The following is a 57,671-nucleotide window of genomic DNA, read 5'->3' on the forward strand; positions in this document are numbered from 1 at the left end:
AAATTTTTCCTGCTTCTACGATCAGAATGTAAATCAACTCTTTCATCCTTTCTTCAAGCAAATCTGCAGCTTTTTCAAGGCATTTAGCGCGCTCTACTGCTGAAACATTCTGCCATTCAGTAAAAGCATTATGTGCTATTTCAAGAGCGTTTAAAGCTTGAACACTTGTTGTATTTGACACTTCTCCAATTACATTTTCTAAATGTGCAGGATTCACTACTTCGATAAATTCAGCACTATCAAATAGTGCTTTTCCATCAATTATTGGTCCAACTTGCCACTTTTTTTCACTAAAACCCTTTATATCATCTGCAAATTGTGAGACTATCACAGAATCACTAATATCCATTCCCAAAGAATTTTTTCTTTCTGGTCCCAAAATATCTTGTGGTAATGGAATGCCTGGATGAGGCTCATAATTAAAATTTATAGCTTTTTCCAGTGGATCTGAAATTAACTCATCGATTTTAACGTTAGGATCACTTATTTGATTAACAAACGAACTATTAGCTCCATTTTCAAGAAGACGTCTTATAAGATAAGGCAACAAGTCACTATGTTCCCCAACGGGTGCGTAGACACGACAGCTAACATTTGTTGCAAGCTCTGACATTGCATAATCATATAAGTCTTTTGCCATTCCATGTAAGCGTTGAAATTCAAATCCAGGGTGGTTTTTATCAGCAAGTTCCATGATAGAAGCAAAAGTATAGACGTTATGAGTTCCAAAGCATGGGTAAAAGCTGTTTGGTTTACTCAAAAGTTTCTGTGCGCACACGAGGTAAGATACGTCAGTATAGCTTTTTCTTGTAAATACTGAGTAATCATTTAATCCCAATTCTTGCGTACGCTTGATTTCTGAATCCCAATATGCACCTTTTACAAGCCTCAACATAATTTTGTGCTTTGATCGGATAGCAACATCTTCAACAAAGTCAAGAACAGATAAAGCGCTCTTTTGATATGCTTGCACAGCCAAGCCAAGCCCTTCCCACTCAGAAAGTGATTCATCAAGCCGTAATTGTTCAAACAAGATTAAGGAAATTTCAAGCCTTTCTGATTCTTCTGCATCTATGCATAATGAAATGTTGTATTTTTTTGCCTCGCGGCAGAGCTCTAAAACCTTAGTGAATATCTCACCAGCAATTCGGTCAAATTGGCTGAATTCATAACATGGGTGTAAAGCAGAAAGTTTGATTGAAATTCCATGGGATTTAAAACAATCATTTATTTCAGTGGATTCACCTATAGCTTTTATTGAATGCATATATGAATTAAAATACTCTTCTGCATCCTCAGCTGTGTGAGCAGCTTCACCAAGCATATCAAAAGAGTATAAAAACTTACTATTGTCATCTAGTTTTGCGTACCTTAAAGCTTCTTCTATGGTTTCTCCAACAACAAAATGATTACCAAGCATAGACATTGCTTGTTTTACTGCTTTGCGAATGATCGGTTCTCCTAAATTCTTAAGTAACTTAGAAATTGCGTAATAGAACTTCGAATCGCCTTCATTGTCTCTCAATATACTGCTACCTATCATTAAACTCCACGTGGAAGCATTGACGAACAATGAAGAAGAATATCCTAAATATTTACTCCATTCTTGATTGGCAATTTTATCTTTGATTAGCTCGTCTATTGTATAATCATCTGGTATTCTAAGTAGCGATTCAGCAAGGCACATCAATGCTATTCCTTCATCATTGGAAAGCGAGTATTGCTGCATAAAGGAATCTACAATACTTAATTTATTGTGTTTGATTTTTTCAATAACTTGTTTTGCAATATTATAAATTCTATTTTTTGAATCAGCCGAAAGCTCTGCTTTTTCTACAAGATAACGTATATAACTCTTTTCATCAGTACGATAAAATCCTTGTAAACGTTTTCTCAATTCGTTAGGTTCTTGTATAGAGCTTATCATATATAATTATCTCCAAAAAATACTCCGACACCATATGTATGGTGAAATTATATCATAACTTTGCGCAGAGCAAATTGCTATTTACAAAGGGATCAGGGCTGGCTAAAAGAAGTCCATGCAATAACTTCACTAAATCAAAAAGATTGTGCAAGTATGTAGCTCAACACTCCACCACACATCAAGTATTTAGTCTCAGTTGCGGTTTGTACACAGCATTTGAGTTGAATTGATTGCTTTGAATTATCCTTTCTTTTGATGATGCATTCTAGATTTCCACCTGGCACTATTTCACCTTTTATGCTTATTACCTCGCTACCATCAAATATCTTTCTGGTTATTCCATTTTGGAATATAAGTGGAAGAACACCCATGCCGACCAAGTTGGACCTATGTATACGCTCAAAGCTTTCTGCAATGACAACTTTAACCCCCAACAATAAAGTACCCTTTGCTGCCCAATCCCTACTTGAACCTGTGCCATACTCCTTTCCTGCCACAATGATGAGAGCTTCCTTGTAGCGCATTGCTGCATCAAAAATCGACATAGTTTCTTGAGAAGGAATATATTTTGTATAGCCGCCTTCGATGCTTACCATTTCATTTTTTATTCTAATGTTAGCAAAAGTCCCACGCATCATTACATTGTGGTTACCACGACGAGACCCATACGAATTAAAGTCCTGTGGCTCAATTCCAAGATTTTTTAAATATATACCTGCAGGACTACTTGAGGCAATATTTCCAGCAGGGGAAATGTGGTCAGTGGTTACGCTATCGCCAAACATTGCCAATATTTGTGCACCTTTTATATCGATTTTATTATTTTTAGGTGATAAATTATCAAAATAGGGCGGATTTTGTATGTAAGTGCTATTTGCATCCCAATTATAGATTTCACTTTTTTCACACTTTATCTTTCGCCAATGTTCATCACCAGAAAAAACATCCTTATACTTTTGTATGAACATCTCACGTGTTACCACACTTTTAACACAATCTTCGATTTCATTGTTTGTTGGCCATATATCTTTGAGATAGACATCATTTCCATTCTTATCTTTGCATATTGAATCTTTTGTCAGATCAATTTGCACAGTACCAGCAAGTGCATATGCAACAACAAGTGGCGGAGATGCCAAGTAATTAGCTTTGACTAACGGATGAATTCTTCCTTCAAAGTTACGATTACCAGATAAAACTGCAGCAACGGTTAAGTTTTTGTTTTTAATGCCATCTTCTATATCTTTATTAAGTGGACCAGAATTCCCAATGCAAGTTGTGCAACCATATCCAACTAAATTAAAGCCCAGAGCATTTAGATCTACCTGCAATCCAGACTTTTCTAAATATTCTGTTACAACTTGTGACCCTGGAGCAAGAGAAGTTTTAACCCAAGGCTTTGATTTTAATCCAAGTTTAATTGCATTACGAGCTACAAGACCTGCAGCAATCATCACACTTGGATTTGAGGTATTAGTGCAGCTTGTTATTGCTGCAATAACTACACTTCCATCTTGGAGTTTATCGTTTTCCTTTGACTCATTAACTGAAAATGATTTAGAAAAAGACTCTGCCACTTGTGAAAGAAAAACTTTATCTTGTGGTCTTTTGGGACCAGCCATTACTGGCTTCACGCTTGATAAATCAAGTTCTAGTGTGTCAAAAAATGCTAACTCATTATTGCTACGCCACAGTCCTTGCTCTTTCGCATAAGCCTCAACTAGCTTAATCAGCTTTTCTGGCCTTCCGGTTAAGCTTAAATAATCTAGCGTTTTTTGATCAATTGGAAAAAATCCACAAGTTGCGCCATACTCCGGGGCCATGTTTGCTATAGTGGCTCTATCTGCCAAAGATAAATAATCTAAACCATCACCATAAAATTCTACAAACTTACCAACAACGCCTTTTGTTCTTAGGATATTGGTAACCGTCAGCACTAAATCGGTCGCAGTTACTCCTTCCGACAATCTGCCAATTAATTTAAATCCAACTACTTCTGGAATCACCATACTAATTGGTTGACCAAGCATCACAGACTCAGCTTCTATGCCTCCAACACCCCAACCAAGGACTGATAACCCGTTAATCATTGTAGTATGGCTGTCAGTACCAACTAAAGTATCAGGATATATGACTCCATCATTATTACACACAACTTGCGCTAAATATTCAAGATTCACTTGGTGGCAAATCCCTGTGCCAGGCGGCACTACTCTAAAATTTGTGAAGGACGATTCTCCCCACTTTAAAAATTGATATCTCTCCAAATTTCTTTTTACTTCTAACTCAACATTCTTACTGAATGCGGAAACACTTCCATAACTATCTACTTGAACAGAATGGTCAATCACAAGATCAACCGGTACAGAAGGATTTATGTTGCTCGGGCTTCCTCCATTTTTCTTGACATAACTCCGCATTGAAGCTAAATCAACAACAGCAGGAACCCCTGTAAAATCTTGCATCAACACCCTTGCTGGTTTATAGCTAATTTCGTGATTAGTGTGTTTATTAACGCAGTCTGCTAGTACTCTTATGTCATCCAGCTTTACGTTTACTCCATCTTCATTACGCAATAAATTTTCAAGCAGCACCTTAAGTGAGCAGGGCAATTTAGTTACATCTGTCCCTAAAAATTCACTAGCACTACTTAGGCTAAAATAGTTGTATGACTTCCCGTCAATGTTTAAAGTCGTTTTTGCGTTTAAAGAATTGTTCATCCTATCACACTATATTAGTTAAAATTGGAATTACTACCGTTACTTTTTTGTTGTTGACCTTGCTGCTCATACATAGTTTCAAAATCTATAGGATCTAGCATCAGTGGGGGAAATCCACCACTACTTGTAACTCTTGCAATTATTTCTCTTGCAAAAGGGAAAAGAAAAGTAGGTCCGCCAATAAACAAAGCTTGTCTTACCTCTTCCTCACTCAACTCTTTTAAATTTTCTATTGAAAAAATGCCACAATATTTCGTCTCACAAATGAAAGCTACACCATCTTTTATGCCTTCATCTTTTACCGTTGCTTTGACTTCTATATGCAAAGTAATTTCATGAAAAGATTTTTCTTCATTCACTTCTTCTTTGTTTTTCGTCCCTTCTAATTTTGCTGAATTGATATTAACCATTACATTAATATCTGGAGCTTTACTAGAAGAAAGGAATGGCGAATTCGGATTCTCAAATGATAGATCTTTAACATATTGACCGTGAATTCTCATTTTTTGTTGTGGCATTTCTTACGTCTCCTTTAATTAAGTTGAGATATTTAATACTTTCTTATATAATATATTCATTTACAAACGAATAGCAAACCTGATTATAAGTTGATATGAAAAACATATTTTCATTAATAATTAATAATGTTCGGATACTTTATATGCCAAGGAGTTGAGTTACTATGATAGAGCTTGTAATATATGCTTTATTAGCGGCGTTCATTTTTTCACGTTTGTATAATTCTTTAGGAAGGTCAGCCAACCTCAACCTAAAAAAGCTAACTAATGTATTGGATGTAAGCCGAAGTAGAGAAGATGTAGTAGAAAACATTGAGGGTTACATTGATAGCAATGATGAAAATTCAATAAAATTTACTTATAAACAAATATTAAAAAAAAACAAAGATTTTTCTATTTCCCACTTTATAGAAGGTTCAAGCATAGCTTTTGAATTAATAATAAAATGTTTCAATCAAGGAAATTTGTCTCAGTTAAAACCACTTCTCGATAAAGACTTATATGATAATTTTGCAGAGAAGATTAAACATCGTAAAGAGGTGCACGAGTCTATAATTGTTTCTATTGTTTCACAAAAGATTTTAGAAATAAAGCTAGTAAAAAACGCAGTGTTTATTGCAGTATATTTCCTTTCAGAGCAAATTAACTTCGTTAAGAATAATAAAGGGGATATCATATCAGGTAGTACATCCACCATTAATAAAGTTGAGGATGTATGGCAATTCAAAAAAAATGTTAATTCATCAGACCCAAGCTGGTTGCTTGTTTCTATTCACTATAAAAAGACAAGTAACGATAAGACAAATGACAAGTAAGATGAGTTTTTTTTGAAATGGAAAGCAAGCTACGCGAAATAGTACTTGACACTGAAACGACAGGTCTTGACACTGAATCTGGTCATCGAATTATTGAAATAGGGTGTGTGGAATTAATTAACCGCATTCCAACAGGTAAAGTATTCCATCGGTACCTTAACCCAGAAAGAGATATACCTTATCACTCGTTTAAGATTCACGGTATTAGTGAAGAATTTTTAGAAGATAAACCATTATTTTCAAATGTTGCACTTGAATTTCTTGACTTTATATCTAATGATATTTTGGTAATTCACAACGCTGAATTCGATGTTAAGTTCCTTAACATGGAGCTAAGCAAGCTGAATGCTGGGTTAATTTCCTCAGATAGAGTGCTAGATACATTACCTCTTGCGAGGAAAAAATTCGCAGGATCACCTGCTTCTTTGAATGCATTATGTAAGCGTTTTGATATATCGCTAGAGAATAGAGAATTGCACGGAGCACTAGTTGATGCTCAATTGCTTGCAAAGGTATATGTTGAACTTACAGGAGGGTTACAAACCTTTCTGTTTGATAATCAATGCAATCAGGACAGTAACTCTACATTCGTTCAGCATAAAGTGCGTAATCTAACTCCCAGAGAACATTCACCAAATAGTGAAGAAATTGATGAACATAAGAAACTGTTAGACAAAATTAACAATACACTTTGGAATAAATATATTGAATAGGTCAACTAATAAAGATACAATTTAATTTTACTGAGAGCACCCTAATGGTAAGGTTTATAAGATTGTTATCTAATGTGCTAGCAGCATTAGCAGTTGTTTTTTTAGGTTATTGTTATTTCACTAAAAAAGGCATATTTGCCCCAGCAGCGATTCACAACGCAGAAGTTAAGATAGGCGGAGATTTTTCTTTAATTAATCAGGACGGACAGATCCTGCGCAGTAGTGATTTTAAAGATAAATACATGATGATTTTCTTTGGGTTTTCCTCATGCAAAAGAATTTGCCCTATGAACCTTGGGATAATTTCAGAAACACTTGCAAGGTTAGATGAGAAAACTAACAACAAGCTACAAACATTTTTTATCACAGTTGATCCTGAGCGCGATAGCACGGAAAGACTTAAAGAATTTCAGCAGCAATTTGACCACAGAATACAAATGTTAACTGGTGAAAGAGAAAAAATAGACGAAGTAATTGCAAAGTATAAAGTATATGCTAGCAAAGTTGGTGGAGAAGAAGAAATCAACCATTCTTCAATAATGTACCTTATTGGCCCTGGAGGAAAATATGTTACACACTTTGCAGCTGATTTAAATTCAGACGAAAGTCAATCTGATAAGATTTTGGCTGAGATCAGAAAATACGTAAACTGAATTATAGATTTTTCTGTTAATTAGTCGAACACGCAACTGCATGAGCGTTATAATTTAATCTCCATCGGGAAGACACATTGGAATGACACTATTTGCTGTTTTCAAAAATAAACATTCGTAAAATTGTGCTTTTAATATGGGTTATCAGTTTAAAAATGTTGCTAATCAGCATATATGAATGTAATATTAATTAACATTCATAAATGAAGCAATACCATGGAAAATAGTTATAATGCCGATGCAATAAAAATCTTAAGGGGTCTTGATGCTGTAAGGAAACGTCCAGGTATGTACATTGGTGACACTGACGATGGATCTGGCTTGCATCACATGGTATATGAGGTTGTTGACAACGCAATAGATGAATCTTTAGCTGGATATTGTGATAAAATTGAAGTTAGCATAAATAAAGATGGTTCAGTATCAGTAACCGACAATGGTCGTGGCATTCCAACTGACATTCATGAAGAAGAAGGAATATCAGCAGCAGAGGTAATAATGACTCAACTCCATGCTGGTGGTAAATTTGACAGTAATACCTATAAAGTTTCTGGGGGATTACATGGTGTTGGAATCTCAGTTGTGAATGCATTATCAAGCTGGTTGGAATTAACTATTTGGCGCAATAAGAAAGAACACTTTATGCGTTTTGAAGATGGTGAGTCTATTGAACCTTTAAAGGTAGTCAACGAAAATACAAACAAAAGAGGAACTAAAGTCACGTTCATGCCATCAACAGAGACTTTTAATGGCATTAATTTCAGTTACTCAACGCTTGAAAGTCGTATAAGAGAATTAGCATTTTTAAATTCAAATATCGACATTACTTTACGTGATCTGCGCAATGAACCATATACAGAATCTCATTTCAATCAGAGCAATCAATCTAAAGACAATTTTGGTACAGCAAATTTTGTGCAGTATTTAGATAAGAATAAGACACATGTAACTAAAATTGCCAGTATGAAAGGAGATGCAGACGATCTTGGCATCAGCTTGGAAATATCGATGGAATGGAATGATTCCTACTATGAGAATATGTTGTGTTTCACTAATAATATACGGCAACGAGATGGTGGTACGCATTTGGCAGGATTTAGATCTGCACTAACTAGATGTATCAATACCTATGCAACTAATGAAGGGTTTTTAAAGAAAGCAAAAGTAAATTTAACTGGAGAGGACGTTAGAGAAGGTTTAACTTGTGTTTTATCTCTTAAGATGCCTGATCCTAAGTTTTCTTCACAAACAAAAGATAAACTAGTTAGTTCTGAAGCACGTGCAGTTGTAGAAAGTATAGTTTCTGATAAATTGAGCACAATCCTTGAAACTGATCCCAAATTGGCAGCAAGCATAGTAGAAAGAGCAATCAGGTCAGCAAAAGGAAGAGAAGCTGCAAGAAAAGCGCGCGAGCTAGTTAAAAGCAAAAACAATATTGATATTGCAACTCTGCCAGGAAAGCTTGCTGATTGTCAGGAAAAAGCTCCTGAGTTATCGGAATTATTTATAGTAGAGGGTAATTCAGCAGGTGGTACTGCAAAGCAGGGGCGTAATCGTAAAACACAAGCAGTGCTTGCCTTAAGAGGAAAAATTCTAAACGTAGAACGTGTAAGTTTAGATCGTATTTTTTCATCTGCAGAAATAGGCTCTTTAATCACTGCAATTGGTGCTGGAATAGGGAGTGAACACTTCGATATTGAAAAAGCTAGATATCATAAAATTATCATCATGACAGATGCAGATGTTGATGGTTCACATATAAGAACTTTGATTCTAACTTTCTTTTTTAGACATATGCGTGAAGTTATTGAAAAAGGTTACTTATACATAGCACAGCCACCCCTCTATAAAGTTACAAAGAATGCCAAAGACACTTATATTAAAGATGACGAAACTTTTGAAGAGTATATAATAAACTCAGCAGTTAAAAGATTAACACTAAGTGGTACAGCTACAGAATTTAACGACTTGCGCCTTATTTTGAATAAATGCGTTAGCATTTCTAATATTAGCAAAAATTATGATAGAGAAATACCACAAAATCTCCTAGAGTCATTGCTAATTTTAAGCAAAAAGAATGCTCTATCATCGGCTGATGAGATATTAAAGTATTTAAAATTAATGTACAGCGAATACACTTGGGAAGTAGAAATAAAAGATGAAGAAAAAGAAATTCACATCTCTAAATTGTTTCAAGGATTGGCAGACAAATATATATTTGCACTTAGTATGCTTGAAGGCAAAGATATGCAAAGCATATTAAGTTTGCTTGATGGTATAAGTAATTTATTTAATGGTGATTCATTTTTAAAGTCACAAGAAACTGAAATAAGAATCACTTCTCCAAGTACGCTTGCAAAAATAATAATGGACTATGGTAAAAAGGGTTTAACTCTGCAGAGATTTAAAGGTCTTGGTGAAATGAATGCTGATCAGCTATGGGATACTACGTTAAATCCTGAGGCTAGAACTTTACTGAAGGTTGAAATAAAAGATTGTGAAGAAGCTGATTCCATATTTTCAATACTAATGGGTGATATAGTTGAACCACGCCGTGATTTTATTAATAGCAATGCACTCAACGTGCATGATGTTGATATTTGAACTTTTAGCAAAATGTACGAACGTTACGGGTTTAAGCAAAGACTGTGTCATTCAAGTAGCTGACACTGGTTCCTTTATAACGGTGTCATTCCAGTGCTTGACACTGGAATCCAGGTTGCTCACAAGCAAACTAGCATAGAAAGTGGTTACAACGTTTTCGATGAGATTGCAGAAAGGCTGGATTCCAGTGTCAAGCACTGGAATGAAAGCAGTCCTACGTCATGCCGCGATTCATTCGCGGTATCTCTAGATCCCGCTAACAAGCAGCGGGATGACGGTTGTCAGGGTGTCTCCCACTACCTTCTCCTGTCATCCCAGTGCCTCCCTCCCCTGTCATCCAAGTAGCTTGACACTTGTATCTTTATGATGTGAGGCATTAGAGCTAAAATACCTCACAGGGAGGGTGAAGCTGATGCGACGCTAATGCCATTAAGGCCGAATCCCAGATTTTGCTTCCCTCCCATAGAGTTATAGCTCTTCTCATAATAATCCAAATAAGGTAAGAATGGATTTATGGTAGAGGGGTTTGTATGCCAGCAGCGTATAGTTACGACTTAAGGAAAAAAGCAATGGAAGCATTGGATGAAGGAGAAAGTAGAGCAACTGTTGCCAAGAGATTTAAAATTGGAAAAACGACTTTATATGAGTGGCAGAAAAGGCGTGAGGAAACGGGAGATTTTCAGTCAAAAAAGCCTGGAAGCGTAGCATAAAATTACCGACTGGAATGTCTTCACCGAATTTGCAAAAAACCATGGTGGCAAGACTCAGTCAGAGATGGCCAAACTCTGGAGTCGACAAATGATTCACCGCGCACTTAAAAATATTGGATTTACAAGAAAAAAAGACCTACGGATATAAAGAAAGAAATGAAGAAAAGCGAGCTCAATTTGCAAGGGTTATAGCGACAAAACATCGTGATAATCTTGTATATATTGACCTTACCCAGAAAAAGTGGAGAGAAAGTTTGGAATGTTTTTCACAAAGAGAATGATGAATCAAAATGCTCAAGAATGCAATAGTTAATAGTGACGTTGTTTGTTATAAAAAATTTCTATGTATTCAAATATTGCAGTTCTAGTTTGTTGAGCAGAGTGTTGTGAAGTATCAATAAGTATTTCTCTTTTCAATGAGCTAAAGAAGCTTTCTGCAACAGAATTGTCGTAACAACAACCTTTATGACTCATCTATGTTTTTTATGGATAAGAGATATTGATAACCTTGCAAAGTATATTGTGAACCTTGATCACTATGTAATAGTAGATTTTTGGCAGGTTTACGCTTGTTAACGTCCATTAATAAAGAGTCCATAACCAATTGTTTATTTATTGAACTGCTCATTAACTACCATGCGTGAATATAGATCGATTATTGTTGCCAAATATAGCCATCCTTCTTTGGTTTTTATATAAGTAATCCCATACTTTATTTGGTTGATCGACAATAAAGTTTTGGTCTAATATATTGGGAGCTACTGTCCGTTTGTTGTTTCTTAATTTTAAATTTTCTTCTCAATATAGCCTGAATACCATTTTTCTGCATAATACTTTGCACTGTTTTTAAGTTGCAACTTTTACCCAAAGCCTTTAATTCAGCATGAATTTTAGGAGCTCCATATCTACATTTAGAAGCTTGATATATTTTTTGAATATCTGCTAATAACTCTTTATTTGCTGATTCTCTACTGCTTATTTTCCTTGTAGTCCACTTATAGTAGCCACTAGCAGAAAACCCTACATAATTCCTGCACTTTATAGTGTTTACTATGCTCTTTTATGAAAAAATATTTTACTCTTTTTGACTGGCCAGGGCTTTTTTTAAAATGTCTCTTTCTCTTGTTACTTTTGCTAACTCTTTCTGTAAATCAAATCTCTCTTTGTCATAAGGTGCTACATCTGGAAATGCATTTGCCGCTGACTTTTTTTCGTTATATTTCTTCATCCATTTTCCTAATACACTATCCCTTATTCCTAGATCTCTTGCTACTTTTGCAACTGGTTGACCTACCTTTCTTTGTTCATTTGCCAGCTTAACAGCTTCCAATTTGAATTCTGCCGTATATTCTCTTGCCATTTCTAATCCTCCAAAATTTTATTTTACCCGAAAAAACTCCTTTCTTTCTCTCCACTTTTTCTGGGTAAGGTCAAATGCTCCATCCCTTCCTGTTAATGGTCTGCCTTCCCTTATTGATGACAGTATATTTGCTTCCAGTTCTTTGTAATCTACCAAATCGGTAGTTCTGTTTACTACTTTCTGACTCATTGTCAAACCTCCATTTTTTTATATCAATTTATTACTTTTTTTTCGGTTTGACACACTTTTTTGAACCATACGCGTCAAGTTAAGAGATTGTGAGCAAATTTAGAGAGGTTAAAGTGGATACTCTAGCCCTTCTACGTTTGTCTTTTAATGAAAATCGCGACCAAGTTATAGTGAGTTTTTTAAGAAATGCTTTTAAACTATTAATTTTGGTTAATACTAAAAATAACTCTCTAACCCGCCTTTTTAGCTCAATAAATGCCTTTGTTAAGCTAAGTTCTGTATTCTTTTTCACTTCTGTGCAACCAACTATGCCGTGAAATATAAGAATTGCGCACAATTTAGCATATAGTTCACATAATACTCTGCATGGCTTTCCTTTTAGCTTATCAAGCCTGATATGGCTTTTATACAATTTAAATAATTTGCCACCTTACTCTGTAAATCGTTAATACTTGCTCAGCACTAATTTTATTTTCTGGAACATTAGTTATACCAGTTCAACAATTTTTGATTTCTTTTAGAGGATCCTGCGATCTTGCTAATCTATTAGCTTTCCTTCTTCTGGCCATATTCAGTTAGTTTCTGACATATAATTCTTACTCTAATTTTTGCTTCTTTTCCTAACAATACCTCGTTTTCTAAAAATCTCTAAACATTCTAATAACTCCATTTTTTGATTTGTTTCTACATCATATACGTTGGTATCGACGACTTATGAAATAAGCTCCTATTTCATTGATTTGTTTAAAAGAACTTGGCACAAAATAACCGAGATCAGATATTAGCAAATCATTGCTTGATATATTACTTAAATGTTTCCTATATCCCTGGTCTGATCTTATTCCCTCCGTTAAATTAAGTTGGTCTATTATCTGATTCATGTAATCGAAAACTAATTGTAACTTTATTCCAGACTTAGTATTGCTTTCATAGCCACTGTAGCTAGTACCATAACCTTTATACATCTCTTCCATACTGTTAGGTAGAGTAATATAGCTACTGTCCAATAATTTAACACTATTAAATTGCTGTAAGATTTTGCAATCAACTTGCAAGATATTTTTAAAGAGAATCACAGATTCATTATACATCCTTTTCATAAATTCCACTGCTTCTTCAGTAAATCTAAAATCCAAACCTTGTTTTGTTATATCTATCGAGTCCTCGTTTAGTAATTGACACATTGTTTCTACGCTACAATTATCAACTCCTATATTACCCAAGACCATGGCTTTTACGAATGATGAACCTTTTAGCTTTCTCTTTCTTTTTATAAACCTTGTTGTAATTGAGATTTTCTCTGCTTTTTCATTAAAAAATTCTTTGAGCTTTTTTGATAAGCAAGTTATTTTATTCATTGGTTCTCTCACTAAAAGTATATCTGGGAGAACTTATACCTTATTATTCTATCTCTTTCATACCTTTATTTCCTTAACTTGACGCATATGCTTTTTTGAACATTCCCAACGAAAAAAGAAAAACAAGGTCTAATTTTCTTTTTTATTTGCGATTTATCTATTAATTAACCGTGAAAGGTTACGTGTAATGCTCCTTCACATAATTATCAATAATTGCCTTAAATTCTTCAGAGACATTATCACCTTGTAAAGTTTTGAAATATTTGCCGTCTTTGTAGACTGCTGAAACAGGTTTTTCTCCATATCCAGGCAAGCTGATTCCCAAATTTGCGTGTTTGCTTTCTCCAGGACCGTTTACTATGCATCCCATAACAGCAATGCTCATATGCTCTACACCTGGATTTTTTTTCTTCCATATCGGTATATGAGTTTTTATATAGCCATTCACCTCTTCAGTTAATATACGAAAACGATCGCTACTCGTGCGCCCACAACCAGGACATGAATTAACCTGAGGGTTAAAGTATCGCAAGCCTATAGACTGCAATATTTCCTGACACACCACCACTTCATTAGTACGCGATTCACCAGGACGTTGAGTCAAAGAAGCCCGTATTGTATCTCCAATGCCATTTTGCAATAAATAAATAAGCCCTGCTGCGGTATTTACCACACCTTTATTGCCCATACCAGCCTCAGTTAAACCCAAATGCAGCGCATAATTGGAAGATTTTGCAAGTGCCATATAAACTAAAATTAAATCTTGTACTTTGCTAACTTTACATGAAATGATTATTTTGTTTGAATTTAGACCAATTTCTTCAGCTTTTTTTGCACTATCAAGAGCAGACATTACAAGTGCTTTGCGCAGTATAACGTCAGAAGGCCTTGAATTACTAAGCGAAGAGTTTTCATCCATCAATTTTTGCAAAAGGTATTTATCAAGACTACCCCAATTTACCCCAATTCTAACCGGAAGATCGTGCATTATTGCATACTCTATAACCCTTTCAAACTTCTCATCACGTTTGTTGCCAAAACCTATATTGCCTGGGTTTATCCTAATTTTACCCAGCATTTTGATGTTGTCTGGATAATCTTGAACTAATTTATCTAGCTCATACTGACCACAGCCTACCAATATTTTACCGTCAAAACCTTCTTTATTTATCTCTTCTACTATATAAGGTATTGCTCTTGCTACCTCCTCTGAGTTCAAGGCAATTCGCACCAATTCTGAACCTGTACGCGCTAGTTCTGTTATCTCTTTTGCATAATGTTTTGCGCTACTTTTTATATTATCAGAATCTATATGCACGCCAAGCGCCATAGATTGTACAACTACAGGATTATTTCCACCTATCTTTACTTTTCCAACTTCTACAACATGAGTCTTGTGCCTGGAAATCGGCAATAATTCATATGCATCATCATTCAATATCAGGTCTTTATCTAGCATATTATTAATGGCCAATATTGTGATACTATTTTACTGTGTCAGCTACACTGCCAAATGAACTCGAACCATTCAAACTATAAGCATCTACGTTATCCAAATTAGCAATAGAATCATGTGAGCATGTTTTTCTTGATGGAGTTTTTTTTATAGTGATATTCATAGGAGAAACTTTTTTTTCTCGTGTTGAAGTAACTTTCTTCTCTTCTTGTTGTTCACTTTCATGCTGCTTATTTTCATACTGGAAAACTGGCTCTTGATCTATAAATACAGCACCCCTTAAACGCGCGATATTAATACCATGCTGATTTATCATAGCGCTCTCTTCATCGTCGACTATGCACGCTTCCATGTCATTTGGCTCATTATCAAGACTAGCAATTTTTTTCTCTTTTAATTTTTTGATTAGATCTTCTTTATTTATAGCTCGATCTTGTGACTTTTTTTTCTTGAGCAATTCCCTACGCTTTTCATATAGCTTATATGACTCAGCAAAATCCTCATCTGTATGAAAGCTTGCACCACCAGGGTTACCAGGAGGTATGTATCTCTTACTGAGCTTAGATTTAGCTTCAGCACTATGCACAGTAAAAAAGCTAGAAACCAAAAACATTAATATAAACAAGACTTTAGAAAAAATCCTAAGCATATGGTGCTATAGTAAATATCGTGTTTTAAAAGATAGCAATTAACAAACTTTAAGTAAACCAGAATCTTTACTAACTTTACAATACAAATATTTTTCTAAAAAGTGATATGTTTACTATCAAAAAATCTACATAGGCTAAGAGAAGAGGAAGGTGTTACAAGTTGCGTAACACCTTTTCAAGAAAAGTGTTATACAACTTAGTTTGGAGTGTATAAGCTATTCTGTTGCACTTGAGTATCAACTTTATCATTAAGTTTTGTGTCTGGCGTATCTTTAGACAAGTTCTTTTCTTTCTCCCTTTCACACTTAACTCCCTGATAGATACAGAATGCAACAAAACTAGTTATCGCTATTACGGCAACAGCAGTGGCTATGGTACAAATTAGTAGTGTTTTTTCTTGATCTGCTACTGCCTCTGCAAGTGTTTCCACTTTTTCTTGTAGGCCGTTTAAGTGCTCTTGCATAGCTTGAAACTGCTCAGTACCAATCTTGTCTTCTAATGCACTAAAAACTTTTTCAAACTGCTCAGCATCTATCTTTTGAGCTTCTTGCCATTCTTTTAATGCACTAAATACCTCTTCAAACTGTTTAGCATCTATCTTTTGAGCTTCTTGCCATTCTTTTAATGCACCAAAAACTTTTTCAAACTGCTCAGCATCGATTTTTTGACTTTTTTGCAATGCTGTTATATCTAACCTATCATTGCCAGACAAACTATACCAAGCATTACTAAAAACATTTGACATTTTAACCCCCTAGTTAATTAATATATTATAATTTTACATTCCCAATGTTTAAATTATTATTAAATTAACTGTCATTATGTATTGACCTTTTAATAATTTTGTTTGACTTGCTTTTTAAAAGTGCGAAAACTTAAATTAAGGTACTTACGAAATACATGAAGAAAAATGCTTATTGTATTTTTGTAACCATTAACACTTAATTCTACAATTCTTTGATCTCACTCATGGAGAGGCCAGTAAACTTAACAATAGTGTTGACATCAACATTATTAGCTAGCATTGCTTTTACGACTTCAATTTTTCCTTTCCGTACACCTTTCTCTTCAGCAAGATCAAGTCTGTATTCAAGGATAGCTTCTTCTTTCTGTAGATCCATCACTCTTTCTTCATAAGCTAGGAGATCTTTTTCACTCCAGTGAAACTTGTCTAATTCATCGTATGCTAGCTTTATTATTGGTGATTCCTCTGCAATTTTCTTTAGATCTTCATCTGTCGTTTCTTCTGCATGCTTAAAAAAGAAGCACCACCTTTCTATTGTGCTTTCTAGTTCCTCCACTCTGCTTTTTGAAAATTTAGGTAATTCTATAAAGACAAATTGAAAATCTTTTAAGTAATGGCCGTTGGTTTTTATATCACGTATATTGTGAGTAGAAATATACTCAACCTCTTCAGGGAATAGCATACCATTGGAAATAGCAATGAAGAAAACCTTCTTTAAATTAATGTAATTTTTATCAGCCTGCCTTGAGTAAGCCTTAGCAGCATAGAGTTGTGCGCGCTTTTCAAAGCCCTTGTCGCGAGCGAGCTGCATCTCAATTATATATCTTGACCCACTAGAATCCCTGCAAAGAACATCAACTATACTTTGTCTATCAGAGGCAATTTCAGGGTCCATAATGGTGCTTAAGAATTCTACTTCTTGTATAGTATTGACTTCAGTACATCCTAAAATATCATTTAAAAAATGGATAAGAATATTCTTATTTTTTTCAGTACCAAAGATTTTCTTAAATGTTAAATCTAACTTTGGATCGAGAAATTTAGAAAGAGCCATGGCAAGAATGCTTGAAAATATTAATAATTATACACTATTATTAACAATTATTCAATTATATTTTTAAGGAAGACAACTTTTAACTTTGTAAAAGATAGCCAAGAAAGTTGCATTTGCAGCAAATTTTAAGATACCCATCTATGGCCTAACTTAACGCGCATGAACGTTCTCAGAAGCCCTGTTATTCTACTAATATCTCTCTCTTTCCTGAATAATTTGGAGCACTGACAACACCTTCTTTTTCCATTCTTTCAACGATGTTTGCAGCTCTGTTATAGCCTATTCTAAGTTGTCGCTGAATGTAACTGGTTGAAACTTTTTGATCTCTTTGAATGATGGCCACTGCTTGATTGTAGAGGTCGTTTTCTTCATCCTCTGTTTCACCTTCTGATTCCACAGAAGAATTTTCATCTTCTTTGGTAATTTCCTCCATATAATTTGGCTCACCTTGCATTTTCAGATGATCAACTATATCTTGTACCTCATCATCGCTCACAAATGGGCCGTGAATTCGAATAATCTTACCACCAGAGGCCATATAAAGCATATCACCCATACCAAGCAATTGTTCAGCCCCTTGTTCGCCAAGTATTGTGCGACTATCTATCTTAGAAGTAACAGCAAAACTGATTCTCGTTGGAAAGTTCGCCTTTATCACACCTGTGATCACATCCACAGATGGGCGTTGTGTTGCCATTATGATGTGTATTCCTGCAGCACGAGCCATCTGAGCTAAGCGTTGAATAGAGCACTCTATTTCTTTGCCGGCAACAAGCATCAAATCTGCCATTTCATCTACAATCACTACAATATATGGGAATGTTTCCATTTTAATCGGCAGCTTTTCAAACAAAGGTTTGCCTGTTGTTGAGTTAAAGCCAATCTGCACAACGCGCTCCAATTCTATTCCACTATTCATCGCTTCTGTGATTCTTTGGTTATAGTTTATTACATTGCGCACATTTAAATAGGACATCATGCGATAGCGGTTTTCCATCTCTTTTACTATCCACTTAAGAGCGACTACAGCCTTTTTTGGCTCTGTTACCACTGGCGTTATTAGATGCGGTATTGCATCATATATTGAAAGCTCAAGCATTTTTGGGTCGATCATTATCATCTTACATTCATCAGGACTTAATCGATAAACGAGTGAAAGAATCATAGTGTTAATCGCAACTGATTTACCAGACCCTGTGGTTCCAGCAACGAGCAAGTGGGGCATTTTAGTTAGATCTGCAATAACTGGTTTTCCACTTATTTCTTTGCCAAGCGCAATTGGGAGATTTAAGTTTGCATTTTGGTATTCTGGGGATTCAAGCAAATCACGCAGCATTACAATTTCCCGTTCCTTGTTCGGCAACTCTATTCCCATAGCATTTTGCCCACGAATTATTGAAATACGTGCAGAGAGTGCACTCATCGAACGTGCAATGTCATCTGCAAGGCCAATTACTCTTGCAGATTTCGTGCCAGCTTGTGGTTCAAGTTTGTACAAAGTCACAACCGGCCCATAGCATACACTGATAATTTTTCCTTGCACGCCAAAATCACTCAGGACTTGTTCCAGCAGAGATAAATTTTTATTGCTCTCCATTTCATTCAGCTGCTTTCTCTGCAAAGACTCCTCTGCTTTAGAAAGTAAATGGATACTTGGAAACTTAAACTCACTTAAAACCTCCTCGGTAGCTTTTTTCTGTCTTTCTTTTGGTTGTTGTTTAGTAGTGATTTTAGTTCTATGTTTTTCTTCTACTACTAATGGTGCAATTGAATACTCAGTAGTTTTATGTGATCTGAAGAATGGAACATTTACAAATAAGCAAGCTATTTTTTTACATAAGAAGAATAGAGAGTAAATTGTTCTCTTCCAACCAACAGATCCTACAAGACCTATTGATGTTACTATCACAAATATATAAAACGGGCAGTTATTAATTAGTGCATTCCCTATTATTCCACTGTGTCTGTACCTTGCAGTGATGCCTAGCGAAAGTTGTGGTAGTATAGCACATATCCCTAAATTGATTAATATTAAATAGAGAATTTTTAGCAGCCTTTTTGATGGCCTGAAGATCAACAAGTAAACTATGGTTGTAGCTATTGTAACACTAGTTAATCCAAGAAATTGAACCAATATATCAGCTAAATATGAACTTACTATTCCACCTAAATTTGTCACTTCCTCATTTGTAGCTGTGTTTAAGGAAGGATCTTTATAGTTATAGCTAAAAACTGATATATATATATATATTAAAAGGGATAGATATATTGCTGATTTTAGATATTTTTTTAACATCTACCTAAAGTAGTAAGCTACTGTATATTTTACAAAGTGAATTGTTATTAGCAATATCATTATAGATAAATCTAATCCGTTGAACGGTGGTATATATCTTCTAATAATCTTTAGTGGTGGATATGTCAATTGGTTCAAGATGTGCATTATGCTACTGACAGTTTCATTATATATGTTCACCATATTAAGTTTAACCAGCCAGTTTAGGACAACCCAACATATTAGAATGAAGCTATAAAGATCAAGTAACGTATTGAGTAGATATATGATTGGATGCATACATATCTATTACACGAAAGTTATATAAAAGACAAGTATTTAGCCTTTTCAAACTCAAAATGTTGTTTTTGCTGAACCAAAAAAAACTTCATTTTTTGAGCTGCGCAAAGCCACCTAAAGTAGAGAATGGACAAGGAAGGAGGGGTGTATAATATATATTAATGTTGATATTTATTTCTTATAAATATCATCTCTATGTCCTATCTCTGTGATAGTTACTATATGATCTAATTGATTTACTCTGTAAATTACACGATAGTCACCAACTCTTAGCCTTCTACATCCTTTTAAGTTATGATGTAGTGGTTCACCAAAATTTATTGGGTCAACTGTAAGACGTTCTTTTATAGCCTTTTGAACTCTTAGCCTTATTGTCTTTGGAAGGTTTGGTAAATCTTTTTCAACAACACTCTTTAGAGACTTAACCTTGTAACGCTCTAATCCCACTTAATATCTTCAAAATCAACTGTTTCTGCACCTTCAACATCACGCTCATCAGAAATTTTAGATACTAAAAAATCCTCCATTTCAAGCTCAACTGCTTCTCTAAATAGTTTTCCTGCTAATTCTTGAACGGGCTGTTTAGTAAATTCAGATAATTCAGCAAGATGCTTTAAAGTTTCTTCGCTAAGAGCTATGTTAATGCCTGAATTTGCCATATGTTTTACCGAACTCTACTACTGTAACAAGTATACAACATTTTTTTTAATTTTTCAATAAAGAAAGTTGATGATACGTAAGAAAAATTTTGCCACCTGCGTTAATAAATAATTAAAAATTTAGCATATTTATCTACCCTCTATTCTATTACTTAAGTTAGACCACTTTTTTCTATTAATATTTTTTGTTTATAAAGATGAGCAGTTACTCATCACGCAGTTGATCTATGGATATAATACTACCGTTTGATAGTTTTTCAGTACATTTTTCACTTTTGTATTCTTTATCAGAGTCGATACTGATTTTGTCAAATATTAAAACATCTCCTGAAATTTTATCACGAAACTCACTAATAGCAAAAAACGGTATAGTAATTCGCTCTTGTTTTCCTTGAAAACTCAAACTGACGCTAAATTTATCCTCAGAAACTTTTAAATCATAGAATTGATGCTGTAATATAATAAGCATTTGAGTAGGGTATGACTTTTTCAAACGATCTGGCATGGTCACACCATTAAAATATGTGAAAAATAATATTTCTAAGTGAGGGATAAAACCATTACCTGATATAACATCTAAAGTCTTTTTGATAACTTGAAACTTAGCAGAATTAAGCAGTTTTTTGTAATCTGTTTGCTCCATATAACTTTCACATACGTAAATTTTGGGGGAACTTCTGTTACCCGGCGTTCCCTAAACCGTGCTTTAGTAATAAACCGGTTGTGCTAAATTAAGCAGCAACACGATATTCTTCAGCAGCAAAATTATCGTTTGCATTTAAATTATGAACTCTTAGCGGTGGTGTCTAACCGAGCAAAGCTACCATCTTTACTATGCATGTCGATCCTTAATCGCCCCCGTATAATTAAAAAACATGGTGGAGGCGCCGAGTACTGCCCTCGGGTCCAATACACCTATTACAAGGTAATTTTATTGCTATAGTACACAAAATGTACATAGCTATTATATAGCAACATTAAATAAATGTCAAGATATTATGACCTTAAGTTGATTTATTGCTAAAACAAAATTAATATTTCCAGTAAAAAATTCTGTGCTCTTAACCTGACACATATGGCTTTTTGAATACTCCCAATGAAAATATTTATAAATAAATATTTACTCTTCTTTTTTATTGTTTTTAGGTTTTTCTTGATCAACCATTTCTCCACCGATCTCTTTTATTTTTAGTATCAACGACTCTGGTACATACATGTCAATTACTTCTTCTGCTGTCACAAATAAAGCCTGATAAGAGTGTGAATTTATTATCCAATTAGGCAATATGTCTTCTGCTTCTATTTTATACTCTCCCTCTTTTTTGTCATATACTGTGTAGCAATATAAGTGCACAGCAAAAAATAATACATAAGAGAGCAATATTCCTTTAAGCACTCCGAGAAAGATTCCAGTAACTCTATCGATAAACCCCAACCTTATGGGTAATAATATGTACATTAGCCAGTTATTTATTATCATGAATATAAGATTAAGTATAATAAATACAGAGATTGTAGAAAGTATGTTTAGTGTAACTTTAGAATCAAAATATTTACTATAATTTGGAGTGAAAAAATCATAGTGATTAGCTGTCAGAAAGACCGATAAAAATAGAAACATTAGTGCGCATAGCTCTTTTATAAAGCCTCTAGTTACCGAGATTATTACGCATAGAACAACAATGAAGATAATTAGGCTATCGAAAAGCATGTTTTATATCTATATGGTTTTCAAGATATAATAGTTGTAAATAACAAGGTTGTAAAATTAATTGTATTTATGCTGCATCAATTGATCTAAATACCTAGCGATCATGTCAATTTCTAAATTCAAATAATCATTTACTTTGTTGTACTGAAAAGTTGTATTTTCCCATGTATAGGGAGTGATATTTACTGTAAATTCCTGATTAACAACTGAATTCACTGTGAGGGAAACCCCATCTAGTGTAACGGAGCTTTTTTTTGCAACAAATTTAATTAATTCTTGTGGGCACGATAGTTTGATTTCATGAGAATCTAAATTTTGATTAATTGTTAAAAATTTTACTATCCCATCAACATGACCCTGAACCAGGTGGCCATCGATCTTATCGCTTAATCTCATTGCTTGTTCGAGATTTATTTTTTTTCCTATTCTCCACGTATTTAAGTTAGCAACCTTCATAGTTTCTTGAGATGCTTGGACTGTAAATGTATCGCTCATTATATCAACAACAGTTAAACACACACCAGAGCAAGCTATTGAATCTCCTTTATTTATAGAGGATAAATTTTGTGTCTTGATATGGAAAATTTGATCAGAGTTGGAGTGAGTGGTAGTATCAGTTATAGTCCCGATATCCGTGATAATTCCTTTAAACATATGGTGAAAATAAATAATTTTACCATGAAAAATTTTTTACAACAACTTATTTCTATTTTGTTATAGTTAAAGTAATTCTGGTTTACCGACAATTTAAAAAACGACAAATTCGTCATCCCGCTACGTGTTAGCGGGATCTAGAGATACCGTGACGGTATGACGTAGGAAAACTGAGCCTGCACTAGCTATAGGCGCGAGAAAGGGGATCGTTTTCACTTACTTGCTTAATAGATTCTATAGAATATTCAGAATATATAAAGCGAGCTAAATTCAAAATACACAGCGCGATTAATATTGGCAACCCTATGTTCAATGCTAACCCAATACTTTCCCTTTTTTCTGGTGGCACTAATCCTTTTAACATTGACACTTTTCCTAATGGAAAATGCCATAAGCAAAGTGTTGATGCAGATGCTACTATTATAAATAGACAAAAATAAGCCTTTTTTGAGGAAGATACAGTTTTTAACGGTGATTTGAGTGTAATGTTAGTAGGTGGTAGAGTTTTAGCTTCATTTGTTGCTGGTGAAAGATCTTTAATTGGTAAAGGGTTTGTAGATTTATGAGGAGTATTTTCATGTTGTGGAGAAGGTTGTTGTATATAAACACCTGAAACTAATTTAAGCAATTGCTCTTTTTTTCTATATACTTGTTTTTGTAAATATTCTTTACCTAAAAGTGAGTTACTAAGAGGTTGTGGCCTTTCGAGTATCTGTAATACTTCTGATATTTCGCCTGGCTCTAATATTGCATGTAATTGTTTATCTTGAAAGTAAACAATATTGAATACTGAGCTGAAAATATTGCAAAATGTTTCTGGATCTTGATTTTTGTATCCACTCATCACTTCAATAAATATTTTATCGAGCTTTTTCCCCCTGTGCTCAATTTGGTTATCTATCACAGCTACTCTAGCATCATTTCGTGCTTGTTTTATGGTAGATTGTTTTTCTTCTTCTGGTAGTTCTTGAGATTGCTTTTTCGATTTTTTTCTATTAGCTTTAAAATACTCTGTGTGCGAAGTAGTTTGACCTACATTCTGTTCTGCTTCTTGAGGTATTGGATTTTCTATACTACCCCCTGTCATCCGAGTAGCTTGACTACTTGGATCCATGTTTCTTTTTTCCTGGTCAAACGCTGGAATAACACCAAATGGTATATTGTTGCTCTGTATAGAAAATTTTGGCAATTGTTGGGAAAAGAATTGTGACGTATTAAAAAAATTGGGTAGACAGAAAAAAGATCTAAACCAGAAAACGTTTTCATGCATTGCAGCAACTACTATCGAAACACGTGTAACTTGTTTTCCATTATTTGTTACATCGAAGCCAAATGAGCCTGTAACTGGTACGATTTGTTTATTTTGTGCATTTTTTTGGTTAGTTTCACTCTGTTCTTTTTTGTCTTCATTTTCAGTTTTTTCTGCATGTTGTAGCTTTTCATTTAGAAATAACTCGATTTGGTACAAGTTGTCCAGGTTAATGTTTTCAACGTCTGTTTGTAGCGTTATCGTTGTGCCCTGCAGAAGGATTTGAGGCGGAGCACTATTTACGAATTCTTCTACAGTTTTATAACTGTTAGTTTTACAGTAGTTATTATATAGTTCACTGCTTTCTTTGGGCACTTTTATGTTGGCTGTAAATTTTTTTTCCCGGGAAAGGCAGATTTTGAAAAAATCAATTAAAGGGTTTATTCGAAATAATCTTATATTAAAGGTGTCTTTATCTGTTGCTGTTAGCTCAAATGAAAATTTTTGTATATTGCTTTCAATACTTCTCGAGCGAATAGCACTGATCTTAATTGTTTCGCTAGAAAATGCTTTACTTATGTTTCTGGATTTTTCCTTAAAGAGCTTAGGTAAATCCTCTATTTTATACTTATTCTTAGTTTCAGTGTTACTGTTGTGCATAGTTGATACAGCAAATTCATCAACGCAAAGGTAAATAAAAAAGATTAATTAGTCAATAAATTAATAATCAGAATAGGGCAATTTTTCGGATTGTTGATGATATTTAAAATTTCACTATAATGAAAGTTTAAGCCAGCGTTTTTAAGATGAATAAAGAGTTATTAGATGACATACTTTCACTTGAAGATAAAGCAGTTTCCGAAATTGAGAATGCTTCTTCTTTGCAAGATTTAGAAAAAGTTAGGCTATTATATTTGGGAAAAAAGGGTGTAGTTAGAGCGTATTTTGATAACTTAAAAAAGATAGAAAATGCAGAGAAAAAGCGTGATTTAGGTGCAGTGATTAACGCTTTACGTGATAAGATAGATCATCTTATCATGAATAGGGAAAATGTGCTAAAAACAGAAGAAGTTAACTTTAAATTGCAGAACGAGGCGGTTGATATCACGTTGCCCGTTAGACCAGAAAAAATGGGCAAGGTCCATCCACTCAGTAAGGTTATAAATGAAGTAAAGCTTATTTTTGCACATATGGGTTTTAAAGCAGTTGATGGCCCTGATATTGAAGATGAATTTCATGTATTTGATGCACTGAATACTCCAAGTCATCATCCTGCGCGAGAGGAGCAAGATACCTTCTACTTAAAGAACAAAATAGATGATAAAAGAATGGTACTGCGCACTCACACCTCATCTGTACAGATTAGAACCATGGAAAAAACAAAAAAGTTCCCAATTAAAATAGTAGCTGCAGGTAGAGTATACAGAAACGACTTTGATGCAACTCACACCCCTATGTTCCATCAAATAGAGGGGTTATATGTCGATGAGAATGTCAATATGGGCCAGTTAAAATTTACTATTCATCACTTCCTTAATAAGTTCTTTGGCGATAAAGGGCTGAAGATACGTTTTCGTAATAGTTTTTTCCCTTTTACCGAGCCTTCTGCGGAAGTGGACATAAGTTATAAAGGTAGTAAATGGATAGAAGTACTGGGATGCGGTATGACGCATCCAAATGTATTTCAAAATGTTGGAATAGACCATACTAAATACAACGGTTTTGCGTTTGGCATTGGTATAGAAAGGCTTGCAATGCTAAAATATCAAATTAGCGACTTGAGGAGCTTTTATGACAACAAAATCAGCTGGCTTGATCATTACGGTTTTCATTTTTCATCTTTAAGATAAGTGATAAGTAAAACTCATACGTTCGTTATACTTGCTGCAGGGCATGGCAGGCGGATGAATTCAGATTTGCCTAAGGTCCTACACAAAATAGGCAGTTTTTCCATGCTCCAGCATGTCATTTACAATGCAAAACAGTTAAATCCTGAAAATATTGCTGTTGTAGTTGATCAGCCTTTAATTGAAAGACTAAAGTGTTTTAAGGATATACAGTTAATTACACAAGAATTAACACTTGGCACGGGAGATGCGGTCAAAACTGCGATGAGAAACCTAAGAGAATTGCCAGATTCAAGCATAGTTGTTGTGCAGTATGGGGATACTCCGCTCATAAAAAGCAGCACAATAACTAAAATGATTAGTTATTTAGAAGGCAAGGCTCTAGTTTGCCTAGGTTTTAGGACAAGCAATAAAGAATACGGTAGGTTAATTATTGAGAATGGTTCCTTAAGAGAAATCGTAGAAGCAAAGAGTGATAAAAATAATCATGAAGAATTTCTTGCCAATGCTGGAATAATGGTGGCATGTGCAAAGAATTTACGTGAATTGGTGGAGAAAATAGAGTGCAATAGCTCAACTCATGAATATTACTTGACCGATATAGTTTCCATTGCAGTGAAGAGTAATTTAAATGTCGGTTACGTTATTACCGGTGGAGAAGAAGCAACGGGAATAAATAACAGAAATGACCTTATAAAAGCTGAATTTTACTTTCAAGAAAATAAAAGAAAAGTTTTTACCGACTCCGGAGTAACGCTTGTTGCACCAGAGACTGTTTTCTTTTCTCTTGATACGCAAATTGCCAGAGATTCAGTTATTTACCCATATGTTTTTTTCGGTACTGGAGTGAAAATAGAGTCTGGTGCGAAAATACTGCCATTTTCGCATTTAGAAAATTGCTTAATTGAAAGTAATGCTGAGGTCGGTCCATTTACCAGAATACGCGGAAACACAACAATTGGTAATAAGGCAAAAATAGGAAATTTTGTGGAAGTGAAAACAAGTGAAGTTGGTCAAAACACTAGAATAAAACACTTAAGTTATATAGGAAATGCTAAAGTAGGGCAGGAGAGTAATATAGGAGCAGGCACTATTGTTTGTAATTATGATGGGAAAAATAAACATGAAACGAATATAGGGAGCAATTGCTTTGTTGGCGCCAATAGCTCACTAATTGCGCCGCTTAATATTCATGATGAATCTGTAATTGCAGCAGGTAGTGTTATAGTTGAGGATGTACCAGAAAAAAGCCTTGCAATAGCAAGAGAAAAGCAAGTAACTAAGAGAATAAAGTAGTCTAATTTAATTATGTTGTTGTGTCATTTTTAATATTAGACTTCTTGCATAACCATATAACAAACTTTTATTGGGAATAGAAACAAAAAAACTTCCTTGACAAACTCCGCCAGCCTCCTTATCATGATGTGTATAACAATGTTACAAAAAATAATATCATAGAATTCAGTAGGATTATTCCTAGGGTGTTTCTATGTTCCAAAAGAGGAAACTTAAATAACAAAATAAATACCCTTTAATATACACAGAAGGCATTCTATAGCTAACTTAGGTAACCAGATACAACTATAACTTTTATTGTTTAATAACATTTGTGCCATTCTCTCTAACTTGAGCTTATGGTTTAAAGTATAGCTCTTCTCATAATAATCCAAACAAGTTAAGATATGGATTTATGGTAGTGGGGTTAGTATGCCAGCAGCGTATAGTTACGACTTAAGGAAAAAAGCAATGGAAGCATTGGATGAAGGAGAAAGTAGATCAACTGTTGCCGAGAGATTTAAAATTGGAAAAACGACTCTATATGAGTGGCAGAAAAGGCGTAAGGAAACGGGAGATTTTCAGTCAAAAAAGCCTGGAAGCGTAGGATATAACCATAAAATTACCGATTGGAATGTTTTTACCAAGTTTGCAAAAAACCATAGTGGCAAAACTCAGTCAGAGATGGCTAAACTCTGGGGCAATATCAGTCGACAAACGATTCACCGCGCACTTAAAAATATTGGATTTACAAGAAAAAAAGACCTACGGATATAAAGAAAGAAATGAAGAAAAGCGAGCTCAATTTTCAAAGGTTATAGCAACAAAATGTCATGAAAATCTTGTATATATTGACGAATCTGGAATAGACAATACAGAAGACTACCCATATGGATATTGCAGAAAAGGAGAGAGGTTTCATTCACTAAAATCAGGTAAAAAAACTCAGCGCGTCAGTATGATTGCAGCTCTAAATAAAGAGAAAATCATTACTCCATTAACCTTTGAAGGCTACTGCAATAAGGATGTTTTCGAGGCTTGGTTTGAGCAGTTTTTAACTCCAATTTTAAGGTTTGGCCAAACTGTAATTCTTGATAACGCTACTTTTCATAAATCTAAAAAAATAGATGATCTTGCTAAAGGAGTTGGTGCTGAAATTCTTTATCTTCCTCCATATTCTCCAGACTTTAACAAAATTGAGCATCAGTGGTTTGCTATAAAGAACAGAGCTAGAAAAAATATCCCTATTTTTAAATCTTTTCGTCAAGCTGTTGATTCTGCTTTCTTATTCTGACTATTATGAGAAGAGCTATACAACCAACATAACATTGTATAAGGGTTTGTCTAAAATATAGTCCAAAATCTGTATTATAAATATGAATGTAGAAAATAAAAGGACATTACTGAATAAGTAACATCCTTTTGAAGAAGGTGAGCTGTTTATCTTGATGTTTGCAAAGATTGTGTCACCTGAATTGGCTCTTGACCATACATGAATGTAGAAGGCTGTTGTTCACCTATTTTTTCCTGCGAATTTACTTTTCTCAATTGTGACCTAGTTGTAATTAAGTCGTCCGAAGAAATAATCATCCTCTCTGGTGTAGAAGGAATAGATGCACCTCTTCCACTATCAGAATCACTAAGGTCACTGAAAGAACTGCTTTTAGACGCAATACTGTCATCGATATCACTGAACGTACTAATGGCACTAAAATAGCTACTATTAGAAGCTAAACTACTAACAGAATTACTGCGAGTTGGAGTTCTATTAGATAAAATATCCAGATTTCGTTTGACAGTAGGATGATTGAAAACATCTTCACTCAGAGAACTTTGTGAAAATGAATTCATAACCCCATTCAAATTAGTCAGTGAGGCACTTATATTTTGTACTTTTGGAGTGAATGCATTAGTAAAGTTGCCAGTGCTATTACGTCGCGTTACTTCTGGTCTACTTCCTATTGTTGCAGTTGGTGTTGCAGCTAAAACTTGATACTTAACATTACTTACTTTTTTGCTTTCACCACACTTGCTTGCTATCTTATTAAGGTTCTCTATAGAGTTAGAAAGTTTATGCTCTATTTTACATTCTCTGATAATCCTATTAATTTCATCATGATGTTCAGAGAAAATTTCATAGAGATTGTTATCATCTTGAGCTAACAAATTTTGCAACTTCTTAGTATCCAATTTATCGACAAAAGCCGCTTGCTGTGCCAATTGATAGACTAACTGGTCCTTTTTGAAACCTTGTGGACCATCAATAGAATCAGCTTTTTCTGATATTTTTCTGTTTAATTCAGAGAATATTTCCTTAATTAAAGCAGACTTATTGATAGTCTTGTCTTGCAAAACTTCACTAACAAGCATCTCCTTCACACTGTTGAAATTTTTCGTTTTTTCTTCTGTTTTTAAAACAACAGTTTGACTCTGTAAGTCTATTGAATATGGAATGCTATCCAAATTAGATATACTTGAACCCAAATTACCTAGTTTACTTCCCACTTTTTTAAGTGTATCACTTGTGCCCTCCCTTGTTTTCTGTGCTACAGAACTTCCAGCTTCTTTTAATGAATCTCTAGCATTTATAAAGCCTTTTTTTATTTTGCCTGCAGTATATTGTGCTCCTTCAACAGTTTTTTCAGCTGACCATTTGAGTCCTTTATATCCAGATTGAACTGATTTTACAGCCACTTTTACAGCGAAGTATAAAGTAAGACCAACTATAGCACCTGGTATAGCAAGTGTTACACCAACTGCCAAAAGTGGTAACAATGCTGTAAATAGCCCACTTGCTGTACCTACTACAAGAGCCTGATCTCCTTGTTTCATTCGAAAGAATTCTGTATCTCCTTTTAACAGGTCAGAGATTCTTTCCTTGAGCTTTTTGTGATTATGAATACTCTCTATATTTGATGGATCTTCAGTAAATTTCTTTAAATCAAGATCATTTTCTTGTTGAGTTACAAGAGAATCTAAATTTGTTTCATTAGGTAACATTTTTAACCTCACTATTAATTCAATATATTATATTTTATATATGTCATCATTAAATTAGTGTTAACTTGATTACTAATATTGGTATAGCTTAAAATAATTTAGCTGGACATGATTTTATAGAGACTCAAATTTACGATTAGAGCCTAGAGTATAGTAATTATAAATGACTCAAGAGACTTTGTTCAGCCAAAATCATTAGATTCAAACTGATAAGGCTGTATATAGAATATCAGAGGATTATCCTGATAATAGTGTTAAATCAAGATTGGAATATAGGAGTAATTATGCTATTTATTAGAAATGATTTTGTTAAAGAGTGATTGTGCAAGAAAATGAGAATTTGACTGAAGATAAAAAATTAGCATCTGAGATTCTACAAGAAGTTGCAGATACTGGTAATACTAATAGTGATAAAGTGACGTTGTTTAAAATTAAAACAGCTCTACAAGAACGTGGTTTTGGTATTTTAATAATTATTTTCTCCTTGCCACTATCTGTACCTATACCAGTTCCACCTGGCTATACAACTATACTTTCCATACCTTTAATTTTATTTTCACTGCAGCTTCTGCTTGGGTTTCATTCTCCTTGGATGCCAAATTGGTTGGAAAGAAAATCCTTTAAACGTTCAACAATAGCACTTGTGGTCAAAAAAACTTTACCTGCATTAAAAAAAATAGAAAAGTTCATGAAACCAAGAATGTCCTTTATCTTCCGAGGGCCAGGTGAAAAGATTTTGGCATTTATAATGTTAGTTTGTACGTTGGTGATAGCAAATCCGTTTCCGTTAACTCACTTTATTCCAGCAATTGGTACAACTCTTATTTCACTTGGTATTATGAGTAAGGATGGGCTTGTCTCGATACTTGGGGTGTTAGTATCTTTGTGTGGAATATTATTTGCTCTTGTTGTAATAGTTAAAGGCCCACAGCTTATAATTAGTACGTTTTCTTTTCTAAAAAGTTGTGTGTATGGTTAATCTTGAACTATGAGGAATTTACACATTTTAGATAAATATCATGACAACCAGTGTGAGAGCAAATTCTTTTGTTTACTATTTATGTCTCAAAAACATAAAACAGTACCCACCTTCGTGAGAACAAACCGAATAAAAATATGGTTACGAAAATAAAGGTGTAAAATTATTATAACAAAGTTAGGCAAAATAGTTCGTATGTAGATATGGATGAAATGGGCTAATGTGGCTAGTTTTAGCGTATAGCAAAATCAATATACAAAAAAGTTCGTATGTATCGAGTGGTAGACCATCCCATCCCAAGAAAAACACTTCTCACCGTCCTTAGTTTTGAGCGCTGGAAATGGTTATATTACTTGAGATCTTAATAATATATTTTGCTAAATTAATATAATTTGCTTGTGGAAGAATTAAGGTAAATTTATAATAAAAAAAGAATTTAGAAGTAGATAAAAGATCTTATATCGAGCCTGTTGAGAGGCTTTTATCGAAAGTTATTCAAGCCTAAAAAAAATTTTCAAATTGAGGATTGACAAAACCTAAAAACGGGATATCCTACTCAAAATGGTATCAAGTTACTATAGTGTATGTTAGACGTAACAGTTTCTATGTTTTTCCGTTAATAGAGGGGTGATTATGCTGCGTTCAGATATTCCAAAGGTTTTATTTTCGTCTATTAAAGAGGATGATCCTTATAGAGCATCTAAGCTTTTTCAAATTGAACGCTGGTGCTATGCAAATTGGCGTCTGCACCAAAAAAGTGGCAAGAAAGGACGTAATTTTCTTGCACAGGTATTGTCTAGTGAGGATTGTTGGAAAAAAGTAGACAATTTACATGAAGTTAAGCTTGATAGGCAAGTGGTAGGCAAAAAGTTAATTGCGCCAGATTCAGGTAATCTCTTTGATAAGTATGCTATTGCCTGTCGGTACTGTCTAGAAGAAGATATTATTGCTTTATTTGAGAAAAGAAAAGAGGAATTATCAGCTCAAGGTAAGAGTAGTCTATTGGAGTATGAGCACTTAGTTAGGTGTTGCGGGTCGGGTCTTTTAGCGCAGTTTTGGTCACATTTTATCAGTGGTTACATCTCTAAACTAAATTTAGATGGCTGTCATCCATATGAGTACGGGCTTAAATGTGCTATGAGTTTTAAGCAAGAGCAGGCAGTGGAATTCTTCTGGAATAAAATAAAGTTATTACCTGAAAATGAAATGAACGCACAGAAAAAAGATGAGATCTTGATGAAAACAGCGGTATATGCAGCAGGTAGTCGTTGTAATAGTTATCCTGAAATATTCGAATTTTGTTTTAGTCAAATAACTCCTGATAGGTATCTAGAACTTCTAAAAAGAGACTTAGCTGAAAATGGTTATTATGGTAGTTTAGATACGCTACAGAGTGCACTTCGCTTTGATCAATTCCAAAAATTGTTTGACTGCTTAGGGCCAAGTGATGTCTCAGAAGACAATTATAATATCTGGTTAGACATGGAAATCAAAAAACATTCAGAGCCTTATGTAAGCGAAAGTGTAAAGCTTTTTATGCATATGTGGATAAAGGAAGGATTTGATAGTCATCGTGCTTTAGTGATAAGAGAGGAACTAGAGGATAAATCCCCTCTTTTCTGTACAAATTTATTAACACCTTTAGTAGAAAAGGGCTGTATGGAGCCAATATGGGCAATACTAGATAAGGCTAATCCTGATCAAATCAAAGAATTTATGGATTCTAGGCAAGCGGGGTATATACGATCTGTGTTGGAAAAAAGAGATACTGATTCACTGAATAAGTTTCTAGCATATGGAAAGTCTACAGCTGAAGAGCTTACTAGCTTAACTGAGGTTAAATTAAGCAAAGCATGTGAGCAATTAGAGTTGAGTAATTAAGAGGTATTATAAGGCAATTCTATAAAGTAGGTGGTGGTTTCTTGTTACTACTTTAGCTTCTGTCAAAAAGATGTTGCGTTGTAATGCAAATGTTATATACACAAGTCAGCATATAAGCAAAAATAGCTTTTATTATTGATATCTCTGATGGTTATATAATAAGCTTGGCATAGTGGGTTTAATATAATATAATGAAGGGGGTTTATGTTCAAGATACAATATCCAACAGATCATCTAAAAAAAGAAGATGTTAATTCAAAGATTACTGAATTATCGGATGAAATGCAATATATAGAGCAAGCTAGAGAATTTCCTCATTTCAAGCGTTATCGTAGGTCTGACTCTAATTCTGAAAGTGAAAGTAGATTTAAAAGAATCGATGTTCCAGGAGACGGTAGTTGCTTGTTTTGGTCTGTTACTATGGCTTACTTAATACCTGTCAGAAACGACGATGCTTTATTTCGACAAAGGTATGAAGTACTATTTGGAAATGAAGGAGCTGTAATTCAAAATTTAGATCGTATTAGGAATTTGGTAAGGAATTTAAGTACTGCCAATTATGATGATACATTTGCAAATTTAGTAAGAAACGTATTTCGTAATCGAGTAGTTGATCACATAAGTTCTCATAGAAACGAGTTCAGAGATTTTGTTGAAGGTGAAAGTGGACTCAGTTTCGAAGATTACTTAGAAAATATGAGAAAACTTAATACTTGGGGAGATGAACCTGAAATAAGAGCAATGAGTGAAATGCTTAGCGCAAGGATTAGTGTTTCTGGTGCAACTAGAAGTCAATATAACAACGGGAATATTCAAATACAGTTATTTCATGTTGGTACTCCAGGCAACCGAAACCATTATAATTTTGGTCTTGAAAGGAATATTATCTCTAATAATAAAGAGCTTGCAAAAGGTTTAAAAAAAGTCATGGGTAAAGGAAGGCCACAAGATTTTGAGTTGATACAGTTATTAATAGAGGAAGCAGGTACAGAAGTTGGCACAAGCAAGCAAGAAGAGGATTTTAGATCTTTCGAAACAAGATTTCAGTCATTTGTGGATCAGATTCCATCTTATTTACACTCTGTAAAAAAAGCAGGGTTTTTTACGCACTTCTTCCTAGGTAGTTTTTCTATTTTGCCGGATACAAAGATTGCAGAAAAGTTAAATATTAAAAAGATTTATTTTAGTTTTGATACTTCGAAAACTTTAAAAGTAGCTATTGTTAAAAATGGTCAAATTGGAAATGCTGAAGACGCTATTAATAATATAGATTTATTTTCCATTTCAGAAGGTAAGCGTGGCCATCAGTTTACTGTTAATGAATTGGAGAGCATATTAAGAAATAATATAGATAGAGGTAGGATTAGAAATCGAAACGTTGAGAATGAGATCCTAAATATTAAGAATGAAATTCAAGATAGAATAAAATCCAGATTAGTACAGATCTATAAAGGAAAGGATGGTATTTTTGTTGATATGGAAACTAAAGGGATACTTGATTCTGCTACTAGCAAAGAATTTCATGAAGTGGAAAAAGGAATATGGAGTAATCCAGAAGGTGATATAGAAAAACTGGTTAGTTCCCGTGCACGGACAGTTAGTAGGTCTTTGAAGGAAATTGTCAAAAAAATTAGTAATGTTCACTCTAAATATACAGGATCAGTAGTCTATGATAATAGTGCACGTGAAGCAGCACATCATGGATTTATGGTAGGCGTTTTCATGAATTTCCACTATAGGTATAATCTTAGAGTTTATCCAGAGCAATTTGCAGGTAGGGGTTATGCAGATATTATCCTGCTAGCTCGTGGTCCTGATCGTGCATTAGACTCTATTCCCATTATTATTGAGTTAAAAGCGGGAGAAGGTCCTAATTCTACTCCAGATAAGGCTTTGCAACAAGCAGAAAGGTATGCACAAGGTTTCCAACCAAATGTTCAGCGAGTTTTAACTACTGCGGATAACATTTTATGTGTTGGTGTCAACCTTGATAATCCGTCTCCTATCTCTGATATTAAAGTATCAAATCGTGGAGAAGAAATAATCCCTCTTTTTCAAGATATGCTAAAATCTGCTGATGACTGGGATACGCAAAGGATTGGAACAATAGAATTAAAAGGACAGGTGAAAGATAATTTAGAGCGTATTTATCATACGTTTCCTGGTACACCGGAGAAGGGAGATAATCATTATTTTAGCAGGTTTTTACTGGGACAATCACTACTGTTAAATAGAATTGAAGATTTAAAAACTGGTTTCAAAAAATACATTTTTATCTATGGAAACAATATACCTACCGAGGTACATCCTAATCTTCGTAGGATTAGACGTCCAGCAGCTGAAAGAGCCAGAGAAAGACTATCGGCTAATCTTGATGCAAGCCATGCAGTTGTAACAATGGTGCTCATTCCAGAGAATATAGAGAAGTTGGTTTATGTGATAAATATTGTTGAAGCCAACAGAAAAGATGTTCTGAACATGCTAAATGAAGTGCTCCCTCTTGATAGGTTAAACAGAGAAATAGGGAATAGGGAAATAGTCGAATTAAATCTTAATTTTGATACTAGATACAAGTCAGATTTTAAAAGATATCTTACTATTTGGACTGAAAAATACAATTCTTTACAAGAATACAACAACGGAGCTGAGAGATTTCAAGGTACTTTCAAAGAAGTTCCTTATTCTAGTAAGTTAAAAGAAACATTTGATCAAGCATTAGATGCTCAGTCTTTATCAATAGACGAATATAATAAATTGTTAGAAAAAATTGGAGAAGGAATATTCCCTTTTAAGAGTCTCGTTAATAAAGAAGCTCATTTCCAAGGAATATTGAATGGAGTGTTTAGTTATTATAGCGACCTAAAATTACAAGAATCACCAGAAACTAGAGCGTTAGTTTTAACTGAGTTTCAAACTGGTAGAGGGGAACGTATTGATATGCTAGTTCATGGTATTAAGTTTGTAGCTCAAGGTGGAAATGCTGAGGAGTACACACCAATAGGGTTGGAACTTAAGACATCAAGGCAGGGCAAAGGAGCTCAAGCTTTATTGAGGGAAGCAAATGATCAAATAAATGAAGAATACAAAGAAGGTGTTACCTATAAAACACTAACAGATGGTGATGAGGTAAAATTTATCGGTGTTGTTTTTGATAAAGGGTCTGATGATCCGCGTAAACTGATTTTAACAAGCAGAACGAATAAGGAAGGGTTTATTTCTCTTAAAGTAGGTCATAGCTCTCATATTTTACGCCCTCATTTAAGGCGGTGTTCTAAAAGAGAATCTTCATCACCGGAATATCCACCAAGTAAAAAACCAAGAAGAGAAAGAAGTGTAAATATGGCCTGCATGGATTCATTTGATGAAGAAAAGATTACAGAGGAGGAAAAAGAACAGCGTATCAAAGAGTTATTCAATGCTGACAAGGTAGCAGAAAGAGTAAAGAATATTGAGTTTTATGATCAGCTTTTCAAGGTTTCTCAGAAGATATCTGAAGGTGAAATTATAGATAAAAATGTTGAAGAAGCATTTGTAGCAAAGATTAAAGATATAGATCTAGGTTCAATAGATCCAGAGATTAGGGATATTGTGAAAGAAATGAAGGATAATATAGAGAACAAAGAAGAAGTGAAAAATATTCTGAGAAGATCCGGAGTGGCAGAAAAAATAGGAAAAGTAGCAGAAGGTGCAGGTCTTGCCTTTACAGCATTTTTAGTTGGTAAGCATATAGCAAATGGAGATATAGAGGGATTAGGCTACGATGCATTAAATCTCTGGGTAATGCCAAAAATTGGTGAAAAAATCTCTGGAAAGATATTAGAGTTGGGAACAAAGCTTGATTCTCAGATGTTGAAGGGGTTTGCTCCAGTTATGGGGCGTGCTATAAGTAATTTTGCGGCATTTTTAGGGTTAGCGGAATCAATAAAAGCTCGTCAGAGTGCGACAGATCCTATAGATATGAAGATTGCTGACCTAAACATCGCAACTAATTCCATTTTTATAGCTGCAGATGTACCTGCAATTGTTACAGAAACAATGTCAGTAGCAGGTCTAGAAACTGGAATAGTAGGAGAATTTGCCGGTCCGGTTGGCGCTGCTATTTCAGTTACTGTAATCATTATAGCACAATTTGTAGAAGCAGGACTTGAGGTAGAAAAATTAGGAGAACATATAAAACTTACAGATCAAGAGAAACATGACTTGTATTGGGATTTCTTTCTTGGTAAAAAAGTACCAGATTATATAGAAAATGATATAGAAGCAAAAAGTATATATAAACAATATATATTAAAGCTTATAAGCCAATATAAAGGTAATTATGATAAAATAGTTATGTCGTTACCTAATATATTGGTTACAAAGGAAAAGCGTGGTGATGCGGAGATACAACTCTTCAGAGTTTACTGTCGTACTAACACAAAAATAGTTGATACTAAGTTTGATTTTGAGTTTAGTACGAATGTTAAATATCCGTTTTATATCAGTGATATTAATTCTAGAATGATTCCTACAAACATTGAAAGTTATAATGTTGTTTGTGGACCACGTGATAGTGATATTAAAGTAAAAGTTGATAACTCTCCCTGTAATGACTGTGTCGTAAATGGAATTGGTTCAGGATGTGATGATTTATATAGTCATAGTAACATATTGCTGAATAGAACATTTGAAAAGTGGTTTTTACAAGAATACCCTAGCGACTGTTATAATGCAGTTATATATAGAAATACAAATTCACGTGGGTATGGAAGCATGTATTATATACCATCTCAAAATGCTAATATTGATGTTGTTTTTCAAGAAAAGGATGCTCTTAACGGTAATCAAAATAGAAGGAGAGAGAATAGGTACTATTTTGAAAAGTTGCTAGATAGCTGTAAGGTGCATAATCCAGGTAGCAATTTTTTTTATATAACAGGAAAGTTTTCTTGTGATTTAGAAGCAGATGGACAAAAGAACATAGTTATAACACAAGGTAATCTTACTACAGATTCAATAAACATACATTCTATTATTGGCAGCAACAAAGCTAATCATATAGAAGTTTCTCATGCAGATTATATAGATGGTAAAGGTGGCAATGATGTAATAACAGTAAAAAACTTTACTACAATCAGGGGTTATTTTGGTGATTCAATTCATGGGAAAGGTTTAGTATTATTACCGATAAATTTTAATGATATAGATAACATAACCCACGTTAATAACATAACAACCATCTATAATAAAAGTGGGGCTTTTATAAGTGTAGATAAACAAACATCGGTAAAAACAGCAGATGGTTTATTTGTAACACCAACGAAAATAGATGATAAGACTGGCATAGTAACAAACTTGCATGTGACAAAAAGCTTGAGAGGTGATATTGTGTTAGATGATGAATTAGATAATTTAAGAAAAATAGAAAATTCAAACTTTAATATTACAAAGCAATTATCAAGTGCTAATTATCATAGTACTATAGGTAGTTCCAGTAATCATATTTTTTATCCTGATAAAGAACATCATAATTTTTACTGGGAAGCTCCAAGTAATATAAGTCATCTTTATCTTTTCGATAACAGAAACGCTAATATTACGATTGCTCAAGCAAATGGTATATTAGATTTTAGCCAATTAAATAGTACATTAAATGATATGCCATTTATAGAAAACGATAAAGGGGAAATAAAGATTAATAAAAATGGCCTAAATGTAACCTTGCTACCAGATTATAAAGATGTCACAGTTACATTTGATGGGGAAGAATATTACAAACTTCAGAATGGAGAATTAGAGCGAGATTATTGCTCTCATAGTTTGAGAATAGATGGAAGATTTAGTGTTAATGGTACTGATCTTTTAAATCATCATAATTGTTTCACATTTGACTCAGACAAAGTACTTTTTTTGAAGCTAAATAATGATTTGCTATTGTTATCAGATAGAGGAGCATTATCAATATCGGATTACTATTCTTCTGTTCATAAAAACTGGGATTTATCCATAGAGTTGAGCGACAAAATTATGGAACCAGAAGAATTTGGAGAAAGAGCTGATGAATTTAGTTCTTTCAGATATTACCAACCAGATGAGCAAGGGTTACAGATTTATCATAATCAGCCTATTAATAAGAATGATATTGGTTTGGTTGATTTGAAAGGTAAGTCTATATTAGATTTCGATATGAAAGTTATGAATGATACCTTATTGCTATCACATAAAAATAACACTCTTGTAAAAATAGAAAATTGGAATACTTACCAACCAGCAAGAGAAATGATGTTTGCTTTTAATGATGCAATAGTTTCTAACTCAAAGTGTATAGCTTCTATTTGTAACTCAGAAGATGTTATAGTGGAATTTAATAAAGAAAAAGCAATTCTATCTACAGAGCAACTGTTTGATGCTGTGAGACGAAATAATCTTAGTGAAGTTAAGAATCTTCTCAGTATGGGTGCAGATGTTAATATTAGAGATAGGCGTGGTTGGGCACCTTTGCACTATGCTTCTGATAACGATAATAAGCTTGATACATCCAGGGCAATTTTAAATCGAAATGCTAATATTGAGGCTAAAACTAATATTGGAGAAACACCGTTACATATAGCAAATGCTTATGGTCAATTGAAAATAATTGAGCTTCTTATAGATAAAAGGGCTAACATTGAAGCTAAAACTAATGATGGTTTAACACCTTTGCATGTGGCTATTCAGCACAATAATACTACACCTAAAATAATTGAATTTCTTATAGATAAAGGTGTTAACATTGAAGCTAAAATCAAAGATGACCAGACACCTTTACATCATGCAGTTTTCAAAGACAGGCTTGATATAGTTAGAGTACTTTCAAGTCGAGGGGCTAATATTGAAGCTAAAACTAGCGATGGAAAAACACCTTTAGACTTGGCTATTCAAGGGAATTATACAGACATAGTAGGATTTTTAAAACAAACAGAATTAGACAAAAAATTATTGACTGCCACAGAAAATGGAGATCTCTCTGAAGTCAAAAAATTTGTTGGTCAGGGTGCTAGTGTTAATGCTATAGAAGTGGGCATTTTTGGTAGGAAACCTATACACATTGCTGCTGAAAAGAATTACAAAGATATTATAGAGTTCCTTCTCGGTAAGGGGGTAAGCGTTGATGATACCAGTAACTATGGTTGGACACCGCTACATTATACAGCGTCGAAAGGCTGTTTAGAAGTTGCAAAGTTTCTCATTGACAAAGGGGCTAGTATTAATGCTCAAAACGTTTATGGCAGAGAGCCTATACACATTGCTGCTGAGCACGATAATAAAAATATTATAGAACTTCTTCTTAATAAAGGAGTAAGTGTTAATGAGGTTGACAAAGACGGCTGGATGTCTCTGCACTGGGCTTCTTGGAATGGCCATCTTAATATAATAGAATACCTGGTAGGTAAGGGAGCCAATGTCAATGCTAAAGATAGGAATGGTAAAACACCGCTAGATCTTGCTAGAGATAAAGGATATAATAATGTTGTAGAATACTTACAACAAACACAATTAGGTCTAGATAGGCAGTTGTTAACTGCAGTACAAGGTGGTAATCTTAATGAAGTTAAGGATTTTGTAGTTCGAGGCGCTAGCTTAGATACTCAAGATAGTAATAATGGTTGGACACCTATAATCTATGCCGCTCAGGGAAGTAAATGGGATGCGGTCAAGTTCCTTATAGCTCAGGGTGCCAAGTTTAATAATGAGATCACATATCAAGGAACACCCTTGCACTTTGCAGCTCAAGAAGGTAATTCAAATATGGTTCAATTTCTTCTTGACAAAGGTGCTAATATTGAGGCTCAAGATGCATACAATAGGAAACCTTTGCATATTGCTGTTGATGTAAACAGGTTAAATGTAGTAAATCTACTTCTTGACAGGGGTGCTAATTTAAAGGCTACAGACATGTACGGCAAGACATCCTTAGACCTAGCTATTCAAAAGGGTTACGAAGATATAGTAGAAGTTTTGAAACAAAAACAATTAAATCTAGATAAAGAATTATTAATTGCTGCAGAAAAAGGAGATCTTGAAAAAGTGAGAGAAAGTATCAGACGAGGTGCTAATGTTAATATTCAAGATAGGCAGGGTTGGACTCCTTTATTTTGGGCCATTCAAAAGAATAATTTTAATATAATTGAACTTCTTTTAGATAACAGTGCTGATATTAAGGTCAAAGATAATGAAGGTTGGACACCTCTTCATTGGGCTGTTCAATTGGGTTCATTAAATGTAGTTAAATATTTTGTTGAAAAGGGTGCTGATGTCAATGCTTTAACTGCTGACGGTAGAGCACCTCTAGATATTGCTAAAGATAAGGGGCACAATAAGATTGTGGAATATTTAGAAGAAAAGCTCAGTGAAGGAAGAGGAGGACGCAAACGCCGTCATCATCATGGAGATCATAGTCGTCATCACTTATCACGTAAACCTCTTGCTATAAATTCAAGTAATCAACCTGAAATAGCAGCAAGCAGTGGTATAAGACCATTTTCATGGATAAATTATTGTATTTCTTTGGTGAAAAGCTCTGTAGGTAGATTATTGAGTTCTCAATCTGAGGGGACTGCAAGTTCAGTATCACAATTTGATGGGCAATTTGCCAAAGCGTCGATAAGTAATAGTAGTCTCACAGGTACCACATTACCATCTGATGATACAGATAAAAGACAAAAAAATGGAGGTTTCTTTCGAGACAACGTCGATTATGTAAATGCAAATCTAAAACGAATGTGTGAAAGGCAAGCACCTGTTAAATTTAAGCCTAAGGGTAGAAATACAATATTAGAAATGGGAGATCACTATCTATCACAGGTTGACTTTAATGGTACAATAATTTTATTTGACTTATTGATTAGAAGATTTACAGGTCAGAAGTATATTTCTACAGTAGATCAGTCTATATCTCCACTAGAAGCACAGGGCTATGCACTCAATATTACAAAGGGATTTGAGAAAGTAGTAGAGCAAGCTGGATTAAAAAGTGGTGTATCAATGCATCGACTAAATATTGATTATATGGGAATGCAGAAAGATATTGTTAGAAAAGTCGTAAGAGGTCAATTTAATGAGATCTCAGGAGTTTTAAGCTCGTATTTAGAGAAAGCATGTCCTAGTAGAGAAGCAGGATGTCCTGGTAAATTAAGTTCTAAAAAGTTTGACAAGTTTATAGCTCAATTTAATAATGGGCTGCTAAGTCAATCAATAGAGCAGATATTACACAACGGAGATGGTAGATTAGAAGTTGATGGTGCAAAGCAAATGAATTTAGAGCCTCAAAGTTATTTAAGTAATGCTTCAGTTCACAGCTATTCAGAAGTATCAAATTGTCTTTCTGAGATAGGAATAACCAAGCTCGGAGGTAATCTCAATAGGTAGGTTATAATATAAGAGGTGGAGCTATAATATGCCAAGTAGTAGAAAATTTACGGTAGAATTTTAAGTAAAGGCTGTAGAATTAGCCAAAAAATTAGGGAGACCAGCAGCAAGTTTGAGGGTCCTAAATGGATGAAGCATAAATTAGAGGTACAAGACTGGGATTAGGAAATAAGTGGTAATGTACTCTCCATATTAAACTTACAGTATTTATTTTTGATATGGAAGGCTGAATAGGAGGGTTTCGTTATGATAGTAATCTATGTAATTCTATGTGTAATCTTTATAGCTATTTTAGACAGTTCATTAGACTCTTAATTAGGGGATATGTCTAACTTAGAAAAGGTTTTCATAAATGTTAAAGTGAATAAGTAGGAGTATTATGTTTTTTCTTTGAGTTGTGAAATTTCAGAATGAGAGAGACCGGTAATTTGAGCTATAACATCAATAGAGACACCGGCCTTGAGTGAGTTTTTTGCAACTTCGATTTTTTCTTCTTGCCTACCTTCTTGTCTACCTTTTTCTTGACCAACTTTAAGACCCTCATCAAATTTTTGAGCAAAAGCAGCAATCTCATCCATTATGCGTTTTTTCATTTGTTCATATGCTAGTAACTCTTCTTCTGACCAATTAAACTTATTCATCTCTTCATAAGCTCGTTTTATTATTACGTCACTACCAACTATCTTATCTAGATCCTCTTCCCTTGTTTCTGCTGCATATCGGAAAAAATAACACCATTTTTCTACTATATTTTCTAGTTGGTCTTCTTTTGTCTTTGTAAATTTAGGTAGTTCTATGAATACGAAGTAAAAATCCTTTAAGTCATGTTCAAAGCTATTTTGATCTAAAATGACATGATTAGATTTGTACTCAGTCTTATCTGGAAAAATAATACAATCAGCAACAGCTATGAAGATAATTTCCTTGAGATTATGATAATTATCACCTTGATCAGCTTGACTTGAGTAGGCTTTAGCAGCATAATATTGAGCACGCTTTTCGAAGCCTTTGGTCTTGGTGAACTGCATTTCTATAATATATCTTGAACCTTGAGAGTCTTTACAAAGAACATCGACAATACTTTGCTTTTTAGCGGCAATTTCAGGATCCAAAATGGTAGCTAAGAATTCAACATCGTGAATAGCAGCTAAGCCAGTGAAGCCTAAAATATCGTTCAAGAAATGAATGAGGATATCTTTATTCTTCTCGGTGCCAAATATTCTTTTGAAGGCATAATCATTGCGTGCATCAAGAAATTTAGAAAAAGCCATGATAAATTAACCTAAAAAGCATTAATAATTATACACAATTGTGAAGAAATATTCAACTAAAATTGAAACGTAGAAGTTTTTGTATATCTTTATTTGGTAGTATTAACCTGTATAATATTTATGGCAAATACCTTGATAAAGTATCAGATAGCACAAAAAGTAAGGAGCTGGAGGTTAAAGCGAGGTTATACTCAAAAAGATTTAGCGGGAAAAATTGGCGTAACGTATCAAATAGTACTACAATATGAAAAAGGAACACGTAAAATTTCGATTGAAAAGTTGTATGCTATAGCAGAGATATTGTCGATTGGTATTGTAGACCTAATTCCTGTATCAAATGAAAAAATCTGTTTTGAAGATGAGGAACTAAATCTAGTAAGAAAATATAAAACGATTAATGATCAGGAATTACGTAGAATGTTTTGTTTACTAACCAAATTTGTTCAAGTTAGTGAGAAAAATAGTAAAAAAACGGAGAGAATAAAAATTGCAAAAGGTCTGGTTAAAGGAGGAGTTTCTGTTGATATTGTTGCAAAAACAATTGGTCTCTCTGCTGATGAATGTGTTGAAGAAAAAGGAGGTTCTATTTACTGCCAAATAGGAAAGAAGATAAAAGAATGGAGACTAGTGAGAGAGTATACTCAAAAGGATTTGGCTGAGAAAATGGATACAACACGTGACGAAATAAGCAACTATGAACAAGGACGTGTGGCTATTCCACTGGAAAAATTGTATGCAATAGCGGAAACATTATCGATTAATATTACAGATCTACTAATAGAAGAAGATGAAGGTAGTAAAGTGGAAAATGAACTACCTGATTTGATTAAAGAATACAAAGAAATTGAGAGCCAAGAACTACGTAATGTACTAATAAAATCTATGTTTAAAAGCATACAAATTTGTGAGGAGAAAATTAGAGAAGAAGAAAGAATCAAAATTGTAAAAGACTTAGTGAAAGGAGGAATTTCTATTGATATTATTTTGCAAGCGGTAGGCATCTCTTTAGACGAAATTCAACAATAAAAAATCATCATATATTAATATCTTAACCTATCCATGAAAAAATAAGTAAAAAAGATTGAAAAATTGATTTGACTTCACTCGGAAGCTATGGCTCTATGCCAATGCTGATAAAAAACAGCAGTAAATATCTAAAAAAAGTTTGTTGTTAGTGAAGGGTAAATTATATGAATAAAAGTAAAGAAGAAATCGAATTCAGAATATTAGAAAGCAAAGGCAAAGCACTACTTGATCGTGAAATAATGGAAACATTTCTAAGTGCAGTACATGAAAGGCCACAGGCTCAAGAAATTGCTAAAAATCTGGTGAATACTTATACGGGAGTAGGAAAGATTTTAGGTAGAGAAATGGATGACCTGAAAGTTATAGAAGGAGTAACTGATTCTGCAGTAGCAATGATTATGTGTGTTAAGGAAACACTAGAAAGAGTACTGAGAGAAAAGCTCAAGAGTGAGCCAATAATGGACTTACAAGGGCTAGTAGAGTATTTGAACGTAAGTATAGGCCACTCAGAAAGGGAATGTGTAAAAATACTGTATTTGAATAAAAGGCGCCAACTAATCGGAGAAGAATCCTATATTGGTGAAATGGAAAAAGCACCGGTATACATAAAGGAGATTATAAAAAAAGCATTAATAAAAAATGCAACATTAATAATAATGTCACATAACCATCCTGGAGGAAGCTTAGAGCCGTCAGAAGAAGATCAAGCAGTAACGAAGAGCTTAGCAGCAGCATGTAGTACTGCAAGCGTAAAATTGTTTGACCATATTATCATCACAAGTGGAGGCTATTTCAGCTTTCGAGAGAACGGATTGTTATAGTAGAAAGTATTTGCAAATCTACTCATTATAATTTATACTGAGTAATAGAATGTATAAACTAAGATTTATATACTTAAAAAGTATTTTTAATATGGGGGTTATATGACTAGTAAAGACAAGTTATTGAAGAAAATATTTGGTGCTCTTGAAGGCGTTGATATAAAGCAGTCTAAGTTTGTGAGCAAAATTAATAATCAGAAGGAGATAAAACCGGAAGATACAATGCCTTTCCCTAGCAGAAACGTTCACGAAAACAAAATCAACTATGGAAAAGGACTTGACTACATATATGGCACAAAACCTTTGAGTAATCAAGCAGATTATCCAGAAGGGTTGAATCCATTTGCTTCAGCTTTGCAAAAAATAAAGCCAAGTGCAGAAAAGTTGAGCTGGCTTCAAAGTGCTGTGGTAAGAGCAAAAAGTCTAAATGAACTGCACAAGGCTGTAGACGAAGCGCTAGCTGCTGGAGCAAGGCTAAATGCATGTAATGATGGGGAATGGAGCATTGCAGAGTATGTAGTATTGGGTACACATTTTCATAAATTTGATAAGACTGATCGAAAAAAGATAATGCGTAAATTAATGCTAAACGGTGCAGAGTTTCATGATACTTTATTGGAGAATAAATTGATAGGTGAAATCTATAATGAGCTACAGCCAGAAGTTCAGCCACAGATAGATAAGAGACTAGAAGAACTAGAGAAGGCTAGCGAAAGTGCTGTGCAAGAAGGAGAATTAATAGATGTTGAGATAGATAATACAACATCGTATATAGAATTTTCTGGGAATAGTAAGATAGAAGTAGCCAAAATACTGAGAGAATTAGGAAGTAGTATTTTAAAAATTGGTAATGATGCAGTTGAGGTTAAAAGTGAGAAAGGAGGTGTAAGAAACTATACCGATATGTCAGATGGAAGTTCTGTTGTATTAGAATTTCCTACGAGCATTGGTAAGCTAAATGTTATATTGTACCACGATGTAAAAAAATATGATCAAGTACAAGTCAGAGTAGAAAACAAGGAAATGTGGGCTGAGTTACAAAAAAGAGGCGAAGAAATAGGAAAAAATTGCCTCTTTGGGGGAGTGAAGCTTAAGGAAGTGGTAGAAAGAGGTAATTTCACTAGATGTGGCATATGGAATGAAAAGTATGCTATAAAAGAGATTAGTAATGATGAAGTATTGTCTCCGTGGGTAAATAGGATACGTGAAGGTAGTAAAGAAACTTTTAGAAAACTTTAATGTGTCTACAGTCAACTTTAAGGTTCCAGAGGTTTTTTCTTACCATTATATCTGGAGCCTTAACAAAATTGAGCCATAGTAGAAAATATTATACGCATGGTTGTTTTCGTGGAAAAAAGTCTAGACTGTGAAGTAGGGGAAAAAGTGAAAAATTGGAGGTTAGAGAGAGGTTATACTCAGAAGGATTTAGCTGAAAAAATTGGTGTAAAGTACTGGGTAATACTGCAATATGAGAAAGGGAACCGTAGAATTTCAATCGAAAGGTTGTACGCTATAGCAGAAGCATTGTCAGTAAGTATCACTGATCTCATTCCTGCATCAAAGGAGAAAATCGGCTTTAAGAATGAGGAAGGAGAAATATTAAATCTAGTAAGAGAATATAAAAAGATTAACGATCAGGAGTTACGTAGAATGTTTTGTTTGCTAACCAAATTTGTCCAAGTCAGTGAAAAAAGTAGTAGAAAATCGGAAAAAATAAAAATTGCAAAGGATCTGGTTAAAGCAGGAATTTCTGTTGATGTTGTTGCAAAAACAATCGGTCTCTCTGCTGATGAATGTGTTGAAGAAAAAGTTGGTTCTATCTACTGCCAAATAGGAAAAAAGATAAAAGAATGGAGGCTAGTGAGAGAGTATACTCAAAAGGACTTAGCAGAGAGAATGAGCACAACACGTGACGAAATAAGTAACTATGAACAAGGAAGGACTGCTGTTCCACTTGATAAATTATATGAAATGGCAGAAGCATTATCGATTAATATTACGGATCTACTAATAGAGGAAGGGAGTAAAGTGAAAAATGAGCTACCTGATTTGATTAAAGAATACAAAGAAATTGAGAGCCAAGAACTACGTAATGCATTAAGAGAGTCTCTGTTTGAAGGTATAAGGATTTGTGAAGAAAAAGTGAGAAAAGCGGAAAGGATCAAAGCTGCAAAGGATCTAGTAAAAGGTGGAATTTCTATTGATATTATTTTGCAAGCGGTAGGTTTATCTATTGATATGGTTTTAGATGGATAGCTCGTAAAAAAATTATAGTAATAAAGTTTTTTTCTTAAAAGGAGGTATATGTGTTTGTTTCTGCAAGCAATGTTAGCTATGGAATAGGGCAAAAAATAGAAAATTGTAGGTTAATGCGAGGTCATACTCAAATAGGATTAGCAGGTCAAATAGGTTTAACATACCAAGAAGTGAACAGCTATGAGAATGGCTATAGCGCTATTCCAATTGAAGTACTATATGTAATAGCAAGAGTGTTGTCAGTTAATGTTGTAGATCTATTACCTAAATCAATAACAGTAAGAGAGTATGAAGATGAAGACGAGGAAATACTTTATCTAACAAAAATATACGAGAATCAAAAGTTAGGCAAAATAGTACCTTCATTAGTCAGGTTTGTTCATATTAGCGAAAAAATTAATCAAGAAGAGGCAAGGTTGGAAATAGCAAAAAATCTAGTGAAAGAAGAAGTTTCTACTGATGTTATTTCCCAGGCAACGGGTTTATCTATTTACGAGTATGATAGTACAGAGAGAGAAATCTGCACTGATTCTATATATTACAGAATAGGACAAAGAATAAGAGAATGGAGATTGATAAGGAGATACACTCAAAAAGATTTGGCTGATAAAGTTGGTTTAACACTCAAGGAAATACACGAATATGAAAGAGGGTATACTGCTATAACATTTGATAAATTATATAAAATATCAGATGCATTATCAGTGAATATTAAAGTTCTGCTACCTAAAACAAGAGAAAGCAAAAAGCTATTGAGTTTAATGGATGAGTACGGAGAACAAGAATCATTAGTCAAATCTCTATCTGAAGATATGAAAAGTGGCAAGGAAAAAGTTAAAAAAACAGAAAGGATCAAAGTTGCAAAAAATCTAGCAAAGGCAGGTGTTGCTATTGATATTATTGTGCGAGCAAGTGGCTTAACTACTGATGAGTTTGAAAATTGAATTGTGTTAAATAATATATTAAGATATAAGTAAAAATAGTTATGTATTTAATATATCTATTCTAAAAACTTGTTTAGCTCTGCAGAATTTGACGTATCAAGATAAAACATCACAGAATTTCTCTATCACTTTTTGATTATCCTCTATCATTGCCTTTGCCTCTTGCTGAAGAGATTTGATATTTTTTGATGTAATATTATCCATGTCAGCCGACGCTAGCTTCAATTGCGATTGTATTCTTACGTATCTATTGCCTATTACTTGATTCATCTGATAATTTACGCAGTCCAATCCAGAGGCAAACATCACATTTAACAAAGGTTTTATCCAGCCTATTTTTCCAAATCTCTTTGAATTGGCATACTCTATGCTTCTATCTGTTCTGCCAGTACCTATTGATAACAGTATAATCTCATCATTTGGAAATAACCTCTTACCACTTGCATATGCGCAAGCCGCAGGATTATTGGCAAATACCCCACCATCTACTAATACTCTGTCTATCTGATCAATTTTTAGATGTTTTGGTATGAAATAAGTGGGCGCTGCAGTTGTAGCTCTGAGTGCATCTTTTAGCCTGATAAAATTTCTGTCTTCTCTCCAGCTCTTAAAAAAGAAAGGATAGTTGTTGTTAATATCATAACTTGTTATCAGTACCTTACTTAATGTGTTTTTTAGAATATCCTCTCCAAAATATTTATCCAGTACAAATTCAATATTTTTATGTGGGTATTGTGTACAGTTAAACCAAGATAATATTGATCGCCTGAAGAATGAAGACTTAAAAATATATGGTCCATATTCCCGATAGAACTTGACTAAATCATTAGCAGAATATTGAGGTTTATCTTTTTTACATAATCCTGCTACAACAATCCCACCAGTTGAGGTTCCTGCCATAAGATCAAAGATTTCAGCTATCGGTTTCTTTGCCCTCTTTTCTATTTCTGCTAGAATAATGGCAGGTATTATCCCTCTAATGCCACCTCCATCTACAGATAAAATGTACTTTGTCACTGAAAATTTAGTTCTTATTTGTGTTTGTGAATAGCTTCAAGTTCGTTGACTTCTTCAGTGAGGTTTTTCACTCTCTCTTCAAGTCGATAGACTATTTCTATTAGTTCTTGGTTCTTCTCTACAAATTTATCATGGATATGTACACGTAGGTCGAGTGTTGCCAACCACCATATGAATCCTACAGTCTGTAGAACTATTGTTATTATTACCGCTATTGGGATTTTTTGCTTTTTCATGTGAAGGTATTAATCTATTATGGATAGCTTGAGAAGTTTATATATAGATTATAGAAAACTTACAGCTTTAGTGATTTCTTTATGTTATCAGTTCTCTGCTTCTGCAAGTAGCTTTATTATTTGATCGTAGGGCTTGTCTTTGTTTTGCCTTGATTCTATTACAGCTACATCTCGAGGGTTTTTTCCACTTCTATCTCTAACATTAGGATTTGCACCTCTTTCCAGTAAAAAACTCACTACTTCTAAGTGCCCTTCTAATGCAGCAAAATGTAATGCTGTCCATCTTTCATTTTCACCTAATGCACTAATGTCAGCTCCTTGGTATACTAAAAATTTAGTAACTTTCAAGCATCCTGAATCAGATGCATGATGTAATGCTGTTAATTTAGGAACTTGTGTGTTCACACTTAATAAATTTTCTACTGAAAACTTTACTACATCTAAGTTACAATTTTGAGAAGCAATGCGTAGTATCGTTTTATAATTACCTTCAGCTTTTGCCTTCATGTAGGAATAGGTAGCAATAATACATACTATTACTGTTATAAGCCACCAAAAATGCAGCTTGTTTTTTGTATCTTGACCCAATTTATCCATATTCAACATCTTTTTAATATTAAATAGATCATTTACTCATTTTTTATTAACATTACTTACTCAAAGATGCTGACAACATAGTAAGGTAACCTGAGCTATTTAAAGTATGCTCCGCTCTATTAACTATCCATTCACCATCTACTGCTTGATTAAAACCTATAAGATTAAGTTTAGCTTCTGCAAATAACTCCGGATTACCTGGGATTGTCATTTCTAAAGTTTCATTATTACGCTGTAGTTGCTTAAACTTAGCATTTGCTGCACTTAGTGCTGACTTTGCATTTGAGTGAAGTTCCAGCATAATATAACTTGGCTCGCCGCTACCAACTGTTTCTTTAATAGTTTCACCCTTTTCATAGCTGTGCCATTTTGCTACTACTGAATTATACTTATCACGTACGGTAAAATGCACTTTCCAATTAATTGTGTCTTGAGGTCTAATAGTCGTTGTTCCTAAAGCTTTTCCTGTGGCTGATTTTGCCATATTCTTTGAAATAAACAATATATACCCACCAGCTAATTTTGCCATTGCTTCACGCTCTGTTGCGATCTTTGTTAACAGACTTATATCACTTTCATCTGCCTGATTAATATGGAGTATTAATACATTCTTAAATTCCTCAGCAACTTTATATCCATATCCATGTTTTTGAGCTATTTCTTTCACTAAGTTTTCTATGGTAATTTGATGCCATTCTTTTGATACCTTTGCTTTTAAAGATATTCTTAAATTTGTTGCATGAGCTTTTATTAGTAGGGTCTTAGGTGGGCCTTGTATCGTAACTTCATTGACTGTATATACACCCATTGGAAAGATTCCCGTTTCCTTATAACCTAGTGCTATGTTCAATTCATTTGGAATTTCTACATTTTCATTTCCATAATCAACACATACCTCTGCGACATCATCTATAGTACCAGATTCATCAGCAAGATGCACCGATATTACATGATCTTTTATTCCTTCAATGCTAAATTCAGGTTTCATTTATTCCCACACTTTTAACTTCGATTTTTTTAATTGCTTTTGTATTAAAGGCAGTTTAATCCTTAACCCAGATGGCAAAGAACCACTATACTCCGCAAGACCAGGATTAGCCTCTAAAACTACTTCCACTACTCCTCTAGTTGCTCCATAATGCCTCCAGCAAATTAGATCTATCATCTCTCCTTCCTTACTCCAGTAATATGTTGCCATTTTTAGTTAAATCTCCTCAAACTTAAACTAAACTCAACCTTTTTTGGTAATCCACAAGGAAAAAATGATGTTTGTTTTTTCTCTATCCGTACAATCACAAACCTCCCTAAAACATTACCTAAACTGTCTACTAAAGTATGTGGTTCTTCTGCTTCTTTCATACTTTTTAATTGATTTAAATCATTGAGATTATGGAAATAAATTACTCCTTCTAAGTCTATATTTTCTGTGCCTTGGCCAATATTTTGTAATGAAGGTATTTTACCAATGCACTCAATAGTACTCCAACGATTTTCTTTACTGTACCTTACTCTTGTTGGAGAAAGCTTATGTTGACCAAACGATAGCATTAGTAAATCGGCTCTATTGAATCAAATAGAACGTCACGTGATTTTTCCCTTATTCTTTTTATTACTGCATCAGCAAGACTACGTACATCTTGGTTAGGTTCTGCTTTAATACTTATATTAAATGTAAAAGTTTGATTGAAAATTTTTTGTTCACACTTTTCAGAGTCTTTTAAAACTTTCTCTGAATTATTTCCTACAGAACTTTTTTCTGTAATCACGCTAGCACTTTCAATATTCGTTCTACTATTCGAAATTCCACTAAAAGCATTATTGTGCAGTAAAGGATTTCCTTTGCTAAAAACATTATTTTTACTAGTTGTACCGCCTATTTTTGCTTTTACTGGCTTCTCTAATGCTTTTATTGGATTATCATTAAACAATTTTCCCAAACTAATCCAATTTTCTATAGGTTTTGCAATTGATTTCCAGATACTTGAAAAAAAGTCCTTCACCTTTTGCCAATTAGAGATTACAAGCGCTGCACCAGCTGATAGTCCAGCAACAGCAGCTCCTATAGGATTGGTTAACGTTAAGGCTTTCAGTCCCATGATTACTGCTGGAATTACTCGAGCTGATAACGAAGTTAATACTGGCAAGAGTGTTCCCTGCAAAATAGCCTTAAAAGTTAATATTCCACCTCCAGCCAATGCAAATGCATAACCAAAACCTACCACTGCAATCTTGCCAATAATAAGAGCTGAAATTATGCTCATAACTCCTGTAGTTAAAATTGGACACTTCTCTGCGAACCAAGCTATACCTGTAGATATAGACCTCAAAATCTTACTTATCCAATTTAAAGGAGGTAGCATAACTGACCCTAAGTTCATTCCTAGCTCTGCTATTGTATTTTTAAGCAGCTGTAAATTATTTGCTGTAGTACTTGCACGGTTATTAAATTCCTTTTGCATAGATTTGTTATACTTTTCTTTATCAGCCACAAAATCTATTGCTTTTTTATATTCTTCCAAACTTCCAACTATCAATGCAATATCATCTTGATATTCTTGACCAAAGAGATTGAGAAGGATTTGTGAACGTTCCTGTCTATCTACTTTTTCTAGAGTTTCAAAAAAATAAAGTAGAGCGTTTTGCCCGTTTTCAGCAACCTTTTGTGACATTTCCTCTGCAGTGATACCTATCGATTCCAATGCTGCTTTGAACTCTTTTCCTTGCCCTTCAGCAGTTTGAAGTTTAGAAAGCAGAGCATTGACAGCAGTTGCTGCTTTTTCAGGTTGTTTACCTAAACTAATGAAGGCATTTACTAAACTACTTGTCTGATTAATATCTAAACCAAATTGTTTTGCATTACCACCCACTCTAGCAAGTGCTTCAATCATATCGTTTGCCTTAGCTGCAGTATTATCTGATAGGTAATTTATAACATCACCAACTCCTTCCATCTTCTCTACTGCAATTCCATAAATGTTAGCGAGTTTAGCTATGGAATCACCAGCTTGTTCGGCAGACATATCAAATGCTGTGGCCATTTTAGCTACTGTTGTGGTAAATTCAAGCAGCTTACCTTTGTTGATACCAAGCTGTCCACCACTTGCAGCTATTTGTGCTAACTCTGCAGCTGATAATGGTATTTCACGGGATAATTTCTTCAATTTTTGAGCAAATTCTTCGGCTTCATTTGTTCCATCCTTGAAATTTACTACCTTTTTAACATCAGCCATAGCACTTTCAAAGTCAATCGCAACTTTAATTGGTGCTGCAAGTGAAAGACCTAGTCCTATAGTTTCCATTACTTGTGATCTATAATGCGCTTTTTTTGCCAAAGCATTTTGCTGTTTTTGTATTACAGATCCTAATTTACTGTATTTTCCTTTAAGTACTTCAATAGATGAACCAAGTTTAGTTTGATCCCTCACTAAAGATTTAATATCCTTTCCACTTTTCCTGATTTCTTCATTCAATGTGTGAAGTGTATCTCTCTTTTTAATATAAGCCTCTTTTGCCTTTGATGCTGATGCTTTCAATTTTTCAAATTCATTTCTCAGTGCTTTGCTTGGCTCTTTTTTTTCCTTCTTCTCTTTAGCAATTGCTGCGGCTGATTCTTTTGCTTTCTTCTCCGCTTCCTTCCAATTCTTCATAGCTTCAAGGGCATCATGATTTAGTTGCTTAAATTTGGAAACCGATTTCATTGACGAATCAAGCTGCTTTATACTATCACCCAACTTAGAAAGCTTTGCTGCACTACCTGTCATTGCATTATTAAAACTGCCATCTAACGTTGCACCTATTTTTATTGAAAGCATTGACATTTTTTTGTTACTCCTTCACTTACTTCTAACCACTTTAGAAACTCTTTTATACTCATATTAATAATTTGCTCAATTCCACTTCCTGTTGTTGAGCTAAGTTTTAAAATATTGAATCTTAACTCCTCTGTTCCAGCGGCGACAAAAAACCTTTTAGCACCTTCTGTATTTCTACATAATCTTTAATACATAAATCTTCAACTACTTCTTTTGGTACTGATGCTAGATTAGCAATTAAAGCTACTTCTTTTAAAGCTTCGCCTTCTATGCGTTCTATAGCAAGTAAATCTCTTACTTTAGGTTCACGCATCGATAATTCTGAGACAGAAATCCCGTCAACTGTTATTGGGTTATTAAGTGTTATAGCTTGCATGTTCCTCCTTAAAAAGTTAATTAAATAAAAGTCTATATCGGCTTTTACATAACTAATTTCTTTGTATGGTGCTATAAATAGGATTAGCTTTGATAAGAATCTTTTCTGTGTTCAATTGAAGTAATAACTACTGTATGTTCTGGTACATCTATATAATAAAGTATACCTCACCCGTAGACTACGTTGTCCACTTAAGTTATGCTTTAATGGCTTTCCAAGTCCAATTGGATCAACTGTTAGACGCTCCATTATTGCCTTCTTAATCATTAACTTTACTTTTGCTGGAAGAGCCGGAATGTCTCTCTTTATAACAGATTCTGAATAGTCTATATTGTAAGGCTTAATCCCAGAAGGCATCTTGATGTTTAACCCTCTTTTCTTTATAGCGTTCGTCAGCAATCTTAGATAATTCCATATCTTCAATTTCTTCTTCCATTAATTCAGTTAATAACTTTAAAACGGACTTGTCCTGAGATTGTGCTACACTAACAAGTAAACCAGTTAGCTGCTCTATGGAATTTGTATGAGCTTTAGAATCCATATTAACTATATACCTACAACTTCTTATATTTTAACATTTTTATGTAATTTTGTCAACCATATTAGATCCCTAGAATCGTTTGTAGCAAGGCCATTTGATCAACACCATTTATCTTTCTTATCATATTTTCAGCATCGATCTCTATCAGTTCATTACCACCTATAGTAAGTTTATAGTAATGAGCAGCTACAGTACACTTCAGCGTTGCTTTTTCAGCAGGTTTCCAGCTACCAAAGTCAAATTCTTTGAATATGCCCCTGAGGTTGATAATTACTCCTTCAATATCATTGCTTCCGCTGCCTTGTAATCCACCTCTGAGCGTCAAAGATACCGAATTTCCATTTATCAACCCAAATAGCCGAAAGAGCTCTGTATCGTATTCAGCAAAAGTGAAATCTGCTTCTAACTTTTCCATACCCATGTCAATATTTATTGGAATATCCATACCACCAGCTCTATATTCATCTGTTTTAATGGTGAGCTTTGGCAAGGTTACTTCATCTATTTTTCCTGCATAACCACGACCATCAACGAATACGTTAAAATTTCTCAGTATTTTTGGTAACACTTTGCTTTCTCCTAACTTATATTTACAAGATGAGATCTGAATATTATTTGCTCAGCCGGATACGGTGGTGTAAACTCGAAGTCAAAATACACTTTCCCGCTTGCAATATTTGCCGGTGTATTGAGTTCGGGAGTTGCATAACATTTTCCACTGATAATAGCTCCTTGCGCTTTTAAATTGGCCAAATAAGAATTCACCCCCTCAATCACATCATCTATATAAGTTTTGGTGATATTGCGATCAACTGCCCATAAATGAGCTCGAAGTAGACTATCATTGATTAAATCTGCAGTCCTTCTCACTGACAGAAAAGCCCATTTTGAGTCATTTGAACATGTTCTATTTCCCCAAAGCCTATAGCCGTTTTGATGAATTATCGTTGTTACTTCATTTTCATTTAAGTGGTTTGCTCTGCAATTTGTATTACCGAGCGTAAAATCAATAGGCCTGCTTGTTCCAACAATACCATTTATCTCTTGATTTGAAGGTGAGTGCCAAAACCCATGCTCATTGTCAATTTTTGCAATTAATCCTGCAACAAACGGACTTGGAGGCAAAATTTCTTCTTCAATAAATACTTTAACCCATGGATCAACTACGTAAACTCTTGAGCTGCCTACACTTTTTCTCCATTTGATTGCTTCTTCATCAACAGTATTTGGTCCGTCTGCAACAATAATTGCTCTTAATTTTTCTGCTATGGAAATTAAAGCACTCACTACTGGATTTACTCCATCTATTTCAGGTAACTGATGAGTAAACTGAGGTGCAATTAATATTCTTGGAGCAACATGAACTATGCTTTCACTGCTGAGAAATGCCTCAATTCCCTGATATTCTCCGGTTTCTTTATCAACACCGCCAATTATATTCTTCAGCGTCTCTTCTTCTTTTAATTTTGGATCACTGTTTTCACTTTCTTTAACTCGAATTACTACTACTGTTGCACCAACTTGTGTAAAGATAGAGCTTACTGCTTGTGGAAGGGTACCTGTTTTACCAAGCTTCGCAGCCTCTTTTAAGCTTCCTGCAATTAACACTGGCTTTATTCAGTGGAAATTTTTGCTCATCTGCTTCAGGAGCAGTACCAATTACACCTATCACTGATGATTTAGCTGTACGTACTGTCTTTGCTCCTGAGGTTACCTCAATAACATTTACTCCGTGTAAAAATTCTTCAGCCATTTCTTTGTATTTTTTTCCTGAAATCATCGAGCAAAGTCTGTAGCTCATTTTCACTTTTGGCTTCTGCAATTTTCTTCTTGGTAATGTCTTCCAACTCTTCACATTTAATTATTTCTTTTACTGCTTTTTTTACTTTTTCTTCAATTATTCTTGCCATTTCGATAATTGTAATACCACGGACTTTTGCTAAAGGCTCTATAATTTCTTTATCCTTTTCATCTATAGATTCTGGTGCTGCTAGAATGCTTTTTGCGGCTTCCGCTTGAATCTCATAAGATTTAGCTTTTTGGTGAGAATAACCTGCATATTGGTGAGTATGATTATCATAATAG

The 57,671-nt window shown here is 34.2% G+C and carries 46 protein-coding genes, 1 other RNA gene and 4 pseudogenes (2 of these 51 cut by a window edge); 16 read left to right on the forward strand and 35 right to left on the reverse strand.

Going from position 1 to position 57,671, the window contains the following annotated elements; genetic code table 11:
- The 3 genes from putA to secB all read right to left on the reverse strand — a co-directional run.
- On the reverse strand, nt 1-1,927 hold the 5' portion of the coding sequence (gene putA / locus AAGD59_RS02745; RefSeq protein ID WP_341812956.1) for a bifunctional proline dehydrogenase/L-glutamate gamma-semialdehyde dehydrogenase PutA. Its footprint begins 1,214 nt before the window's first position; 1,927 of the gene's 3,141 nt are visible here — the first part of the coding sequence; it begins with the start codon at nt 1,925-1,927; its stop codon lies beyond the left edge, outside the window.
- A 134-nt stretch (nt 1,928-2,061) separates the two neighbouring features.
- The gene (gene acnA / locus AAGD59_RS02750) at nt 2,062-4,647 is read right to left on the reverse strand and encodes an aconitate hydratase AcnA (RefSeq protein WP_141456811.1); all 2,586 of its coding nucleotides are present in this window, start codon (nt 4,645-4,647) and stop codon (nt 2,062-2,064) included.
- A 14-nt stretch (nt 4,648-4,661) separates the two neighbouring features.
- Nucleotides 4,662-5,165 (reverse strand): protein-export chaperone SecB, encoded by a 504-nt coding sequence (gene secB, locus AAGD59_RS02755; RefSeq protein ID WP_006279761.1) that lies wholly within the window; start codon nt 5,163-5,165, stop codon nt 4,662-4,664.
- A 164-nt stretch (nt 5,166-5,329) separates the two neighbouring features.
- Here secB and AAGD59_RS02760 point away from each other — a divergent pair, with 164 nt between their 5' ends.
- The 5 genes and pseudogenes from AAGD59_RS02760 to AAGD59_RS02780 all read left to right on the forward strand — a co-directional run.
- Nucleotides 5,330-5,980 carry a Tim44/TimA family putative adaptor protein gene (locus tag AAGD59_RS02760; protein WP_015588838.1) on the forward strand — a complete coding sequence of 217 codons (651 nt, stop codon included), beginning with the start codon at nt 5,330-5,332 and terminating at the stop codon, nt 5,978-5,980.
- A gap of 17 nt (nt 5,981-5,997) precedes the next feature.
- Nucleotides 5,998-6,693, forward strand: coding sequence for a DNA polymerase III subunit epsilon (dnaQ, locus tag AAGD59_RS02765; protein WP_015588837.1), 696 nt, complete (start codon nt 5,998-6,000; stop codon nt 6,691-6,693).
- 44 nt (nt 6,694-6,737) lie between these two features.
- On the forward strand, nt 6,738-7,346 hold the full coding sequence (locus tag AAGD59_RS02770) for an SCO family protein (RefSeq protein WP_015588836.1): 609 nt from the start codon (nt 6,738-6,740) through the stop codon (nt 7,344-7,346).
- A gap of 216 nt (nt 7,347-7,562) precedes the next feature.
- The gene (gyrB, locus tag AAGD59_RS02775; protein ID WP_141456810.1) at nt 7,563-9,950 is read left to right on the forward strand and encodes a DNA topoisomerase (ATP-hydrolyzing) subunit B; all 2,388 of its coding nucleotides are present in this window, start codon (nt 7,563-7,565) and stop codon (nt 9,948-9,950) included.
- 530 nt (nt 9,951-10,480) lie between these two features.
- A pseudogene (locus AAGD59_RS02780) lies at nt 10,481-10,887 on the forward strand (IS630 transposase-related protein); the annotation flags it as partial.
- A gap of 82 nt (nt 10,888-10,969) precedes the next feature.
- On the opposite strand, the gene AAGD59_RS02785 reads toward AAGD59_RS02780, so the two are convergent.
- The 18 genes and pseudogenes from AAGD59_RS02785 to AAGD59_RS02865 all read right to left on the reverse strand — a co-directional run bounded on the left by AAGD59_RS02785 (nt 10,970) and on the right by AAGD59_RS02865 (nt 24,980).
- On the reverse strand, nt 10,970-11,134 hold the full coding sequence (locus AAGD59_RS02785; protein ID WP_081600759.1) for an IS3 family transposase: 165 nt from the start codon (nt 11,132-11,134) through the stop codon (nt 10,970-10,972).
- 238 nt (nt 11,135-11,372) lie between these two features.
- Nucleotides 11,373-11,714 carry an IS3 family transposase gene (locus AAGD59_RS06935; RefSeq protein ID WP_095866567.1) on the reverse strand — a complete coding sequence of 114 codons (342 nt, stop codon included), beginning with the start codon at nt 11,712-11,714 and terminating at the stop codon, nt 11,373-11,375.
- Nucleotides 11,715-11,735: 21 nt separating this feature from the next.
- The gene (locus AAGD59_RS02790; protein WP_038198869.1) at nt 11,736-12,020 is read right to left on the reverse strand and encodes a transposase; all 285 of its coding nucleotides are present in this window, start codon (nt 12,018-12,020) and stop codon (nt 11,736-11,738) included.
- A 45-nt stretch (nt 12,021-12,065) separates the two neighbouring features.
- Nucleotides 12,066-12,209: pseudogene (locus tag AAGD59_RS02795) on the reverse strand (IS256 family transposase); the annotation flags it as partial.
- Between the two features lie 79 nt (nt 12,210-12,288).
- Nucleotides 12,289-13,567 (reverse strand): annotated as a pseudogene (locus AAGD59_RS02800) (IS4 family transposase).
- Nucleotides 13,568-13,745: 178 nt separating this feature from the next.
- Nucleotides 13,746-15,026, reverse strand: a complete 1,281-nt coding sequence (gene ispG / locus AAGD59_RS02805) for a flavodoxin-dependent (E)-4-hydroxy-3-methylbut-2-enyl-diphosphate synthase (RefSeq protein WP_015588834.1) — start codon at nt 15,024-15,026, stop codon at nt 13,746-13,748.
- Nucleotides 15,027-15,051: 25 nt separating this feature from the next.
- Entirely contained in the window at nt 15,052-15,672 is a 621-nt protein-coding gene (locus AAGD59_RS02810; protein WP_015588833.1) for a TRP75-related protein, read from the reverse strand.
- Between the two features lie 197 nt (nt 15,673-15,869).
- Complete coding sequence (locus AAGD59_RS02815) at nt 15,870-16,418, reverse strand: hypothetical protein (RefSeq protein ID WP_015588832.1); 549 nt, start codon at nt 16,416-16,418, stop codon at nt 15,870-15,872.
- A 202-nt stretch (nt 16,419-16,620) separates the two neighbouring features.
- On the reverse strand, nt 16,621-17,472 hold the full coding sequence (locus AAGD59_RS02820) for an Rpn family recombination-promoting nuclease/putative transposase (RefSeq protein ID WP_015588831.1): 852 nt from the start codon (nt 17,470-17,472) through the stop codon (nt 16,621-16,623).
- 181 nt (nt 17,473-17,653) lie between these two features.
- Nucleotides 17,654-19,768, reverse strand: coding sequence for an FtsK/SpoIIIE family DNA translocase (locus AAGD59_RS02825; RefSeq protein ID WP_141456784.1), 2,115 nt, complete (start codon nt 19,766-19,768; stop codon nt 17,654-17,656).
- Complete coding sequence (locus AAGD59_RS02830; RefSeq protein ID WP_006279515.1) at nt 19,769-20,047, reverse strand: YggT family protein; 279 nt, start codon at nt 20,045-20,047, stop codon at nt 19,769-19,771.
- A 171-nt stretch (nt 20,048-20,218) separates the two neighbouring features.
- Nucleotides 20,219-20,494: a type II toxin-antitoxin system RelE family toxin gene (locus tag AAGD59_RS02835; RefSeq protein ID WP_015588829.1), complete on the reverse strand. Its 276-nt coding sequence runs from the start codon at nt 20,492-20,494 to the stop codon at nt 20,219-20,221.
- Nucleotides 20,485-20,706 carry a hypothetical protein gene (locus AAGD59_RS02840; protein WP_006279415.1) on the reverse strand — a complete coding sequence of 74 codons (222 nt, stop codon included), beginning with the start codon at nt 20,704-20,706 and terminating at the stop codon, nt 20,485-20,487. The genes AAGD59_RS02835 and AAGD59_RS02840 overlap by 10 nt, the downstream gene beginning before the upstream one ends.
- A gap of 205 nt (nt 20,707-20,911) precedes the next feature.
- Nucleotides 20,912-21,349 (reverse strand): ClpXP protease specificity-enhancing factor SspB, encoded by a 438-nt coding sequence (locus tag AAGD59_RS02845; protein WP_006279412.1) that lies wholly within the window; start codon nt 21,347-21,349, stop codon nt 20,912-20,914.
- Nucleotides 21,350-21,371: 22 nt separating this feature from the next.
- Nucleotides 21,372-21,702, reverse strand: a transfer-messenger RNA (tmRNA) gene (ssrA, locus tag AAGD59_RS02850).
- A gap of 124 nt (nt 21,703-21,826) precedes the next feature.
- On the reverse strand, nt 21,827-22,417 hold the full coding sequence (locus AAGD59_RS02855) for a CvpA family protein (RefSeq protein WP_015588828.1): 591 nt from the start codon (nt 22,415-22,417) through the stop codon (nt 21,827-21,829).
- Nucleotides 22,418-22,474: 57 nt separating this feature from the next.
- Complete coding sequence (locus AAGD59_RS02860) at nt 22,475-23,071, reverse strand: riboflavin synthase (protein ID WP_012673066.1); 597 nt, start codon at nt 23,069-23,071, stop codon at nt 22,475-22,477.
- Nucleotides 23,072-23,252: 181 nt separating this feature from the next.
- Nucleotides 23,253-24,980 carry a hypothetical protein gene (locus AAGD59_RS02865; RefSeq protein WP_265027942.1) on the reverse strand — a complete coding sequence of 576 codons (1,728 nt, stop codon included), beginning with the start codon at nt 24,978-24,980 and terminating at the stop codon, nt 23,253-23,255.
- 146 nt (nt 24,981-25,126) lie between these two features.
- Between AAGD59_RS02865 and pheS the strand changes: the two genes are divergently transcribed.
- From pheS to AAGD59_RS02880, 3 genes are all read left to right on the forward strand, one after another.
- Nucleotides 25,127-26,170, forward strand: a complete 1,044-nt coding sequence (gene pheS, locus AAGD59_RS02870; RefSeq protein WP_015588826.1) for a phenylalanine--tRNA ligase subunit alpha — start codon at nt 25,127-25,129, stop codon at nt 26,168-26,170.
- A complete protein-coding gene (glmU, locus tag AAGD59_RS02875; RefSeq protein WP_265027943.1) occupies nt 26,171-27,463 on the forward strand; it encodes a bifunctional UDP-N-acetylglucosamine diphosphorylase/glucosamine-1-phosphate N-acetyltransferase GlmU in 1,293 nt (430 codons plus the stop codon).
- Between the two features lie 411 nt (nt 27,464-27,874).
- Nucleotides 27,875-28,736 (forward strand): IS630 family transposase gene (locus tag AAGD59_RS02880; protein WP_128081745.1). Its coding sequence is split into 2 segments (ribosomal slippage): nt 27,875-28,200 and nt 28,199-28,736, totalling 864 coding nucleotides; the frame shifts between segments, so codons are not numbered across the junction.
- A gap of 146 nt (nt 28,737-28,882) precedes the next feature.
- Here the strand turns inward: AAGD59_RS02880 and AAGD59_RS02885 are convergent.
- The gene (locus AAGD59_RS02885; protein WP_265027944.1) at nt 28,883-30,442 is read right to left on the reverse strand and encodes a hypothetical protein; all 1,560 of its coding nucleotides are present in this window, start codon (nt 30,440-30,442) and stop codon (nt 28,883-28,885) included.
- Between the two features lie 322 nt (nt 30,443-30,764).
- Between AAGD59_RS02885 and AAGD59_RS02890 the strand changes: the two genes are divergently transcribed.
- The 3 genes from AAGD59_RS02890 (at nt 30,765) to AAGD59_RS02900 (ending at nt 42,689) form a co-directional block, all read left to right on the forward strand.
- Entirely contained in the window at nt 30,765-31,421 is a 657-nt protein-coding gene (locus tag AAGD59_RS02890) for an exopolysaccharide biosynthesis protein (protein WP_265027945.1), read from the forward strand.
- Nucleotides 31,422-32,054: 633 nt separating this feature from the next.
- Nucleotides 32,055-33,302 carry a hypothetical protein gene (locus AAGD59_RS02895; RefSeq protein ID WP_341812957.1) on the forward strand — a complete coding sequence of 416 codons (1,248 nt, stop codon included), beginning with the start codon at nt 32,055-32,057 and terminating at the stop codon, nt 33,300-33,302.
- 204 nt (nt 33,303-33,506) lie between these two features.
- Complete coding sequence (locus AAGD59_RS02900) at nt 33,507-42,689, forward strand: ankyrin repeat domain-containing protein (protein WP_341812958.1); 9,183 nt, start codon at nt 33,507-33,509, stop codon at nt 42,687-42,689.
- 377 nt (nt 42,690-43,066) lie between these two features.
- Here the strand turns inward: AAGD59_RS02900 and AAGD59_RS02905 are convergent, their stop codons facing one another.
- Complete coding sequence (locus AAGD59_RS02905) at nt 43,067-43,960, reverse strand: Rpn family recombination-promoting nuclease/putative transposase (RefSeq protein WP_265028007.1); 894 nt, start codon at nt 43,958-43,960, stop codon at nt 43,067-43,069.
- Between the two features lie 120 nt (nt 43,961-44,080).
- On the opposite strand from AAGD59_RS02905, the gene AAGD59_RS02910 reads away from it, so the two are divergent.
- From AAGD59_RS02910 to AAGD59_RS02930, 5 genes are all read left to right on the forward strand, one after another.
- Complete coding sequence (locus tag AAGD59_RS02910; protein WP_265028008.1) at nt 44,081-44,986, forward strand: helix-turn-helix domain-containing protein; 906 nt, start codon at nt 44,081-44,083, stop codon at nt 44,984-44,986.
- 164 nt (nt 44,987-45,150) lie between these two features.
- Nucleotides 45,151-45,807 carry a RadC family protein gene (locus AAGD59_RS02915; protein WP_341812895.1) on the forward strand — a complete coding sequence of 219 codons (657 nt, stop codon included), beginning with the start codon at nt 45,151-45,153 and terminating at the stop codon, nt 45,805-45,807.
- Between the two features lie 102 nt (nt 45,808-45,909).
- Complete coding sequence (locus tag AAGD59_RS02920) at nt 45,910-47,046, forward strand: hypothetical protein (RefSeq protein WP_341812894.1); 1,137 nt, start codon at nt 45,910-45,912, stop codon at nt 47,044-47,046.
- A gap of 96 nt (nt 47,047-47,142) precedes the next feature.
- Nucleotides 47,143-48,063: a helix-turn-helix domain-containing protein gene (locus AAGD59_RS02925; protein WP_341812893.1), complete on the forward strand. Its 921-nt coding sequence runs from the start codon at nt 47,143-47,145 to the stop codon at nt 48,061-48,063.
- A 113-nt stretch (nt 48,064-48,176) separates the two neighbouring features.
- Entirely contained in the window at nt 48,177-49,007 is an 831-nt protein-coding gene (locus tag AAGD59_RS02930; protein ID WP_410529961.1) for a helix-turn-helix domain-containing protein, read from the forward strand.
- A 96-nt stretch (nt 49,008-49,103) separates the two neighbouring features.
- Here AAGD59_RS02930 and AAGD59_RS02935 read toward each other — a convergent pair whose 3' ends face one another.
- The 12 genes and pseudogenes from AAGD59_RS02935 to AAGD59_RS02990 form a co-directional block, all read right to left on the reverse strand.
- Entirely contained in the window at nt 49,104-50,024 is a 921-nt protein-coding gene (locus tag AAGD59_RS02935; RefSeq protein ID WP_341812891.1) for a patatin-like phospholipase family protein, read from the reverse strand.
- Nucleotides 50,025-50,038: 14 nt separating this feature from the next.
- Nucleotides 50,039-50,260, reverse strand: coding sequence for a hypothetical protein (locus AAGD59_RS02940; RefSeq protein WP_265028015.1), 222 nt, complete (start codon nt 50,258-50,260; stop codon nt 50,039-50,041).
- A gap of 87 nt (nt 50,261-50,347) precedes the next feature.
- The gene (locus tag AAGD59_RS02945; protein ID WP_265028016.1) at nt 50,348-50,857 is read right to left on the reverse strand and encodes an ankyrin repeat domain-containing protein; all 510 of its coding nucleotides are present in this window, start codon (nt 50,855-50,857) and stop codon (nt 50,348-50,350) included.
- Between the two features lie 52 nt (nt 50,858-50,909).
- Nucleotides 50,910-51,845, reverse strand: coding sequence for a phage tail protein (locus tag AAGD59_RS02950; protein ID WP_341812890.1), 936 nt, complete (start codon nt 51,843-51,845; stop codon nt 50,910-50,912).
- Nucleotides 51,846-52,055, reverse strand: coding sequence for a tail protein X (locus tag AAGD59_RS02955; RefSeq protein ID WP_265028018.1), 210 nt, complete (start codon nt 52,053-52,055; stop codon nt 51,846-51,848).
- 2 nt (nt 52,056-52,057) lie between these two features.
- The gene (locus AAGD59_RS02960) at nt 52,058-52,405 is read right to left on the reverse strand and encodes a phage tail protein (protein WP_047759116.1); all 348 of its coding nucleotides are present in this window, start codon (nt 52,403-52,405) and stop codon (nt 52,058-52,060) included.
- A complete protein-coding gene (locus tag AAGD59_RS02965; protein WP_265028019.1) occupies nt 52,405-54,675 on the reverse strand; it encodes a phage tail tape measure protein in 2,271 nt (756 codons plus the stop codon). Before AAGD59_RS02965 ends, AAGD59_RS02960 begins: the two co-directional genes overlap by 1 nt.
- A 115-nt stretch (nt 54,676-54,790) precedes the next feature.
- Nucleotides 54,791-55,045 carry a phage tail assembly protein gene (locus tag AAGD59_RS02970; protein ID WP_265028020.1) on the reverse strand — a complete coding sequence of 85 codons (255 nt, stop codon included), beginning with the start codon at nt 55,043-55,045 and terminating at the stop codon, nt 54,791-54,793.
- A gap of 340 nt (nt 55,046-55,385) precedes the next feature.
- Nucleotides 55,386-55,586 (reverse strand): hypothetical protein, encoded by a 201-nt coding sequence (locus tag AAGD59_RS02975; RefSeq protein WP_007303020.1) that lies wholly within the window; start codon nt 55,584-55,586, stop codon nt 55,386-55,388.
- 61 nt (nt 55,587-55,647) lie between these two features.
- Entirely contained in the window at nt 55,648-56,154 is a 507-nt protein-coding gene (locus AAGD59_RS02980; protein ID WP_265028022.1) for a phage major tail tube protein, read from the reverse strand.
- Between the two features lie 11 nt (nt 56,155-56,165).
- Nucleotides 56,166-57,339: pseudogene (locus AAGD59_RS02985) on the reverse strand (phage tail sheath subtilisin-like domain-containing protein).
- On the reverse strand, nt 57,332-57,671 hold the 3' portion of the coding sequence (locus tag AAGD59_RS02990; RefSeq protein ID WP_063631162.1) for a hypothetical protein. Its footprint extends 221 nt past the window's final position; 340 of the gene's 561 nt are visible here — the last part of the coding sequence; the start codon falls outside the window, past its right edge — the gene reads right to left on this strand; its stop codon occupies nt 57,332-57,334. Before AAGD59_RS02990 ends, AAGD59_RS02985 begins: the two are co-directional and overlap by 8 nt.

Origin of the sequence: Wolbachia endosymbiont (group A) of Cephus spinipes (genome assembly GCF_964026895.1) — a bacterium.
Taxonomy (GTDB): Bacteria; Pseudomonadota; Alphaproteobacteria; order Rickettsiales; family Anaplasmataceae; genus Wolbachia; species Wolbachia pipientis.

What these genes read in the sequence shown, in the direction of transcription:
- AAGD59_RS02820 (WP_015588831.1), bottom strand. Translation starts at nt 17,472, where the DNA reads ATGGCTCTTTCTAAATTTCTCGATCCAAAGTTAGATTTAACATTTAAG.
- AAGD59_RS02975 (WP_007303020.1), bottom strand. Translation starts at nt 55,586, where the DNA reads ATGGATTCTAAAGCTCATACAAATTCCATAGAGCAGCTAACTGGTTTA.
- secB (WP_006279761.1), bottom strand. Translation starts at nt 5,165, where the DNA reads ATGCCACAACAAAAAATGAGAATTCACGGTCAATATGTTAAAGATCTA.
- AAGD59_RS02965 (WP_265028019.1), bottom strand. Translation starts at nt 54,675, where the DNA reads ATGTCAATGCTTTCAATAAAAATAGGTGCAACGTTAGATGGCAGTTTT.
- AAGD59_RS02930 (WP_410529961.1), top strand. Translation starts at nt 48,177, where the DNA reads ATGCGAGGTCATACTCAAATAGGATTAGCAGGTCAAATAGGTTTAACA.
- AAGD59_RS02815 (WP_015588832.1), bottom strand. Translation starts at nt 16,418, where the DNA reads ATGTCAAATGTTTTTAGTAATGCTTGGTATAGTTTGTCTGGCAATGAT.
- AAGD59_RS02810 (WP_015588833.1), bottom strand. Translation starts at nt 15,672, where the DNA reads ATGCTTAGGATTTTTTCTAAAGTCTTGTTTATATTAATGTTTTTGGTT.
- AAGD59_RS02785 (WP_081600759.1), bottom strand. Translation starts at nt 11,134, where the DNA reads ATGAGTCATAAAGGTTGTTGTTACGACAATTCTGTTGCAGAAAGCTTC.
- AAGD59_RS02915 (WP_341812895.1), top strand. Translation starts at nt 45,151, where the DNA reads ATGAATAAAAGTAAAGAAGAAATCGAATTCAGAATATTAGAAAGCAAA.
- AAGD59_RS02840 (WP_006279415.1), bottom strand. Translation starts at nt 20,706, where the DNA reads ATGGCAAATTCAGGCATTAACATAGCTCTTAGCGAAGAAACTTTAAAG.
- AAGD59_RS02825 (WP_141456784.1), bottom strand. Translation starts at nt 19,768, where the DNA reads ATGTTAAAAAAATATCTAAAATCAGCAATATATCTATCCCTTTTAATA.
- AAGD59_RS02920 (WP_341812894.1), top strand. Translation starts at nt 45,910, where the DNA reads ATGACTAGTAAAGACAAGTTATTGAAGAAAATATTTGGTGCTCTTGAA.
- AAGD59_RS02905 (WP_265028007.1), bottom strand. Translation starts at nt 43,960, where the DNA reads ATGGCTTTTTCTAAATTTCTTGATGCACGCAATGATTATGCCTTCAAA.
- gyrB (WP_141456810.1), top strand. Translation starts at nt 7,563, where the DNA reads ATGGAAAATAGTTATAATGCCGATGCAATAAAAATCTTAAGGGGTCTT.
- AAGD59_RS02860 (WP_012673066.1), bottom strand. Translation starts at nt 23,071, where the DNA reads ATGTTTAAAGGAATTATCACGGATATCGGGACTATAACTGATACTACC.
- AAGD59_RS02790 (WP_038198869.1), bottom strand. Translation starts at nt 12,020, where the DNA reads ATGGCAAGAGAATATACGGCAGAATTCAAATTGGAAGCTGTTAAGCTG.
- AAGD59_RS02940 (WP_265028015.1), bottom strand. Translation starts at nt 50,260, where the DNA reads ATGAAAAAGCAAAAAATCCCAATAGCGGTAATAATAACAATAGTTCTA.
- AAGD59_RS02855 (WP_015588828.1), bottom strand. Translation starts at nt 22,417, where the DNA reads ATGCTTTTCGATAGCCTAATTATCTTCATTGTTGTTCTATGCGTAATA.
- AAGD59_RS02845 (WP_006279412.1), bottom strand. Translation starts at nt 21,349, where the DNA reads ATGGAGCAAACAGATTACAAAAAACTGCTTAATTCTGCTAAGTTTCAA.
- AAGD59_RS02830 (WP_006279515.1), bottom strand. Translation starts at nt 20,047, where the DNA reads ATGCATCCAATCATATATCTACTCAATACGTTACTTGATCTTTATAGC.
- AAGD59_RS02900 (WP_341812958.1), top strand. Translation starts at nt 33,507, where the DNA reads ATGTTCAAGATACAATATCCAACAGATCATCTAAAAAAAGAAGATGTT.
- AAGD59_RS02770 (WP_015588836.1), top strand. Translation starts at nt 6,738, where the DNA reads ATGGTAAGGTTTATAAGATTGTTATCTAATGTGCTAGCAGCATTAGCA.
- AAGD59_RS02970 (WP_265028020.1), bottom strand. Translation starts at nt 55,045, where the DNA reads ATGCAAGCTATAACACTTAATAACCCAATAACAGTTGACGGGATTTCT.
- AAGD59_RS02865 (WP_265027942.1), bottom strand. Translation starts at nt 24,980, where the DNA reads ATGCACAACAGTAACACTGAAACTAAGAATAAGTATAAAATAGAGGAT.
- AAGD59_RS02955 (WP_265028018.1), bottom strand. Translation starts at nt 52,055, where the DNA reads ATGGCAACATATTACTGGAGTAAGGAAGGAGAGATGATAGATCTAATT.
- AAGD59_RS02895 (WP_341812957.1), top strand. Translation starts at nt 32,055, where the DNA reads ATGCTGCGTTCAGATATTCCAAAGGTTTTATTTTCGTCTATTAAAGAG.
- AAGD59_RS02960 (WP_047759116.1), bottom strand. Translation starts at nt 52,405, where the DNA reads ATGCTATCGTTTGGTCAACATAAGCTTTCTCCAACAAGAGTAAGGTAC.
- AAGD59_RS02950 (WP_341812890.1), bottom strand. Translation starts at nt 51,845, where the DNA reads ATGAAACCTGAATTTAGCATTGAAGGAATAAAAGATCATGTAATATCG.
- AAGD59_RS02945 (WP_265028016.1), bottom strand. Translation starts at nt 50,857, where the DNA reads ATGGATAAATTGGGTCAAGATACAAAAAACAAGCTGCATTTTTGGTGG.
- dnaQ (WP_015588837.1), top strand. Translation starts at nt 5,998, where the DNA reads ATGGAAAGCAAGCTACGCGAAATAGTACTTGACACTGAAACGACAGGT.
- AAGD59_RS02760 (WP_015588838.1), top strand. Translation starts at nt 5,330, where the DNA reads ATGATAGAGCTTGTAATATATGCTTTATTAGCGGCGTTCATTTTTTCA.
- ispG (WP_015588834.1), bottom strand. Translation starts at nt 15,026, where the DNA reads ATGCTAGATAAAGACCTGATATTGAATGATGATGCATATGAATTATTG.
- AAGD59_RS02885 (WP_265027944.1), bottom strand. Translation starts at nt 30,442, where the DNA reads ATGTTACCTAATGAAACAAATTTAGATTCTCTTGTAACTCAACAAGAA.
- AAGD59_RS02925 (WP_341812893.1), top strand. Translation starts at nt 47,143, where the DNA reads ATGGTTGTTTTCGTGGAAAAAAGTCTAGACTGTGAAGTAGGGGAAAAA.
- AAGD59_RS02910 (WP_265028008.1), top strand. Translation starts at nt 44,081, where the DNA reads ATGGCAAATACCTTGATAAAGTATCAGATAGCACAAAAAGTAAGGAGC.
- pheS (WP_015588826.1), top strand. Translation starts at nt 25,127, where the DNA reads ATGAATAAAGAGTTATTAGATGACATACTTTCACTTGAAGATAAAGCA.
- acnA (WP_141456811.1), bottom strand. Translation starts at nt 4,647, where the DNA reads ATGAACAATTCTTTAAACGCAAAAACGACTTTAAACATTGACGGGAAG.